General features: G+C 41.5%; 49 protein-coding genes, 1 other RNA gene and 2 pseudogenes (1 of these 52 running past the window's edge). 14 read left to right on the top strand and 38 right to left on the bottom strand.

Going from position 1 to position 57,671, the window contains the following annotated elements:
* A protein-coding gene (locus ACMHKH_RS08435; RefSeq protein WP_413520193.1) for an FAD-binding oxidoreductase crosses the window boundary here: on the top strand, positions 1-249 show its 3' portion. 1,167 nt of this gene lie to the left of the window's left edge; 249 of the gene's 1,416 nt are visible here — the last part of the coding sequence; its start codon lies off the left edge, out of view; it ends in the stop codon at positions 247-249.
* A gap of 82 nt (positions 250-331) precedes the next feature.
* On the opposite strand, the gene ruvB is transcribed toward ACMHKH_RS08435, so the two are convergent.
* The 5 genes from ruvB to ACMHKH_RS08410 form a co-directional block, all read right to left on the bottom strand.
* Positions 332-1,312, bottom strand: a complete 981-nt coding sequence (gene ruvB, locus ACMHKH_RS08430) for a Holliday junction branch migration DNA helicase RuvB (RefSeq protein WP_413520208.1) — start codon at positions 1,310-1,312, stop codon at positions 332-334.
* A gap of 264 nt (positions 1,313-1,576) precedes the next feature.
* Entirely contained in the window at positions 1,577-2,200 is a 624-nt protein-coding gene (ruvA, locus tag ACMHKH_RS08425) for a Holliday junction branch migration protein RuvA (protein ID WP_413520192.1), read from the bottom strand.
* 84 nt (positions 2,201-2,284) lie between these two features.
* Entirely contained in the window at positions 2,285-3,322 is a 1,038-nt protein-coding gene (gene fba / locus ACMHKH_RS08420) for a class II fructose-bisphosphate aldolase (RefSeq protein ID WP_413520191.1), read from the bottom strand.
* 531 nt (positions 3,323-3,853) lie between these two features.
* Positions 3,854-4,240, bottom strand: coding sequence for a hypothetical protein (locus ACMHKH_RS08415; RefSeq protein ID WP_413520190.1), 387 nt, complete (start codon positions 4,238-4,240; stop codon positions 3,854-3,856).
* A 260-nt stretch (positions 4,241-4,500) separates the two neighbouring features.
* On the bottom strand, positions 4,501-5,715 hold the full coding sequence (locus ACMHKH_RS08410) for a phosphoglycerate kinase (RefSeq protein ID WP_413520189.1): 1,215 nt from the start codon (positions 5,713-5,715) through the stop codon (positions 4,501-4,503).
* Positions 5,716-6,064: 349 nt separating this feature from the next.
* On the opposite strand from ACMHKH_RS08410, the gene ACMHKH_RS08405 reads away from it, so the two are divergent.
* On the top strand, positions 6,065-6,394 hold the full coding sequence (locus tag ACMHKH_RS08405; protein WP_413520188.1) for a TraR/DksA family transcriptional regulator: 330 nt from the start codon (positions 6,065-6,067) through the stop codon (positions 6,392-6,394).
* A gap of 58 nt (positions 6,395-6,452) precedes the next feature.
* Here the strand turns inward: ACMHKH_RS08405 and ACMHKH_RS08400 are convergent, their stop codons facing one another.
* Both ACMHKH_RS08400 and ACMHKH_RS08395 read right to left on the bottom strand, forming a co-directional pair.
* Positions 6,453-7,124, bottom strand: coding sequence for a thiamine phosphate synthase (locus ACMHKH_RS08400; RefSeq protein WP_413520187.1), 672 nt, complete (start codon positions 7,122-7,124; stop codon positions 6,453-6,455).
* Between the two features lie 111 nt (positions 7,125-7,235).
* Entirely contained in the window at positions 7,236-8,330 is a 1,095-nt protein-coding gene (locus tag ACMHKH_RS08395; protein ID WP_413520186.1) for a serine hydrolase, read from the bottom strand.
* Between the two features lie 400 nt (positions 8,331-8,730).
* Between ACMHKH_RS08395 and ACMHKH_RS08390 the strand changes: the two genes are divergently transcribed.
* From ACMHKH_RS08390 to ACMHKH_RS08380, 3 genes are all read left to right on the top strand, one after another.
* Positions 8,731-9,366: a response regulator gene (locus ACMHKH_RS08390; RefSeq protein ID WP_413520185.1), complete on the top strand. Its 636-nt coding sequence runs from the start codon at positions 8,731-8,733 to the stop codon at positions 9,364-9,366.
* A 42-nt stretch (positions 9,367-9,408) separates the two neighbouring features.
* Complete coding sequence (locus ACMHKH_RS08385; RefSeq protein ID WP_413520184.1) at positions 9,409-11,169, top strand: sensor histidine kinase; 1,761 nt, start codon at positions 9,409-9,411, stop codon at positions 11,167-11,169.
* An 81-nt stretch (positions 11,170-11,250) separates the two neighbouring features.
* Entirely contained in the window at positions 11,251-13,014 is a 1,764-nt protein-coding gene (locus ACMHKH_RS08380; protein WP_413520183.1) for a sigma 54-interacting transcriptional regulator, read from the top strand.
* A gap of 26 nt (positions 13,015-13,040) precedes the next feature.
* On the opposite strand, the gene ACMHKH_RS08375 is transcribed toward ACMHKH_RS08380, so the two are convergent.
* Together ACMHKH_RS08375 and gpmI are read right to left on the bottom strand one after the other, a co-directional pair.
* The gene (locus tag ACMHKH_RS08375; RefSeq protein ID WP_413520207.1) at positions 13,041-14,549 is read right to left on the bottom strand and encodes a S41 family peptidase; all 1,509 of its coding nucleotides are present in this window, start codon (positions 14,547-14,549) and stop codon (positions 13,041-13,043) included.
* A gap of 294 nt (positions 14,550-14,843) precedes the next feature.
* On the bottom strand, positions 14,844-16,502 hold the full coding sequence (gpmI, locus tag ACMHKH_RS08370) for a 2,3-bisphosphoglycerate-independent phosphoglycerate mutase (RefSeq protein WP_413520182.1): 1,659 nt from the start codon (positions 16,500-16,502) through the stop codon (positions 14,844-14,846).
* 237 nt (positions 16,503-16,739) lie between these two features.
* On the opposite strand from gpmI, the gene ssrS reads away from it, so the two are divergent.
* Positions 16,740-16,935: non-coding RNA, 6S RNA (gene ssrS / locus ACMHKH_RS08365), on the top strand.
* A gap of 137 nt (positions 16,936-17,072) precedes the next feature.
* Here ssrS and ACMHKH_RS08360 read toward each other — a convergent pair.
* Positions 17,073-17,711: an FxsA family protein gene (locus tag ACMHKH_RS08360; protein WP_413520181.1), complete on the bottom strand. Its 639-nt coding sequence runs from the start codon at positions 17,709-17,711 to the stop codon at positions 17,073-17,075.
* Between the two features lie 154 nt (positions 17,712-17,865).
* On the opposite strand from ACMHKH_RS08360, the gene ruvC reads away from it, so the two are divergent.
* A complete protein-coding gene (ruvC, locus tag ACMHKH_RS08355) occupies positions 17,866-18,450 on the top strand; it encodes a crossover junction endodeoxyribonuclease RuvC (protein ID WP_413520180.1) in 585 nt (194 codons plus the stop codon).
* Positions 18,451-18,541: 91 nt separating this feature from the next.
* Here ruvC and ACMHKH_RS08350 read toward each other — a convergent pair whose 3' ends face one another.
* From ACMHKH_RS08350 to ACMHKH_RS08325, 6 genes are all read right to left on the bottom strand, one after another.
* Positions 18,542-19,453 carry an META domain-containing protein gene (locus tag ACMHKH_RS08350; RefSeq protein ID WP_413520179.1) on the bottom strand — a complete coding sequence of 304 codons (912 nt, stop codon included), beginning with the start codon at positions 19,451-19,453 and terminating at the stop codon, positions 18,542-18,544.
* Between the two features lie 254 nt (positions 19,454-19,707).
* Positions 19,708-20,370, bottom strand: coding sequence for a glutathione S-transferase family protein (locus tag ACMHKH_RS08345; protein WP_413520178.1), 663 nt, complete (start codon positions 20,368-20,370; stop codon positions 19,708-19,710).
* Between the two features lie 308 nt (positions 20,371-20,678).
* Positions 20,679-21,317 carry a peroxiredoxin gene (locus ACMHKH_RS08340; RefSeq protein ID WP_413520177.1) on the bottom strand — a complete coding sequence of 213 codons (639 nt, stop codon included), beginning with the start codon at positions 21,315-21,317 and terminating at the stop codon, positions 20,679-20,681.
* A gap of 303 nt (positions 21,318-21,620) precedes the next feature.
* Entirely contained in the window at positions 21,621-22,877 is a 1,257-nt protein-coding gene (locus ACMHKH_RS08335) for a TerD family protein (RefSeq protein WP_413520176.1), read from the bottom strand.
* Positions 22,878-22,920: 43 nt separating this feature from the next.
* A complete protein-coding gene (locus ACMHKH_RS08330) occupies positions 22,921-23,676 on the bottom strand; it encodes a phospholipase D family protein (RefSeq protein ID WP_413520175.1) in 756 nt (251 codons plus the stop codon).
* Between the two features lie 144 nt (positions 23,677-23,820).
* Positions 23,821-25,560, bottom strand: coding sequence for a glutamine--tRNA ligase/YqeY domain fusion protein (locus ACMHKH_RS08325; protein ID WP_413520174.1), 1,740 nt, complete (start codon positions 25,558-25,560; stop codon positions 23,821-23,823).
* 402 nt (positions 25,561-25,962) lie between these two features.
* On the opposite strand from ACMHKH_RS08325, the gene ACMHKH_RS08320 reads away from it, so the two are divergent.
* Both ACMHKH_RS08320 and ACMHKH_RS08315 read left to right on the top strand, forming a co-directional pair.
* Complete coding sequence (locus tag ACMHKH_RS08320; RefSeq protein ID WP_413520173.1) at positions 25,963-26,478, top strand: peptidylprolyl isomerase; 516 nt, start codon at positions 25,963-25,965, stop codon at positions 26,476-26,478.
* A 28-nt stretch (positions 26,479-26,506) separates the two neighbouring features.
* The gene (locus ACMHKH_RS08315) at positions 26,507-27,355 is read left to right on the top strand and encodes a UDP-2,3-diacylglucosamine diphosphatase (RefSeq protein WP_413520172.1); all 849 of its coding nucleotides are present in this window, start codon (positions 26,507-26,509) and stop codon (positions 27,353-27,355) included.
* Between the two features lie 137 nt (positions 27,356-27,492).
* Here ACMHKH_RS08315 and ACMHKH_RS08310 read toward each other — a convergent pair whose 3' ends face one another.
* The 3 genes from ACMHKH_RS08310 to surE all read right to left on the bottom strand — a co-directional run bounded on the left by ACMHKH_RS08310 (position 27,493) and on the right by surE (position 30,646).
* Entirely contained in the window at positions 27,493-28,797 is a 1,305-nt protein-coding gene (locus ACMHKH_RS08310; protein ID WP_413520171.1) for a lytic murein transglycosylase, read from the bottom strand.
* 111 nt (positions 28,798-28,908) lie between these two features.
* Complete coding sequence (locus tag ACMHKH_RS08305) at positions 28,909-29,709, bottom strand: LysM peptidoglycan-binding domain-containing M23 family metallopeptidase (protein WP_413520170.1); 801 nt, start codon at positions 29,707-29,709, stop codon at positions 28,909-28,911.
* Between the two features lie 139 nt (positions 29,710-29,848).
* The gene (surE, locus tag ACMHKH_RS08300; protein WP_413520169.1) at positions 29,849-30,646 is read right to left on the bottom strand and encodes a 5'/3'-nucleotidase SurE; all 798 of its coding nucleotides are present in this window, start codon (positions 30,644-30,646) and stop codon (positions 29,849-29,851) included.
* Between the two features lie 29 nt (positions 30,647-30,675).
* Here surE and ACMHKH_RS08295 point away from each other — a divergent pair, with 29 nt between their 5' ends.
* The 3 genes from ACMHKH_RS08295 to ACMHKH_RS08285 all read left to right on the top strand — a co-directional run bounded on the left by ACMHKH_RS08295 (position 30,676) and on the right by ACMHKH_RS08285 (position 33,277).
* Positions 30,676-30,894 carry a hypothetical protein gene (locus tag ACMHKH_RS08295; RefSeq protein ID WP_413520168.1) on the top strand — a complete coding sequence of 73 codons (219 nt, stop codon included), beginning with the start codon at positions 30,676-30,678 and terminating at the stop codon, positions 30,892-30,894.
* A gap of 280 nt (positions 30,895-31,174) precedes the next feature.
* The gene (locus tag ACMHKH_RS08290; protein ID WP_413520167.1) at positions 31,175-31,609 is read left to right on the top strand and encodes an MCR_0457 family protein; all 435 of its coding nucleotides are present in this window, start codon (positions 31,175-31,177) and stop codon (positions 31,607-31,609) included.
* 501 nt (positions 31,610-32,110) lie between these two features.
* Complete coding sequence (locus tag ACMHKH_RS08285; protein WP_413520166.1) at positions 32,111-33,277, top strand: D-alanyl-D-alanine carboxypeptidase family protein; 1,167 nt, start codon at positions 32,111-32,113, stop codon at positions 33,275-33,277.
* Positions 33,278-33,374: 97 nt separating this feature from the next.
* On the opposite strand, the gene ACMHKH_RS08280 is transcribed toward ACMHKH_RS08285, so the two are convergent.
* From ACMHKH_RS08280 to ACMHKH_RS08220, 13 genes are all read right to left on the bottom strand, one after another.
* Positions 33,375-35,231 carry a sensor histidine kinase gene (locus tag ACMHKH_RS08280; protein WP_413520165.1) on the bottom strand — a complete coding sequence of 619 codons (1,857 nt, stop codon included), beginning with the start codon at positions 35,229-35,231 and terminating at the stop codon, positions 33,375-33,377.
* 314 nt (positions 35,232-35,545) lie between these two features.
* Positions 35,546-36,967, bottom strand: a complete 1,422-nt coding sequence (gene der / locus ACMHKH_RS08275; RefSeq protein WP_413520164.1) for a ribosome biogenesis GTPase Der — start codon at positions 36,965-36,967, stop codon at positions 35,546-35,548.
* Between the two features lie 379 nt (positions 36,968-37,346).
* On the bottom strand, positions 37,347-38,555 hold the full coding sequence (gene bamB / locus ACMHKH_RS08270; RefSeq protein ID WP_413520206.1) for an outer membrane protein assembly factor BamB: 1,209 nt from the start codon (positions 38,553-38,555) through the stop codon (positions 37,347-37,349).
* A 171-nt stretch (positions 38,556-38,726) separates the two neighbouring features.
* Positions 38,727-39,515, bottom strand: a complete 789-nt coding sequence (locus ACMHKH_RS08265; RefSeq protein ID WP_413520163.1) for a YfgM family protein — start codon at positions 39,513-39,515, stop codon at positions 38,727-38,729.
* A gap of 50 nt (positions 39,516-39,565) precedes the next feature.
* On the bottom strand, positions 39,566-40,870 hold the full coding sequence (gene hisS, locus ACMHKH_RS08260) for a histidine--tRNA ligase (RefSeq protein ID WP_413520162.1): 1,305 nt from the start codon (positions 40,868-40,870) through the stop codon (positions 39,566-39,568).
* 64 nt (positions 40,871-40,934) lie between these two features.
* The gene (gene ispG, locus ACMHKH_RS08255) at positions 40,935-42,050 is read right to left on the bottom strand and encodes a flavodoxin-dependent (E)-4-hydroxy-3-methylbut-2-enyl-diphosphate synthase (RefSeq protein WP_413520161.1); all 1,116 of its coding nucleotides are present in this window, start codon (positions 42,048-42,050) and stop codon (positions 40,935-40,937) included.
* Positions 42,051-42,157: 107 nt separating this feature from the next.
* Positions 42,158-42,973, bottom strand: a complete 816-nt coding sequence (locus ACMHKH_RS08250; protein WP_413520160.1) for a helix-turn-helix domain-containing protein — start codon at positions 42,971-42,973, stop codon at positions 42,158-42,160.
* A complete protein-coding gene (pilW, locus tag ACMHKH_RS08245; protein WP_413520159.1) occupies positions 42,970-43,914 on the bottom strand; it encodes a type IV pilus biogenesis/stability protein PilW in 945 nt (314 codons plus the stop codon). Before pilW ends, ACMHKH_RS08250 begins: the two co-directional genes overlap by 4 nt.
* A 224-nt stretch (positions 43,915-44,138) precedes the next feature.
* Entirely contained in the window at positions 44,139-45,380 is a 1,242-nt protein-coding gene (gene rlmN, locus ACMHKH_RS08240; protein WP_413520158.1) for a 23S rRNA (adenine(2503)-C(2))-methyltransferase RlmN, read from the bottom strand.
* 321 nt (positions 45,381-45,701) lie between these two features.
* Positions 45,702-46,133: a nucleoside-diphosphate kinase gene (gene ndk / locus ACMHKH_RS08235; RefSeq protein WP_413520157.1), complete on the bottom strand. Its 432-nt coding sequence runs from the start codon at positions 46,131-46,133 to the stop codon at positions 45,702-45,704.
* A gap of 304 nt (positions 46,134-46,437) precedes the next feature.
* Positions 46,438-46,854, bottom strand: coding sequence for a lysozyme inhibitor LprI family protein (locus tag ACMHKH_RS08230; protein ID WP_413520156.1), 417 nt, complete (start codon positions 46,852-46,854; stop codon positions 46,438-46,440).
* Positions 46,855-47,136: 282 nt separating this feature from the next.
* Positions 47,137-48,426, bottom strand: a complete 1,290-nt coding sequence (locus ACMHKH_RS08225; RefSeq protein ID WP_413520155.1) for an adenylosuccinate synthase — start codon at positions 48,424-48,426, stop codon at positions 47,137-47,139.
* Positions 48,427-48,609: 183 nt separating this feature from the next.
* Positions 48,610-49,917 (bottom strand): ATP phosphoribosyltransferase regulatory subunit, encoded by a 1,308-nt coding sequence (locus tag ACMHKH_RS08220; protein WP_413520154.1) that lies wholly within the window; start codon positions 49,915-49,917, stop codon positions 48,610-48,612.
* A gap of 513 nt (positions 49,918-50,430) precedes the next feature.
* Between ACMHKH_RS08220 and ACMHKH_RS08215 the strand changes: the two genes are divergently transcribed.
* Both ACMHKH_RS08215 and corA read left to right on the top strand, forming a co-directional pair.
* Complete coding sequence (locus ACMHKH_RS08215) at positions 50,431-50,820, top strand: DUF2237 family protein (RefSeq protein ID WP_413520153.1); 390 nt, start codon at positions 50,431-50,433, stop codon at positions 50,818-50,820.
* A gap of 60 nt (positions 50,821-50,880) precedes the next feature.
* On the top strand, positions 50,881-52,095 hold the full coding sequence (gene corA / locus ACMHKH_RS08210; RefSeq protein WP_413520152.1) for a magnesium/cobalt transporter CorA: 1,215 nt from the start codon (positions 50,881-50,883) through the stop codon (positions 52,093-52,095).
* 81 nt (positions 52,096-52,176) lie between these two features.
* Here corA and folD read toward each other — a convergent pair whose 3' ends face one another.
* The 6 genes and pseudogenes from folD to ACMHKH_RS08180 all read right to left on the bottom strand — a co-directional run.
* Positions 52,177-53,055: a bifunctional methylenetetrahydrofolate dehydrogenase/methenyltetrahydrofolate cyclohydrolase FolD gene (gene folD, locus ACMHKH_RS08205; protein ID WP_413520151.1), complete on the bottom strand. Its 879-nt coding sequence runs from the start codon at positions 53,053-53,055 to the stop codon at positions 52,177-52,179.
* 248 nt (positions 53,056-53,303) lie between these two features.
* Entirely contained in the window at positions 53,304-53,642 is a 339-nt protein-coding gene (locus tag ACMHKH_RS08200) for a capsule assembly Wzi family protein (RefSeq protein ID WP_413520205.1), read from the bottom strand.
* Positions 53,643-53,695: 53 nt separating this feature from the next.
* Positions 53,696-54,061: a capsule assembly Wzi family protein gene (locus ACMHKH_RS08195; protein ID WP_413520204.1), complete on the bottom strand. Its 366-nt coding sequence runs from the start codon at positions 54,059-54,061 to the stop codon at positions 53,696-53,698.
* A pseudogene (locus ACMHKH_RS08190) lies at positions 54,035-54,628 on the bottom strand (sugar transferase); the annotation flags it as partial. The pseudogene ACMHKH_RS08190 and the gene ACMHKH_RS08195, both read right to left, overlap by 27 nt.
* A gap of 177 nt (positions 54,629-54,805) precedes the next feature.
* Complete coding sequence (locus ACMHKH_RS08185; protein ID WP_413520150.1) at positions 54,806-55,960, bottom strand: glycosyltransferase family 4 protein; 1,155 nt, start codon at positions 55,958-55,960, stop codon at positions 54,806-54,808.
* Positions 55,961-57,086: 1,126 nt separating this feature from the next.
* A pseudogene (locus ACMHKH_RS08180) lies at positions 57,087-57,671 on the bottom strand (hypothetical protein); the annotation flags it as partial.

The raw sequence follows: 57,671 nt of genomic DNA, 5'->3' as shown, positions 1-57,671 counted from the left end.
TTGGTCGATACTGAAAATCCTGAAGAAATCGCCACCGCTGACGGCATTATCAGCCGATTAGCAACACGCGCCATTGAAATGGATGGTACGTGTACTGGTGAGCATGGTATTGGGCAAGGCAAGCAAAAATATATGCAGCAAGAGCACGGTAATGCCTTAGCGTTGATGCAAGCAATAAAGTCAGCACTCGATCCTAAAAATATTTTAAATCCAGGTAAGATATGGCCTGAGACTTTACCCACTATTTAATAGAGACTATAAAAAATAAAGCAAAAAAATGCGTCTACATTTAATTAGAATATTAAACGTAGACGCATTTTTTAGGCTAACTTTATAGCATCTGATCAATCGCCATTTGGGTCAACACACGACCACGTGCCGTACGTAGTACATAACCTTGTTGGATAAGATAAGGCTCTATCACATCTTCAAGCGTACCACGATCCTCCGCCATTGCTGCTGCTACCGCTTCAACTCCAGCAGGACCTCCATCAAAACGCTCTTGCAAAATCTCAATATAACGTCTGTCTAGATGATCCAGCCCGCGTCTATCAACTGCCAGCATATCAAGCGCACTACCAGCAATTGCACCATTGATACTACCATCGCCTCTGACTTGGGCGTAATCACGGACACGACGTAATAAACGGTTGGCAATCCTTGGCGTACCACGAGCACGGCGAGCAATCTCAACGGCGCCGTCCTCACTCATCGGCACACGCATCAACCGCGCGGCGCGGCTAACAATCGTGGTCAAATCAGCAATATTATAAAACTCGAGCCGCTGGACAATACCAAAACGATCACGCAGTGGCGACGTCAATAACCCTGCCCGCGTGGTTGCAGCAACCAAGGTAAATGGTGGTAAATCAAGCTTGATAGAACGTGCCGCTGGTCCTTCCCCAATCATAATATCAAGTTGGAAATCTTCCATTGCTGGATAAAGTATCTCTTCAATAACGGAACTCAAGCGATGAATTTCATCGATAAATAACACATCACCTTCTTCTAAATTGGTCAGCATCGCTGCCAAATCACCTGGACGCTCAAGCACAGGCCCCGAGGTTGAACGCAAATTTCCACCCATTTCACGAGCAATGATATTGGCAAGGGTTGTCTTCCCCAAGCCCGGTGGACCAAAAATAAGCGTGTGATCCAACGGCTCATTACGACCTCTAGCAGCGCTAATAAACACTTCCATCTGTTCACGTACCACTGGCTGACCAATATACTCCGCCAATAATGCTGGTCGAATATTGGCATCAGGCGCATCAGCTGCCCCTTCTAGCGGATTAATCAAACGATCTTGCATCATAGTTTTATCATTATATTTAAAAAATTAGGGAATAATACCATTTCTAAAAATTTGAGTAGCAAGGAAAGCAAGTGTAAGTACTACATTGAGTAGACTAAGCGAGTGTGACACAGCTAATCATATTCTTGAGATTGATATAAATAGCATAACCAAACACTGCGCATAAGTCATGCAAAACATCATAAAGGACACGCCAAAACGAAAATAAGCGACACCTAATGTCGCTTTTTTTTAATAATCATTATTCATATAACAGCAAGGTTATTTAAAACCTTGAAACTGTTGCAACGTGGCCTTTAATAAGCTTTGCGTATCTACAAAATTATCGCCATTACTTTTGGCCGCTTTAATCGCTTGCTGAGCTTCTTTCTCTTTATAGCCCAAGCTCACTAAAGCACCTTCCACCTCAGCAATGATACTGCCCTCATGAGAAACTGGCGCAGATTGAGTGATAAACTCTAAATTACTGTCATCAACTTCAATATTTTTCAGCTTGTCTTTTAATTCAATTAATAAACGCTGAGCCGTTTTTTTACCAATACCAGGAATGCGCATTAATGCCGTTTCAGAATCTTGCTCGACATGCATTTTTAGCTCAGCGGCTGACATAGCAGACAGCATGGCTAATGCCATTTTAGCACCAACGCCATTGATTTTAATCAATTGGCGAAAGACATCACGCTCTTTACGGTCGATAAAACCAAATAGCAGCTGCGCATCTTCACGAACGTGAAAATGCGTCCAAATACTTGCTTGCTGGTTCAGTTGCAACTGGCAAAATGACGGCAATGGCAGCTCAATATCATAACCAACACCTGACGTGGTCATGACACAGGCGGTCGGTGCCATCAAATACTGCACCTGTCCATTAATCAATCCAATCATAATCAACGACCTTTTATACAGACTATTATAGAAAATGAGCTAAGCCATTACCTAACCATAAAGCACTATCTTTCACCATTAAGCTTACTCGTAAAAACTAACCATACCTTCAAGGCTGATTGGACGAATTTTATGCGCTTGACCTGCAGAACCAAAGGCTTCAAAACGATTGGTACAGATATCTGACATGGCTACCATCGATGCTTTAAAGTATTTACGTGGATCAAACTCACTCGGGTTTTCGGCAAGGAATTTACGGATAGCGCCCGTTGATGCCAAACGTAAATCAGTATCGATATTTACTTTACGCACGCCATGCTTAATCGCTTCAACGATTTGCTCAACCGGTACACCATACGTCTCGCCGATGTTGCCGCCATTTTCGTTAATGACTTTTAGCCACTCTTGCGGTACTGATGACGAGCCATGCATGACTAAATGGGTGTTAGGAATACGGGCATGAATCTCTTTTACGCGCTCAATTGATAAAATATCGCCTGTCGGTGGACGGGTAAATTTATAAGCACCATGGCTGGTACCAATAGCAATGGCTAACGCATCAACGTTAGTATCTTTAACAAATTGCTCAGCTTCGTCGGCGCTGGTTAATAGCTGCTCATGATCCAATACGCCTTCTGCGCCAGAACCATCTTCTTCGCCTGCCATACCTGTCTCTAAGCTACCCAAGCAACCAATCTCACCTTCGACCGATACACCGCAAGCATGAGCCATCTTAACAACTTCACGCGTGACGCTGGCATTGTAATCATAGTCCATTGGCGTTTTGCCGTCTTCACCAAGCGAGCCATCCATCATCACTGATGAAAAACCAAGCTGAATTGAGCGCTGGCAGATAGCCGGTGACATACCATGATCTTGATGCATCACCACTGGAATATGTGGCCATTCTTCAATAGCAGCAGTAATCAAGTGACGTAAAAATGCCGAGCCTGCATAACTACGCGCTCCGGCGCTGGCTTGTACAATGACAGGAGAATCACAGGTGTCGGCTGCCATCATGATTGCACGCATCTGCTCTAAGTTATTGACATTGTAAGCAGGGACACCGTAGTTATTTTCGGCGGCATGATCTAGAAGTTGACGTAACGATATTAAAGCCATAAAACGCTCTCTGATTAAATTTTGAAAATAGTATTTTGAAGATAGTATGAATAAATTACTTTTTAATAATAATGCGGTTACACCATTTGCTTTATAACCTAACTTTTAGATGGTGACACTCTATAAGCCAGCCAAAGGCGTGTTTTTTGATCGTTATTATTACGCCGTGATTATAGCAAAAATTGCTACCGCTTCGTAGTGCTTAGCTGACTATTTGTTTCACTCATTAATTTATTAGAAATAATAGCCGATTTTATAAAACTGCCTACAAGAGCTATGGGATAAAGAAGAGAATTGAGAAAAATTGCTGCATCTAGTAAGAAGCTGTTTCAATTTATAGCGGTATTTTTGGTTTACCAACGCTCAAACTATTATAGAAAATGTAAAAAAGCCTTAGCAATTGCCAAGGCTTTTTTACATTTTAAAGGCTTACTAAACAACTTTTATACTCATAATCTATCGATTGTATATCAATCAATAGACTAAAAAGTATTTTGCTTAGCTATGTATATAGATTAGCCTTTATAAGACTTAGTACTGTTGTTCTGCATCAACAGCTACATCGTTTGCGCCATCAGCAACAGCGGTAGCACCATCAGCAACCGCTTCAGCAGTATTTGCGACTGCTTTATTAGTACCTTCAGTAATCGCTTCGCCAGTATTTTCTAGCGCAGTTGTAGCAGCAGCACCGGCTTCTTGCGCATTGTCTGCAGCTTTAGCACCGGCTTCTTGAGCAGCCACTTCAGCTTCAGCAGCAGCAGTTTCGGTTTTAGCAGCGGCTTCTTCTGTTTTAACAGCAGCATCTTCACCAGCAGAGTCGGCTGCAGCTGCCGTTTTATCTTGTGTTTCTTGGCTACATGCAGTGATTGCAAAAGTACCAGCAAGAACGCTAGCAAGTAATAAATGACGTTTTAACATAGTAAATCCCTCATAAATAAAGCATGTCAAATACATGGTTTGCGCTATTTTATAGAGTGCAAATTAGACATGCAATAACAATTTTCAGTATAGAAACAAATAATTACCACTTAACAATAATCAATGACTATTTGCGCTTATCGTACTTAAAACAATAAGATAAGCATAATAGTCAAAATATTATCGGTACAGCCTACCTTAGATATTGGGGCTAGGTTGTACGGCTACTGTTACCCATCTGCTAGCTATTCGTTAAGGCATTATTCATTAATCTGTAGAGCGGCAACCGCCGGCAAAACTTTACCTTCTACAAACTCTAAGAATGCACCGCCACCCGTTGACATATAGCTGACGCCATCTGCCACTTGATATTTATCAATGGCAGCAAGCGTATCACCGCCGCCGGCAATTGAAAATCCTTGGCTATTTTTAACCGCATCTGCCACGATTTTGGTGCCTTGACCGAAAGCATCGACCTCAAACACGCCTACTGGGCCGTTCCACAAAATAGTCTTGGCATTGGCAATGGCCTCTGCCAATTTCATGGCACTCACTGGTGCGATGTCTAATATCATATCATTGTCGCCAATAGCGTCTACAGACTTGATAGTAGCGGCAGCTTTTTGTAATGAGCCAGTAAAATCGCTAAAATCAATGTCATTTTTATCGGCAACGATGACATATTCAGGTAATAAAATCTCGGTTTTAGTCATAATGTCACGAGCGGTATCGACCAAGTCCGCTTCATAAAGTGAGGCCCCAACGCCATAACCTTTTGCCGCCAAGAAAGTATTAGCAATACCGCCACCAACGATAATTTGTGAGCAGAGCTCAGCCAAACTATGCAGAACCTCTAATTTAGTCGAAACTTTTGAGCCACCAACGATAGCCAGCATTGGCTGTGCTGGCGTTTCAAGCGCCAAGCTTAAAGCGTCAAGCTCCGCTGCCAATAAAGGTCCGGCACAAGCAATCTTGCCAGCTTGGTGCATCGCTTGGGTTACGCCTTCTGTTGATGCTTGGGCACGATGAGCGGTACCAAAAGCATCCATCACAAAGACATCGCACAACTCAGCATATTTTTGTGCAAGCGCGGCATCATTCTTTTTTTCGCCTTTATTAAAGCGTACGTTCTCTAGTAATACGACCTCGCCTGCTTTGATGGTTACACTTTGCGTAAGGTAGTCGCTATTAAGAGCAACAGGCACTGATAATTGCGCGGCTAGTTTGTCGCTTAGATAATCAGCAACAGGCGCTAATGAATAGATGGTTTCAGGATTACCTTCAGTCGGACGACCCAAATGCGAGCAAACAATCACTGCCGCGCCTTTTTCTAAGGCCATCTTAATCGTCGGCAGACTGGCTTGTAAACGTGCGTCACTAGCCACTTTACCTTCTTTAATAGGGACATTGAGGTCTTCACGAATCAACACCACTTTATCGGTCAAACTCAGCTCGCTCATACGCAAAAAATTCATTACCTGCTCCTATATATCATCTGTTATTAATCTGTGTGAAGATTGGTTTTTATTACATCTTTGGCAAATTTATTTAATTAAATTCTATTGCTGCGGGTTTTATAAAGCGTATCTAGCAAGAATTTAAGGCGGTGTATTCTAACAGTTTTCCGGCACGCACTCACACGTTCGCTAAGATAAATTTTGCGCTAGGCAGAAATATTTTGTGAAGGCATTTATCTTATGAAAAAAGTTATCTTATTAAAGAGACTGACATTCTCATTAACATTTTGTGGTGGTACTAAGCCATTTGGCAATTTATGATAGATAGCATAATTATATGATAAGAATAATTCACTAGGAGAAAACAATGAATATCGACTTTAAATCTGCTAAACAAGAACTATTAAAACTTAAAGAAGAATATGAAACTCGAATTGCCAAGATTGAAGAGCATATCCAAAATCCACAAGATGATCTTAACGAGCATTGGGAAGACCAAGCGATTGCTTATCGTCAAAATGATATGCGCAAGAATTTAATGGTTGAAGCACAGCAAAGTTTGAACTATGTAAACAACGCTTTAAGTCGTATTGAAGATGGTAGCTATGGCGAATGTGAAGTATGCGCCGAGCCTATTGAGCCACAACGCCTGCAAGCATTACCTTATGCGACTTTATGTATGCAACATGCTGAATAATATTGAGCTGCTATTTGAAAATGCATCCCTTAACAAATTCATTTTTTAAGGGATGCATTCAATTATTCCATGTACTAAGCGCCTGCTGCCATTCTGCACAACGCCTAGCAATTTGATGCAAAGGCAAATCCATAATATCACCGACGACGGCTATATAAGTAATAAGCAAACCTGATAACTCAACAATATTCTCTGCTGTTAGGCCGCCTATCACGCAGATATTAATACCTTGCTGACAACCCTCTATTAACTGTTGGCGCGAGATAGGTTTAGCATTTGGTTTGGTCGTTGAGGCAAATACTGCGCCCATAGCTGCATAGCTTGCGCCGTCAGTTTTTGCCTTTTCAATTAGCGTTACATCGCCATGGCAAGTGCGACCAATGATTTGATTGGCTGCTAAACACCGTTTTGCCGCGCTAATATCACCGTCTTGCTGACCTAAATGCACGCCGACCCCAAGCTTTGCCGCCAACGTGATATCGTCATTAATGACGACTGGCACATTATAGCTATTAGCCAAACTGACGATTTGTAGTGCTTCTTGATAAACGAGTGATTCACCATTTGGCAATGCCAATATACGCTTACGTCGTATTTGCAGTAAAGCAATAAGCCCAGTTGCTAATGCCGCTTCTAGTTTTTGATATAAAAGACTAAACTCATCATCATTGGTCAGCAGGTACAGCTTGGGTATATTATGAGAAATGGTAGTAACTGATGGCTGATTCATTTAACGATCCTTATCAACACAATTTCTGACATAAGAAAAAGGCCGTTATATCGAATAACAGCCTTTTTTATCAATGTTTTTTAGCCATAAAAATTTAAGTAAGATTAACTCTTATACTGTACGACGCGTTGCCAAACTGTTTAAGATGTTTTTGGCATCACCCAAGCGCGTTGCTGAACTATTGGCACCCAAGATTACGATAATAGCTGGACGATTATTGACACGTGTTTCCATGACAATGCAACGACCTGCTTCATTGATAAAGCCTGTTTTTGAGATACCGATTGGATAACTACCATCGCGAACTAAACTATTGGTATTATTGGCTTTATAAGTTCGGTTACCACTTCCGTAGTTAGATACGTAAAAGTCATAACTCTTAGTGGTCGAAAAACGACGAATTACATCATAATTACCAGCAGCACGCACCATTTTCACCAAGTCATTTGATGAGGCGACGTTACGCTTATCAAGACCGGTTGGGTCACCAAAGAATGCCGTACTCATACCAAGCTCTTGCGCTTTACGGTTCATCGCCCGTATAAAAGCACTGTAACCACCTGGATAATTACGAGAAAGGCTTTTTGCAGCCGGATTCTCTGATTTCATTAATGCCATTAATAGCATCTCGGCACGATTGAGGCGATCACCTGATTTCAAGTTTGAGCTGGCACGTTTAGGACCAACGAAATCTTCTGGATCAAGCGTGATTTCTTCACGCATATCAAGACCGGCATCAAGTACTACCATAGCCGTCATGACTTTGGTAATACTGGCCATTGGGCGCGCAATATCAGCATCTTTTTGATAAATAGATTCACCAGTCTCTGCATCGATGACTGCGACACTGCGCGAATCGGTGCTGATTGGAATCATGTTATTGTTACCAAAGCTACCGCGGTACGTGGTGTTGTAACTATTGGTATTATTATAGCTGTTATTACTGCTACTAAAACTCGGCGTATTACTAATACTCGTAGTACCAGAACCATTATCTATCTTTTTAATGGCAGAGGTATTACTGGACTTTGACATAATACTACGAGCTTCGGACAAGCTATCGGCACCGCCCCAGCTCAGGCGCGCACTAGACTCTGAGCTAGCGCTACTACCATTTATTGTAAGTGCCGCTTGTGCAACACTGCCCAAACTCAATGAAATCATAGCAGCTATTAATTGCTGTTTGGTTAATGGTAGATGCTTCATTATGCCTCCTGCTTACGCACTGTTTTTAGTTAGTTAACCAGATACATATTAACTAACATCAACAACGTACGTAGCGTTTATAGGTGTATTTGTAGATACTCACATAGAGTTTTTGTATTTTTAGTGTATCATGGTTTGCATTTAAGTTTAATCTACTAAATCAATTAGATGGCATTTCTGCACCACATTCAAGATTTAATACACTTACTTGATGTTACAGCAATATTAGTTAACATTAGCGCAATATAGCATTACATTTACCTGATTAACTGCCATATTGCCTCTCTATTATTAAAATATAGTGCGTAATAATGAGGTTTTTTTAGCTTAATAATTTGATTTAACTGGTTTAAAGTGAACCGTGTATCCTTTATTCTGACCGATAGAAAAGAGTATAACTATGATTCGAGTATTAGTAGTAGATGATCATGATTTGGTGCGCATGGGTATCAGCCGTATGTTGTCAGACAGTGCGGATATTGAAGTTGTCGGCGAAGCAGATAGCGGTGATATGGCGATACGACTGGCAAAACAACTGCGCCCTGATGTGATATTGCTAGATGTTAATATGCCCAATATCGGCGGTCTTGAAGCAACCAAGCGCTTGGTTCAATTAGATATAGGCATCAAGATTTTAGCGGTCAGTAGTATGTCAGCGCAGCCGTATCCTTCGATGCTGATTAAAGCTGGCGTTAATGGTTATATTACCAAAGGTACGCCTCTTGATGAGATGATACGCGCGGTCAAAAAAATCTATCAAGGCGGACGTTATTTTAGTCAAGACGTCGCTGAACAATTAGCGGATGTTCTATTGTCTGACAATGCTAACTCACCTTTTGATTTGTTAAGTGATCGCGAAAAACAAGTTGCTATGATGGTGGTCAATTGCCAAAGCCCACAACAAATTGCTGACCAGCTTTTTGTCAGTGTAAAAACCATCAATACCTATCGTTATCGCATCTATGAAAAAGTGAATGTCGATAGTGATGTGAAACTGACACATTTGGCGATTCGCCATGGTCTTATTCAACCCTAATTATTAAAAATCCTATTTATCAAAAATTGTTGTTATTAATCCATGAATCCCGTCAAATCTGCATCAAAATTTATCGCTGTCATTACCGATTATCTAGAGCAGGATGATATCCTGCCTGTGCCCCAATTACGCAGATTGGGAATTATTTACAGCAGTTATCGCTTTGTCGTCAGCTTGTTTTCTATGCTGATGGTATATATTACGGTGCGCTCTGATGGCAGCTCATCATTGCCCAGTTTTTTGCAGCAAACAACACTCAGTTTTTATGTTTTACTCAGCCTAATCTTGCTTGGATTGTTTTATACCGTTGGCACCCATATGCGCCGGCAGCTGGCTTTTGGACTGGCGCTAGACGTCATTATTTTAAGCTTACTACTTTATACGGCAGGTGCCCCTGATTTACAGCTGACCATGCTATATATGGTCGTGGTTGCAGCAAGCTTTATGCTTTTACATGGCTCACAAGCACTAATCATCACCTTGCTTGCAATTATTTTTGTGATTTACCAGCAGTTTTTTTATGCCATTGCTAATAGTATGAATTTGGCAAATCTAGGTAATGCCCTGTTAATGTCAGCCAGCTTTTTAGCAGTAGGTGGATTAAGCTGGTCTATATCGCAGCGCTTGGTACAGCTTGAAAAAGTAGCGGCTCGCCATGCCAAAGAAGCCAAACGCTTAGATATTATCAATCAAGAAGTCATCTCTCAAATGGTCAACGGAGTCATCGTCATTGATGGCAAACAAGTGGTATTAGCCAATCTTGCCGCTTATCAATTGCTCAGTATCCTAAATATCAGTGAGCATGAACGAAAAGATGATAGTTCAAAAGATAATAGACTAAAAGATGAGAAATCAAAGACGGTAGTTGACTTTGAACGGCAACTTAGCGAGCAACATCTGCCATTATTTGACGCATGCTTATCAGTAGCAGCAGGATTAACGCGTACCTTTATTTATGAATTGCCTGCGCTTGCTAATGCCTCTATCACGGGCAAGCTACGTGTCGATATTATCCCTTTAAAAGACGATAGCAAGCTTATTATATTAGAAGATTTACGCCGTGAACAAGCCGGTGCACAACAATTAAAGCTTGCCTCACTTGGACAATTGACGGCCAGTATCGCTCATGAAATCAGGAACCCTTTGGCAGCTATCTCGCAAGCAAGTCAGTTATTAATAGAAGAGGTTACCGAAAGTGAGGCAAAAGCTGGACATACTCTAGTCCCTTTAGATAGCGACACGTCTGGCAACTATGAGCTTTATAAAATAATCTTTGCGCAAACCAAGCGCGTTAATCGCATTATTGAAGATGTTTTGAAACTATCACGTCAGCGAAGCGCAAATCAACAAGTCATCGTGCTTGCTGATTGGCTGCCCATTTTTTTAGATAATTATTTTAAAGGCCATGATGTGTTTTTACACCTCATTACTCAGCCTACTATCTCTTTTGATGTTCAACAATTAGAACAAATACTGATCAACTTAATTAACAATGGTTTACGCCATAGCAGTTATGACCACCCTCATGCCTTTGTGGAGATCGAGATTTATTGTGCGGACCACGATGTTATAATTGATATTCTGGATGGTGGTAGTGGTGTTAACGCTGATGATTTGCAGCATTTATTTAATCCATTCTTTACCACTGACAAGACAGGAACAGGGCTTGGGCTTTATTTATCGCAAGCATTTTGTGAAGCTAACCATGCACGACTGCTGTATGTTCCTGATCATGACAAAACCTGCTTTCGACTGATTTTTCATGCTATTGACAGTGATGTTGTCAGCACAACATTTATCTAAATAGAAAAACTGCCAGTTTAAATCACTATACAAAAGCTTAATTCAACAGCATCCATACTGTTAAAGACAATGAGATGACGTATGACCACCACCGCGCTAGTCGTTGATGACGAAGTAGATTTATGCCGCTTGATGCAAATTACCCTGACCAAAATGGGTATCAAAAGTGACGTTGCCTATACGCTGTCACAAGCAAAATCCTATTGGCAAGAAAACGATTATGACTTTTGCCTCACCGATTTAAAACTCCCTGACGGCTCAGGGTTAGAGTTGGTCAAATATATCAGTGCCAGCTCAAGTAAACCTATTGCGGTGATTACAGCGCATGGCAGTATGGATTTAGCGATTGAAGCATTAAAGCTAGGCGCATTCGATTTTGTTAATAAGCCGCTTGAGCTACCGCGCTTGCGGCAATTGGTTGAGAATGCACTTAAGGTAATACAACAAGACTTGACTGCCAAGTCTACACCTCAGCGATCACCTGAACAGCTGATGCTTGATGAGCGTCTGATTGGTGATTCAGCGGTGATGCATCCCTTAAAAAACACCATTTTAAAATTAGCACGCTCACAGGCACCAGTATTTTTATCAGGGGCTTCAGGTACAGGTAAAGAAGTCGTTGCTCGGCTGATTCATGATTTAAGTCCGCGGCGTGACGGCAGTTTTGTGCCGGTCAACTGCGGGGCGATACCATCAGAGCTGATGGAATCAGAATTTTTTGGTCATAAAAAAGGCAGCTTTACAGGTGCAGTTGCGGATAAGCAAGGGCTGTTTCAGCAGGCTAATGGTGGTACTTTGTTTTTAGATGAGGTAGCAGACCTACCTTTAGCAATGCAAGTTAAATTATTGCGTGCTATTCAAGAAAAGACCGTACGCGCTATTGGCGATACCAAAGAGGTGCCGGTCGATATTCGTATCTTGTCAGCGACGCATAAAGATTTGAATCAGCTGGTGCAGGCAGGGTTGTTCCGTCAGGATTTATATTACCGCATTAACGTGATTGAACTCAAGTTACCTACACTGAATGCACGCCGCGATGACATACCGGTATTAGCCGCGCATTTTTTAGCACTGATTACTGAAGAGTGGCAGTTAGAATCGCAGCCTTATTTAAGCGCTGAAGCTTGCCAGCGTTTGCAACAGCATGATTTTGCCGGTAACGTCCGCGAGCTGCGTAATGTACTTGAGCGAGCAATCACATTGGCTGAAACTTCGATAATTGATATCAGTCATCTTGGCTTAGCTGATTTTGATACGCAGCAAGAACTCGATAACCATCAAAAAACTCATAACGCTCAAGGTGCTAATGCGCTACAAAATGAGCATACGGCTAACTCTCATTTTTCCAATCAATATATGGATGAAGAACGATTGGGTGCATCAAAAGAAAATATAAAAAGCAGTAACAGTAGAGACTTATCGCTTGTGGATGAGGTGAAGCAACAGACTACAGTTAACCTTCACCCTTATCGCACCATAACGCATCATTATGCTTCAATGAAGCAGCCTTCGAACCCTCGGGTAGCTTCTGATTCAATGCCTTCTACAGTAGAAGTAGAGCCTCAATCATTGCCTGCAAAGTCGCAGAGCTCTGTGTCAATAGCTACTCTTGATTACAATATTGACAAATTAAATAGTAGCGCGATAAAAAACAACCTTAGTGTTCAGCTACCTATACAAGGGTTAGAGCACTATCTGCAAGAGCAAGAAAGACAGCTTATTATTGCTGCCCTTAAGCAGACCGGCTGGAATAAAACCCAAGCTGCTGAGCTTTTAGGGACAACTTTTCGCTCGCTACGCTATCGCATGACTAAGCTAGAAATTGCAGAAGATCAGGCTGAGTAATCACTCAGCCTTTGGCTTTATGGAATTTATTTCATTTTAACCATCGAGGTCGGTTTTTCAACGACATTATCTATGAGGGTGTTATTGTTATTACTAATATCCGATTTTTTATCACTAGCGTTGTTTAGCGCTTCCCGACGTACAAACCGAATACCTGAGGTTAGCGCTTTCTGTCTAAGCAAATCAAGTGCCTGCTGCTCCCATGTACTTTCACTGCCTGATAATAAAGAATCAGGTTCTACCCCGATACCATCTATTTTTTTACCTGAAGCGGTCATATAGTTGGCAACCGTGAGCTTGACTGCTTGCTCATCATTAAGCGGTATTACTGACTGTACTGAACCTTTGCCATAACTGACTTCACCTAAGACAGTGGCGCGTCTTTGTGCTTGTAAGCTACTGGCTAAAACTTCTGCCGCTGACGCCGAGTAACGATTTTGTAGTACCACTACTGGCAGACCTTCAAGTAATGCCGCCCCTTTAGTCGATAGCGTGCGTGAATCCGCTTGGCGACTCTTTATTTGCACCACATCGGTATCTGTCATAAAGAGGCTTGCAACGCTGACAGCGGATGCCAGTACACCGCCCGGATTATCACGCAAATCTAATAATACGCCTGTGATAGGCTGATCCAAATCAATCAAGCTTTGGAGTAATTTTTCGCGGCTGTTATTTTGAAACGCCGGCAGCCGAATAATTGCTATACCATCTACAAGACGAGTTTCAATCAGTTGAGGATGGCTATTATTACGTTGTAACGTGGTGGTATGTTTACGGCGTCCTGCTGTGGATGTCACCACATCTACTTGCGTACCGGCAATGCCGGTCAAAAGCTGCTCGATATCATTGCTCTCTTCATCTTCACCAAGCTTAAACTCATCGACTTGGTGTAAATAATCGCCAACGGTAATGCCTTTTTTATCAGCAGGTGAATCATCAAGGACCTCAGTAATGACCCAATAGCCCAAGGTTGGCTGATAGGTAACCTTGATGCCAATGTCACCGACATCGCCCTCCGTAAAAGCCCGCAGATTTTCATAGGCTTCAGCATCCAAAAATTCAGCATGACTATCAAGCTTGGTCAACATGCCACTCATGGCATTATTAAATAGCTCTTCATCATTGACCGTATCGACATATTCGCGTCGTACCAAGTCAATTAAAGCAACAAAAGTCTTTAACGTTTCAGGAGAAATCGCATTCAATGACACTTGTGCGACTTCAACAGGAATGTCCGTGTTAATAACAGTAGAGTCATCATTCAACACACTTTCATCTGCCACGCTATCAATTAAATCTTCTGCTTGATCAGCCGATTCGAGCATATCAGCAATATCTGATAAGTCATCAGCGCCGTTATCTAATGGCACATTATCGGTATTTAAGCTGATAAGTTGCAAACTTGCGGTGGGATTTAGGTGACGAGTGTGAGTCGGCACTTTAACTGCCGCTTGCGCTTGCATATTAAAAAGACTAAGCCCTAGAACACCCACGATAAATGCTGGTTTTAGTAGGTTAGAGCGACTAGATACCATGCTCACTGGATGCTCTATTATTTTATTTATGAATAAGCATTTATAATAGATAGAACGCATAAAAATCACCTGAAAATTTGCCCAAAGTTAAGCCATCATTATTATCGAATTATTATATAGTTATTATTGAATAATAGCGTATAAGATAGCATTAAGCGCCCTCCTGAGAATAGGAGAGTATTGAAAGTAACTTAAAAGAAATGTTAGACGAGATATAGCAATAAAAAAGGAGAGCTTATTAATAGCTCTCCTTTTTAAAAAATTTAGTTTAAAGATAATATAAAAAATACTAGATTATTGGTCGGCAACTAATAAATTTTCACCGGTCATTTCAGTAGGTGCGTCGATATCCATCAATGCCAAGATAGTAGGTGCAACATCACTTAGTTTACCGCCGCTACGTATTTGTACCTTTTTATCACCAACATAAATCAATGGCACGTGCTCAGTGGTATGTTGAGTATGGACTTGACCACTTTCATAGTCTTGCATTTGCTCGCAGTTACCATGATCTGCCGTGATCAGCATATCGCCACCTGCAGCACGTACTGCTGCCACCACACGACCAACGCAAATATCTAGCGCTTCTACCGCTTGCACCGCAGCATCAAAGATACCGGTATGCCCGACCATATCACCATTGGCGTAATTAACGACTAACACGTCATATTTGCCAGACTCAATAGCTGCTACTAGATTATCTGTCACTTCAGGTGCACTCATTTCAGGCTGCAAATCATAAGTGGCAACATCAGGTGATGGCACTAGGATACGTGTCTCGCCTTTATACTCATCTTCGCGCCCGCCGCTAAAGAAGAATGTTACATGGGCGTATTTTTCAGTTTCAGCGATACGCAACTGAGTTTTACCCTTATCTTGCAAATATTCGCCAAGGGTATTGGTCAATGAGGTTGGATAATAAGCGATGCTGGTTTTAGGATTATTTTCCAGAACATCAGAGTATTTGGTCAGCATCACAAACGCTGCTAGTTTTGGCTGCTTATGGCGTGCAAAACCTGAAAATTCGTGATCTGGCAATACAAAGGCTTGCGCAAGCTCACGGGCACGGTCAGCACGGAAGTTCATAAAGATAAGTGCGTCATTGTCATCAACGGTATGAGGTATCTCATCACGTCCAACCACCACGGTCGGGTTAATAAACTCATCAGTTTCGCGTGCTTTATAGGCCGCTTGTACCGCGCCATCAGCACGAGTTGCTAGACGATCGGCTTTACCTTCCGTCAGTAGCTCATAGGCTTTTTGCACGCGGTCCCAGCGATTGTCACGATCCATCGCATAGTAACGCCCAATAATAGTCGCAATCTGTACACGCCCGCCTTCATAATGAGCATTAAGCTTTTCGATATGATCACGCAGACGGTTGATATATTTATCTGCAGACTTAGGCGGTGTATCGCGTCCATCTAAGAAACAATGTACAAAGACGTTTTTGGCACCATGTACCAATGCTGAATGACACATCGCTTCGATATGGTCTTGATGAGAATGGACGCCGCCATCTGACAGCAAGCCCATAATATGTACATTGCCGCCAAGTGTATTGGCAGCCTTTACCGCATTGACCAAGGCTTCGTTTTTATAAAACTCACGGTTAGCAAGCTCGCTTGAGATACGGGTTGAATCTTGATAAAGCACCCGCCCAGCGCCCAAGTTCATATGCCCGACTTCTGAATTACCAAACTGCCCATCTGGCAAACCAACATCTTCTCCTGATGCTGAGATCAATCCATGTGGATACTGCTCATAAATTTTATCTAAATTTGGCAGATTAGCGGCAGCAATCGCATTGTCTTTATCTTCTTCACGATGCCCAAACCCATCTAATATCATTAAAACATGCGGCACTTTTTTATTATTGTCACTATCTTGCTTATTGTCTAGCTGTGCCTGATTATCATCAATAGATTCTGACTGTTGTTGGGTATTGGTCATTGATTACCGCTCCTCAAGTGAATGAACGCCTATAATGCTATCTTAGGATGTATAAAGTACTCTATCTTAGCACACATCTTGAAATAGCTGAAAAATGGGGCTTTTAATCAACTAATGCTTATTTTGTAATAAATAAAACACGTAGTGAGTGTTTTATCAAAACAATGCCAATTATCAACGCCACGTAGTAATCTGTAATTCCTACTTGCAATCACTCAAGCCATTAGTTAAGATAATTATATTCTGAAGTGTTGGCTAGTAGATGTTTATTCCCTGAGCCGATAATGCTTTACCAGGATGTGGTACCTACTGCTTCATTGTGTATGCCTGCACCGCTTGCGGTGTCTCAGGAAACCTGCCGAGGTAGTGACGCATCCGCCCTGAACTTCACGGTTCATGGGTCACCATCTTACGGCGGCACTTCGGTTGTTATATTCAGTCAGTCGCTTTTTTATTTATAAGTACAAGAAATTTATAAGTAAGAGCGATAACTACTAAAAAGCCCCTTTTGTCATTGATGAAAGGGGCTTTTTTTATGCTTGATTACCTTCTTATTTATCTATGATACAGTTATTCATCATTGGCAGATTTGGTAATTTTCTTTACATCTTTGGGAACGGTTTTTGCCGTCCCATCAACCGTTGTATGCTGCTTAAATACATTACCAAACGGGCTTTGTTGCTGGCCAAATGGATTTTGATTATTCATACCACCTGCGCCGCCAAACGGGTTTTGACCACTCATGCCGCCCATACCACCAGCACCGCCGAATGGATTCTGTCCGCCGCCCATTTGTCCACCCATCTGCTTTGCCATCATTTCCATCATTTTTTGCTGATTGTTCATGACGTAATTATTGGCAAAGTCTTTGAGCTTTTTCTGCACGGGCGGCAATATCACCAGTAATGCTAATAAATCACTAAGCACACCGGGAATGAGTAATAAAATACCTGCGGCTGCCATGGCAACACTTTTAATCATGGTGGATTCTTGTGGACGCATCGCAGGATTCATCATACCGCCAGCTTTCATCTGCTGTGCCATAGGATTGAGAGCGGCCATGCCTTTACGTAGCAGCGCGATACCGATAACGGCGGCGATAATAAACCACATAAACACCAACCAGCCACTCGTAAATTGAGCAAGCAAATACCAAAGCAGCATCTCAATAATAAACCATACGATGGCAATACCAACTATCTGACCCATAAAGCGTCGTCCTATAAAATAAAAATCAATAAATTAAGCGCCATGCAACTTAAAATGGCTAACATATGATGTATATGGGGATTGATTGCTATACTATCAAACTTACGGCTGATTTTTAAGTCATAAAACAAAATGTAAGTAAGATGGAACATCTATGGCAATTATTATTGGGATTGATCCGGGGTCACGCATGACCGGCTATGGAATCCTGCGACAAACGGGCGATAAGCTCACCTATATTGATTCAGGTACTATTCGTACCGATACCAAAGAGATGCCTGAACGCCTAAAACGTATTTTTAACGGCTTGACGCGTATCACCCAGCATCATCTGAAATATGCAGATGAGCCAATTTATACAGCAATTGAACAAGTATTTATGGCAGAGAATCCTGACTCAGCACTGAAGCTTGGGCAAGCACGCGGTGCCGCTATCGCAGCGATGGTCGCACTGGATTTGGAAGTATCAGAATATACCGCCCGTCAAATCAAACAAGCAGTCTGCGGTTATGGAGCGGCAGCGAAAGAGCAAGTACAAGAGATGGTTTGCCGCATATTAACTTTGGATTTTGTCCCGCAGCAAGATGCAGCAGACGGTCTTGCCTGCGCTATCTGCCACGCGCACTCAAGTCATTCGATGAACAAACTGCTGCTCAATAGCTCCATGCGCGGGCGCGGTGCTTCTAAGAAAAAGGGTCGTTGGCGTTTAACTGAAGAAGATTTAGGCAATTTACGTTAAAAAGCTATAATAAAAAAAACACGCGTCTGAAAAGGCGCGTGTTTTTTATCTTCACTATTTAATTTATATATTTGAAAAGAAATATCCGGCTCTATTCGACCACTGAGCTTTCAATAACTGCGTCCAGTACATAAGCGTACTCTTCTATTGATGAGCTTTCCTCTGCCGCATCGCTGTTATTTAGCGAGTAACGTTGTATTCTTAGTACTTCGTTATGCTTGCCATCATATTGATAACCTTCTATCTCACCATTAAATGCTGACCACTCGCCTTCACTGGTTTTAATACCTTGATCATCATAAGTAATCGGTTTTACTTGCAAGCACATTTCTGAGCTACCGGCTGCACAGGGCACCATTTTAGCGTTAACTGCCCAAAACAAGGTTTCGCCTTTACTATTGTATTTTGCTTGTGGCGTTAGCCGACCCTTCCATACCAAGGTATCACTATTACTGGTAATTTGCGTTAGCAGTGGGGCATCGCCTAAGCTGTTATCTTTAGACTCGACATCCTTGACCAAGATTAACTGACTGTCGCCTTGCATCAATTGCATCAGTGCATTTTCTGCTTTATCTAGATCGCCACAAGACATCTTGGTACTCATGCCATCTTCGATAGCCAACGTTGAGTCTTTTAATTCATACTCAGCGCTGATGGTATTACAGCCAACCGTATAGCTTAAAGCATTGTCATCATGATTTTGGTTGAATGACAGGCGTATTTGGTCTTTCACATCCGTCAATACCGCTAATGGCTTATCATCTTTGCTGACAGCTGACGTAAGTGTCCAACGATAACGCGTAATATTGGCAATCATTTGCTCTTCAGCACTCATCTTACCCGCCTTATCTAACGTCGTATTCTCATTTTCTAAATCAGCAGTAGTAGCATTAGCCGTCTCAATATTATTATCAGTTGAATCAGCAGAGTCTTGACAACCAGCTAATGCCAGACTTATAGCAAGCATACTTGGCAATAGGGCGGATTTAAAAGATAGTGTCATGAAAATCATACCTTACAATCGTATAGTCTGTCGTATAGTGTTTATCAAAGTTTTTAAATTGCTTAATAATTTGACCACTATAACGCCCATGACTGCTAGCGTTGTAACGAAGTGTTTATTTTTATAGATTCATAGTAAATTCCAAATATATGTATTCTTTATTTTTAGTATAGACGTTAGCAAAAACAGCCTTGCATCATTAAAGGTTTCTTTAATGATGCAAGGCTGTTAATTTATACTAATCACTTAGCGTCCTAATCATCCATATGAACAGGCTTGGCTTTTGCCATATTTTTGATGCTAAAACGCTCATTCATCATTTGATAAAAACGCGCCAAATTTTCGCCTTGCTCATTTGGATTAACCTTAAGTATTTTGCCAAAATCTAAACCCAAATATAAGACGATATCGGCAAAGCTCATTTGATCACCCACTAAGTAATCATGACCTTTTAAAGCATTTTCAAAATAGGGTAATGCTTTTATGGCGCGAGCGATAGACGGTGCGACAAACTCTGGTACTTGTTCAACCCGCTGTGCTTTTGATGGATGGCTGTGCTGAAAGGCAAGCATGAAGTTATATAACACCTCAAACTCAGCAATACGGCGAATAGAGCACACTTGCGCACGCTGTACCACATCGTTGCCCATTACCGAGCGCTCACCATAAACACGGTCTAGATACTCACAGACGGCTTGCGAGTCATTAAGTACCGTTCCATCATCCAATGTCAGCACCGGTACGGTTTGCATAGGATTTATTTTGGTAAATGCCTCTGACATCTGCTCATTGGTAGCAAAGTCAATATCGACCACATCGAGGTCATCTATATTGTCTACATCAATACCTTTTGATGCCAATAAGATAAGCGCTTTACGTGGATTGGGTGCAGTACGAGTTACGTATAGTTTTTTCATGACAAACTCCTTGTAAGATGAATTAAAAAGCGACTTTGTGCTGCTATATTTTATTATGGTGAGCTTTTACTCTCGGCATTGGATGCTATGTATGGAATATAGAATACGAGCATTAATACTCTATATCATAGTTATAGCCTACTCTGCTTATCATAGCAAAGCCTTCTTGAGCTTATGCTGTAGCTTGCAGAGCTGATAACAAGTTACATGATAATAATAAAAGAGAACTGAACAGCAAAAAGCCTCATACCATCAAGCTATGAGGCTTTTTTAATTAGAATTCAATCAAAATCATGAACTCAAGATTATTATTTATTAGGCGCTGGCGTAGTACGCAGATACGGCTTAATTTCCGTATGACCTTTAGGATAATTTGCGGCAATATCTTCATTTTTAACACTTGGTGGAATGATCACGTCGTCACCATCTTTCCAATCTACTGGCGTTGCAATATTATACTCATCTGACAATTGCAATGCATCAATCACGCGGATGATTTCATCAAAGTTACGACCACAGCTGGCTGGATACGTCAGAATTAAGCGCACTTTCTTTTTAGGGTCAATAATAAAGACACTTCTAACCGTTGCAGTGGTGCTTGCATTAGGATGCAGCATGTCATAAAGATTCGCCACCTCTTTATTAGGGTCAGCGATGATTGGGAAGTTTAGCTCAGTACCTTGGGTCTCACCAATATCTTTTGCCCACGCATGGTGATCATCTAAGCCGTCAACTGAGATGCAGATTGGCTTGACATTACGCTTTTGGAACTCGCCATTTAGTGCCGCTGCGCGACCAAGCTCAGTGGTACATACTGGAGTAAAATCGGCAGGATGTGAGAAGAAAACTACCCAGCTGTCGCCTGCCCAATCATAAAAATTAATATCACCATCTGTCGTGCTCGCGTCAAAATTCGGTGCGTTATCGCCTAAACGTAAATGTGCCATGCTTAATTCCTTATTTATGTTAGTAATGAACGCTATGATCTAAAAGTATCCATGCGCTCTATTATTATTGAACGTGCTCAGTCAATACTACACAATAACTCAAAGCGCGTCAGCAAAAACTCTATTCTATCTTAGCAAACTGGTTATGAATGTCTTGTGATGGATTGTAATTCGGTTATTCCATTTTGGTTTAAGAAGACTAAGTACAATAATTAAGTAAGAAGTAATTAAGTAGCTTATGTTATGACTATATTAATAGTCTACAGCATGGATCAATACATACACTTTAATCAGCCACTTATATTAGCTCAGCTTAAACATGGCTGCACCATCGATTGTTAATCCCACTTTATCCCCTTTCCATGTCAGCTTGGGTGTCGCTTCGCTGCCACGTTTGCTCGTCTCTCCTGAATGCTGCAAGGTAATCCCATCTTCATCTATAATCGCGATACCAATCACATAGGTATAAACGAAACTGCTTTTAGCTTTAGGAGATGCTTTGATATTAAAGACACACTCTATCACCTGATCCTGATACTTCATGCGCATTTTAGGCTGTAGTGAGGCAATAGAAACGGCACCGTTTGATACCGCAGAATAGACTGAGAATACCAGTGCAACTTTACCACCATAATGCTTAGCGATATCAGGATTGACCAAAACCGTTTCTTTGCCTGGCTCATTGATGCTGGCAACCTTTATATCACCTTGATGCTGTAAGTAAGGCATAGTCATCAAACTGCCAATCTGCTCTGGCGCATGAATATAGCTCATATCTTTGCTGTTGTTCGCAAGTATGCCGACGCGCAAATCCAAATCATCATTATTGGCACTGGCATCGCCATTGTCTGTCCATATGGCTTCTACTACTAAGTGATCGTTGCCACCTTTAGTAAGATTGATTCGATGTTCGCTACCCGGTTTATCAAGCGTTACTTTTTTTAGATTAAAAGGCTGAGAGGTTGATGGACTATTTGGATTATTGGCAGAATCATTCTGTGATTTGTTTTCTTCTAACTGCTTGTCTGTTGCCTCATCGTCAGCCACTTCACCACCAAAATGAGTGACCAAAGCACTCAAGCCACCATTAAAACCTTGTCCAATAGCATTAATACGCCAGACATCGTTTTTACGATAAACTTGTAATAGCATAATGGCGCGCTCACTATCAAATGCACTGCCATCAAATTGATAAGTTGCTAATATCTGCCCTGCTTGCTCTAACGTCACACTACTAGTACCAAGTTCTCGCATCGTCGATTGACCGTCAATAGTCGCCGTCAACACCAAATAATCTACGGAATCTGGTAATTTACCAAGATCAATACCAAAGCGCTGCTGAGTCGCTGTCGACTGCCAACTGATAGCGCCACACGGCGTTCTTGGCTGATTATAAAAAGTCATATAATCATCATTTATCAATTGCTGCTGCCCATCTAAACCAAAGCAAGCCACATCGATAACGGTGGCATTTGCTGTCAACTGTGCACTCAATGTAAACTGCTGCGCAATACCAATATCCGTGAACTTGGCTTTTTGCCCCATAATTAGATTTAGCATTATTATTGTCCTAGTAATGACTTATTATCAATTTATATGGTGATTAAACGACCATTCCTGAATCCCACAGACAAAACTCGCCAAATTTACCGCGCTTACTAGTACCACCTGCGGCACGTCCAGCGTCTGTTAATAACAGCTCCCCTTCTTGCTCTTGTAAGTACCCCACTGCCAGTAATTTATCGTTTAATTCTTGCGTCTTAAAACCCAATTCTTTGGCAAGCTTCGCCGTTGTTAGCTTTGAATAATTAGGCGTTGCTGCCTCTGTAGGTTTAGTAGAATTAGTTGTAGTGGAGACTTGAGAAGCACTCTCAGAACTGAGGTTGTTATCAACACTATTATTGGTTTCAACTATTTTTTCAAGTGACATTCTGACTTCGTCACTAATACGAATAATGCGCTGGGCTTCTTCATAAGTATCGGCATAAAGTTTGGCATCTTCATTACGGTAAATCAGCACGCCCATTTCATTATTATTCACCTGGCTAAATTCATAAAGATTTAAGCTGGTAATAATGCACTCATTTTCGTTCAAGTAGCATTTCGCATGGAGATTTTTGCAAAAGCTGGTACGAATAAAAGTCAGATTTTTGAGCCAGTTGATTTCTTCAGGTTGTAAATCATTTTTGCCATAAACGATACGGATATCAATTTTTAAGCGATTTCGATCTTCTAACAGCTCTTTAATACGATCATTTAGTTTGAGATAAGGGCTAATAATAATCAGCCTATCAGACGCATTTTTAATCAATTCTTCCAAATGATAAGTCGTACCGCTACTGTTCAAAAACTTTGCCATGATTGCACCCTTAAACCTTACGATTAAAATTTATACTTATTCACAAAAAAGCCCATCCCTAGCGTACTAGAAATGGGCAAGCTTGCAAACTACTATTGTTCAGTAATAGCTTAAATAAACATTAGCGGCAGCAATCTTTATCAATTAAGCAGGTTTATAGCTATCACGTAGGCTCACGATTTGATTAAAGACGGGCTTATCGCTACTATGATCTTCACTATCAGAGATAAAGTAACCTTCACGCTCAAACTGGAAACGCGTGCCAGCATCGGCATTAGCAAGCGATGGCTCAACCACTGCTTCTAGCTCAGTCAACGAGTTAGGATTTAGTGCTTGATGGACGTCAGCGACGCTACTTGGGTCTTCAGCGCTAAATAACTGCTCATACATACGCACGGTTGCGGGCACGCCTTGGCTGGCTGATACCCAATGAATGACGCCTTTAACCTTACGACCTTCAGGATTGTTGCCCAGTGTCGCCGAATCAATCGTTGCTTTTAGCTCAACCACATTGCCAGCGTCATCTAGGATATGCTCAGTCACTGCTAATACATAGGTATTACGCAGACGAATCTCATTTTTTTCTGGTGATAAACGCTTATAACCTGCTGGCGGCTCAATCTCGTAATCACCTTGGTCGATATACAAGGTTTCAGTGAAAGGAATCTCGCGCTCGCCCATATCGACATTCGGATGGTTTGGCTGCGTTAACCATAGCGTCTGCGACTCATCATCAAAACGCGCATTCACTCTATCCGCTTTTTCAGTTTCCCAGCTGCTGACAGCATCGGCAAAGTTGGTAATCGTTACTTTTAATGGCTTAAGTACTGCCATACCACGCGCAGTCGTCGTTTCTAATGACTGACGAATACTAAATTCTAACAAACGAAAATCGACAACACTGTCTACTTTGGTCACACCGACACGCTCGCAGAAATCTCGTAAGCCTTCTGGCGTATAACCACGGCGACGCATACCCGCAATCGTCGGCATACGTGGATCATCCCAACCACTGACGATATCTTCATCAACCAGTTGCTTTAACTTGCGCTTACTTGTCATCGTATGGTCAACATTTAGACGCGAGAACTCATACTGATGTGGCGGTTGTTCAAAGCCAACTTTTTCTACCGCCCAATCATAAAATGGGCGATGGTCTTCAAATTCTAACGTACATAGCGAATGGGTAATACCTTCAAGCGCATCAGAGAGCGGATGCGCAAAATCGTACATCGGATAAATGCACCATTTATCGCCCGTTTGATGATGTGCTTGATGCATGATACGGTAGATAACTGGATCACGCATGTTCATGTTTGGACTTGCCATATCTATTTTGGCGCGCAATGTCGCTTTACCTTCAGCGTATTTGCCATTTTTCATATCATCAAAAAGCTGTAAGTTTTCTTCAACGCTGGCATCACGATGTGGTGACGCCGTGCCTGCCTCTTTAAACGAACCACGACTTTCTTTGATTTGCTCAGGTGATTGCAAATCTACATAAGCATCACTTTGTTTGATAAGCTGAATTGCCCAAGCATGCAGTTGGTCGAAATAGCCTGACGCATGGTATGCTTCTCCTGCCCACTCAAAGCCCAACCATTTCACATCATTTTTGATGTTATCAATATAATCTTGCTTTTCTGCCGTTGGGTTAGTGTCATCAAAACGCAAATTACAGATACCATCGAACTCTTCCGCCACGCCAAAATTTAAACAGATAGATTTAACATGACCCAAATGCAAGTAACCATTTGGCTCAGGTGGGAAACGCGTGACGATTTGTTGGTATTTTTGCGCGCTAACATCTTCACGAATCATATTACGAATAAAGTCATTCTTTTGCTCGTCTTTTTGTACAGGGTTGTTTGAGTGCTCACTCATCGGGCATTGCTCCTAACGCAAATGGTCAATTCATGCGACGTGCCATCACGCCTCATGGACAATTCAAAATATCTAATCGGATAAAACAATATCGTAAAACCAGCCTCAGTTATTAAATTTAAGCTGAATTACAAAAACTTGTGTTATAAAAATTCGGTTCACAAAAAATTGAGTCATAAAAACAGTGGCTTATAACTGCCAAGCGATGATGATTTTTTGTCAAAATCGTTTAGAAATGGGTAAAGTTGCGTTATTCTATCAGCTTTTGCAAAGGCATTAACAGCCTGATACATGACACAGGATAAAAAAGCCGTTAGACTAGCCATAACTTTTTATCCAGCAACTTTATCTCCACCACTTAACAGTGCCATTTTAGGCGCTGCAATCAAAAAGGAATACCCCATGGTAGACATGCCACCAGTAGTAGAACTTGACACCAGTATGGGTGCAATCACCATCGAACTCAACGAAGAAAAAGCACCAAAAACCGTTGAAAACTTTTTAAACTATGTAAAATCTGGTCATTATGACAGCACGATTTTCCATCGCATCATTGATGGCTTTATGATTCAAGGCGGCGGAATGGACGCTGACATGAATGAAAAAGCCACCAATAAGCCAGTAGAAAACGAAGCTGACAACGGTCTAAAAAATGATGCTGGTACAATTGCGATGGCGCGTACGCAAGACCCACATTCAGCGACCAGCCAGTTTTTTATTAACGTAAAAGACAACGACTTCTTAAACCATTCTGGCAAAAACATGCAAGGTTGGGGTTATACTGTATTCGGTAAAGTAACAAGCGGTATGGATGTAATCGAAAAAATGAAAGGCGTTCCAACCGGTCGTTTTGGTATGCATGCAGATGTACCAACAGAGCCAGTTATTATCAAATCAGCAACTATTATTTCTCAATAATCGTTATTCAGTATGAGGATAAAGATAAATGCAAAGTTTTAATCATTTAATAACGACCCGCCCTCATGAGGTACGGCAAGTTTTGATTAGCGATTTGCATTTATCGCCTGAAGAGCCTGCCTTAGTGCAGGCTTTTTTGGCGCTGCTTGATGATTGCCTTGCTTTGCCTGCGCTTAAACGTTTATTTATCTTAGGCGATTGGTTTGAGGTGTGGCTTGGTGATGATTTTTATTTGTCTTTATCAGAAGAACAAAGGCAAACGCATTGGCTGACGCCGCTTATAACTAAATTAAAAAAAATACGCATAGCTGGCTGTGAAATTTTGGTTATGCATGGCAACCGTGATTTTTTATTAGGGCAGCCATTTTGTAATATATTCGGTGGCGAGCTGATTTATGAGCCTTATACTTTATCAGTTGGGCAACAGAAATATCGCTTAGAGCACGGCGACGCGCTCTGTACTGACGATAAAAAATATCAGTTTTTTCGTAAAGTCATGCGCAACCGTTTCACTCAGTGGTACCTTCTTAACAAATCATTAGAAAAGCGCTTGGCGATTGCTGACAATATGCGGCAAAAAAGTCAGCAGAATAATGCCAATAAAGCGGCGCATATCATGGACGTCAACGAAATGGCAGTGAACGAAGCTATTTATCAATTTGATGCTCTATTACATGGTCACACCCATCGTCCTGAAATCCACCAAAGTAATGAGGGTAAAACTCGCTATGTTCTTGGTGATTGGCGATTACTTGATAAGGAAACGCACCAACCTAAAGTGAGCGCTGTTATTGGTGCGATTACAGCAAACATAGATGAAGATATTATGGCTGATAGTGCTGAATTTGAGTTGTTTGAATTTAGCATGCTTATCTAAACATCTAAACTGCTACCGTTATTCTCGTATAATAAAAAAACTCCGTCATTAACGGAGTTTTTTTATGTATTAGTATCATTATTTTTAAACAACCTTTGAAAATAACGATTGTCCAAAAATAGTGACTTTACTCTATCTCACCACCCCGCCAACGAAGACGCGCTACGCTGAGTAATAAAGCCATCTGGCGTCTGACCGTTGGCTGCTTGCCAGCGCTGAAACGCATTGCGAGTATTGGTACCTACGATACCATCAGAGCCTTTTGTATCATAGCCTGAGCTTGTCAAACGCTGTTGCAAATTACGTACTTGCGACGTTGATAACGGACGCTCATAACGTGGCCATGACTTTTGTAAACCACCTTGGCCGGCAAGCGCTTTACCCAATAAGCTGACACCAAGGGCGTAGCTTGATGAGTTGTTATATACCTTTATCACATCAAAGTTTGGACTGAGTAGCAGTACTGGACCGTCTTTACCAGCAGGCAGCCATAATTCCATTTGAGTATTACCATCCAAGGATACATCAGCTATGGTATCAACGCCCATAGACGCCCATCTAGCAGCCGTTTGCTTGGTACCAACGGTCGAATAATCGAATGATGATGGAATAGTCGCTTCATAAAACGGCGCTAAACCACGTACCCAACCTGAATTGCTCAGATAGTTAGCAGTAGACGCCAGAGCATCACCCGTTGCCCATGGATTGCGATGTCCATTACCATCGCCGTCAACGCCATGTTTAAGCCAGGTATCAGGGATAAACTGCGTCTGCCCCATACCACCTGCCCAAGAGCCGTCGAGCTGCGACCAAGAGACATCACCGCGCTGTAGTAGCGTCGCTAATGACAATAACTGCGTTTCAGCAAATTCTTGACGGCGACCATCATAGGCAAGGCTGGCAAGCGAGCTTGGTAGACTGCTATTACCTGTCACCACACCATATGACGACTCCATGCCCCAAATCGCAGCAACGATTTCGGCATTGACGCCATACTGTGATTGTAACTGTGATAAATACGTGCGTTGTTCGGCGAACTTACGCTTACCAGTACTTACGCGACCATCTGATACTGCAGAATCAACATATTCCCACGGCATTTTAGAGAATTCTGGTTGTCCTGAATCAAGCGAGATAACTTGCTGATTTAAATAAGCAGAATCAAGTAAACGACGAACGGTTGATGCATCGTGCCCTGCTGAAATCGCCCGCATAGAAAAATCAGACTTCCAATCAGAGAAGCTGTTGTAGCTTGGCTTGGCAACGGGCGTCGGTTTAATAACCGGTGCGGGAGCTGGCTTTACTTGAATGGTTTGGGTCTGGGTAATTTGCACATTACCTTGGCGAACTGGCTTATTAGGCTGCTGCATCGCCTGCTGACTGGTACAGCCAACCATAACTAAGGCAGGGAAAAAAGCAAGATAGTGTTTATTTAATCGCATAGAAGGTCTCAAGTATCTATAAGTAAGGGAGCAATGCAGCCATGTCACCATGCAGTAGTGTGACAAGATTGGCTCAGCGTATTATCTGTAATAGCCAAGCCATAAAGATTTTTAACGCCCTAATACCGCTCTTGGATCGATAGGATTACCGTTTAAGCGTACTTGAAACTCCAGTCCTACTTGGTTGGTTTGACCACTATTGCCCATATTGGCAATACGTTGACCACGTTGCACGCTATCACCCTCTTTCACTAGCAGCTGGCTGTTATGCGCATAAGCGGTGATATAATTGTCACTATGGCGAATCATAATCAGATTACCATACTCTGGCAGACCATTACCCGAATAAAGAACGGTACCTGCTTGGCTTGCCTGCACTGGATCACCAACGTTACCAGCAAACCACATGCCCATCGTGCTAGATGCCGCATCAAAGTTGCGGGTTATTTGGTTGCGAGTAGGATACTCGTAGCCTGAGGCTGCATTTTCAGTCACTTCATAAACAGGGTTTTGCGAATAGCTAGGCGTACTGGTCACAGGCGGTATATAAGTAGGTTGCGCTGGTGCTGATTGAGTATTGTAGTTATTGTTATTCGCGCGTGCTGGCTCACCTTGCCATAGTTTTAGCCATTGACCACTATAAATGGTGTACTTACTGTCTAAGCCATTCAGTGAACCAATTTGACGGTAATTAAGATTATAGCGCGCCGCCACCTGACTGACTGTATCGCCGCGCTGCACGCGATGATAATTGGGCACGCCTTGATTATTGGTGATAATTTTCGGTCCCGCTTGATTGGTTGATTGGTAAGTGGGTTTAGTGGCGCAACCTACCATCGTGACGGTAGCAACGGCCATCGTACCCATCAATGCCATCGTCATAAAGCGTGATCCAGCAATAAGCTTCTTCATACAAGATTTCCTATTCTTTGTATTATGCACAAACTCCTTGTGTTATTCACAAGCATTTTGCTAATTGTTATACCGTTTAAGTGTTTAGCTATTTAAGTGTTTACCGATTTTAGCTGCCATTATCAGTATTCGATTCAGTTTACAGCACTAACGCTGAGAGCTTATCAAGTGCGGCGACTGGGGTATGATGCAAGCGCACAGGCGATAGACTAATATAACCTGCAGCAACCGCTTGATCATCGGTCATATTGATTATAGTTTCTTGAGCATCAACATCATCTGCCAATACATCCTGACGCTTGCGTAGCGACAACCAATACGCATCTCGCCCGCGTGGATCAACCACATGATGCACAGGGCGCGCGATTTGATTGTGCCCCAAAGTTGTGATTTTGCGACCTTTAATATTATCAGCATCACTCACATCAGGAATATTAACGTTTAATACGTGATAGGGCAAATTTTTGCAAATATTCAATATAGACGTTTCTGTTAATAATTTCACAATCTCATTAGCTGCTATTTGATAATGACGCTCACATTCCTGCTCACTACCTTTTATTCCGCCACCTGCTAATGAGGTGGCAATAGCTGGGACGCCCAGTAATTGAGCGGTTAATGCTGCTCCAAAGGTACCCGAAAATAGAACATCTTGACCAAGATTGGCCCCTGAATTAATCCCTGTAATCACACAGTCGAAATCGGTCTCAGGATATAATTCATTTAATGCTAAGTAAATACAATCTGCCGGCGTACCATTGACGCCCATAAAACCAGACGGCAATTGATGAATGTGTAACGGCGTGGTGATACTTAACGCACTGGCGCAGCCACTTTGCTCAGTATTTGGTGCAACTACTATGACCTCGGCAATAGTGGATAGTGCCTGATATAATGCCAGCAACCCTGGTGCATAAACCCCATCATCATTACTCATCAAAATTTTCATATTTACCCAATCTATTTATGAATGACCGTTCGTCTGCTTATCTGCGTTGTCGTCGTAAATTTGCTATAATCAATGCTGCCGCAATTAAAACCACTCTGTTTAAAGTCATGATAATCAAAGCGATATCGGTCGTTAATACTGGTGTATTATATTTATTAAAAGATAGTACAGCGGTGATTATTTTGGGCGATTATACGCTAATTGTAGATAGGCACGAACCTGCTATCTCTACATAAAGCAAATAACAGCTCGTTCTCAGTCCTAATTTTTCCACAGTAAAGCCTTAATTTTTGGTCTGAAAAAGCTTCGCTGAGGTTACAGTAGGCTACAACCTACAACAATTTGAGCTTATAGCTTTATGTTGAGGTAACTTAGCAGTTTATACTACGGTTATGTTGCTAAGGACTGTGTTTAGCTCACAATATCTCTACACATGAACCAATATTTTATGTGACTTTTGTTTTCTTACCCATTAACATAGCACCATTAAATAAAGATAAGCGAGTGTGATACTGAATGAACAATCAATCGATATTATCTATAGCGTCTGTGCTGGCAAAAAGTGCCTCAAAAGTTGGACTAGCAGCACTGGTAACTTCTATTGCTATGCTGTCGCAAGCGACTAACGCCGCGCCAAATTCTGCGACAACCATACCTGTAGATTTATCTGGCGTTAATATTACTAAGCATGAAATTGCCGTGATGCAAGTGCTGTCAGAGATATGCCCATCGATGCTAAACGGTAAACAAAAACAGCGTTTTTATAAGTCTTATAACGTCCAGCTCCATGAGTTGATGCCGTCGTTAGAAGACCCAAAAGCGGCTATCCAATACCTATCTACTCAGCAGGATTACCGTCAAATATTGCAAGGTATTCGTAGCTGGACAATGGGTTTTTCTAAGCAAGAAAACAAAGCTTTGTGTGAAGATTTAGCAGACGCTCAATACTAGTAGTAATCAGTAGCAGCGTATTGATGCTGTTTATGAACACACCGCTTTGAACAGTATAAAAAGATTAAATATATAAAGACCGCTATAATTAACGACAATAATCTATTGGCTTATCTTTTTAAACCTATGCAAATAGTTTAAATAAGCATGGTATTAAAGCAATTTTGGACAATTATCTATTTAGTCCTTTGATTACAAAAAGCTTGCCGTTATCCTCTTGGATTATCAGAGGTAACAGCAAGCTTTTTTATGGGTAATTTTTATAAATCTGCCTACCCTATTTTCAATAACGCCTTATTTTATTGCATTTATCGTTTCCCCATCGGGCGGCATTTTGCTAAGATAAGGCGTTAATTTTATGTCCGTCGTTAAGTCTCCTCTACTCTGCAAAATCCATGGTTTCATTTTAGATTTATCCTAGTCTGCCAAAGGCTATGTACAGAGGTGAGATTAGATATCAGCGATAGATACATTTGGTTTTATGATGCGGTGTAACAATCTATGACAGTAAAGCATGTGAAAAAACAGCTGGTACAGCTGGTGGTGGGCGTCAGTATTTCTATGAGTGCAATGATGGCAAGTGCCGCCATACAGCCGCCTGAAATGGAAAATACGGCTTATGTACTAATGGACTATAACACTGGTGAAATCTTGGCGCAAAAAAACGCCAATCAAGCGCTACCACCAGCGTCTTTGACCAAAATGATGACCAGTTACATCATTGAGCAGCGCTTAGCATCAGGCGACCTCAAAGAAACTGATCAAGTATTAATGAGCCAAAATGCTTGGTGCCGCGGCAGTAGTAGCCAGTCGTGCATGTATGTACCGGTAAATAAGAGCGCCAGTGTCATCGATATGCTACGCGGTATTATCATTCAATCGGGCAACGATGCCTCAATGGCGATGGCTGAGCATATCGCAGGTAGCGAAGCGTCATTTGCTATTTTGATGAATGAGCAAGCACAAAAAATTGGTATGAAAAATACTAATTTCGTTAACTCAACCGGTATGCCTGATGAAGGTCATCAAGCCTCTGCTTTAGATTTGGCCAAGCTATCACGCGCTATTATCAAAAACAGCGGTGACTATTACGGCATTTATTCAGAAAAAGAGTTCACATATAACGGTATTACCCAAGGTAACCGTAATGCTCTACTCGCCACTGATCCAACAGTCGATGGTTTAAAGACAGGACATACCGATGCGGCGGGCTATTGCTTGGCAGCTTCAAGCAAGCGTGAAGACATGCGTCTGATCTCTGTCATTATGGGTACTAAAAGTCAGCAAGCACGCGCAGATCAGTCACGTGAGTTGCTAAACTGGGGTTTTGGTCACTTTACAACGGTCACTCAAGCACCTGCTGGGCAGTTTGTCAGTAAAGTGCCTGTTTGGTTTGGCGAAGCAAAAGAGGTAGAGCTTGCGACTGGCGATAATTTACAGATTCTAACCACCAAAACGCAAAAGAATAAAATCACTACGGTGATTGATATTCCTGAAAGCTTAGAAGCGCCTATCAAAAAGGGTCAAGAAATCGGCAAGATGATGGCTGTGATAGATGGCAAAGCGGTTGCTTCTGTTCCTGTGATTGCAACTAGTGATATCGAGCAATCAGGCTTTATGAGCCGTATCTGGCAACGTTTTTCGCGCTGGACACAAAACTTATTTTAAGCCTTATCAGTACGCTCTGAAACAAGTTTTCCATTGGGTTAAATATAAAAAAAGACGTAACTTTTATAAGCTGCGTCTTTTTTATATCTAACTACTGTCAAATCCAACCTAGCCAATATTTTAATAAATCATTCAGCGCTTTACCTTCATATTTGGCAACTTCGCAATAGTCTACACCCGCCACTTTTAAACCGAACTCAAAGCTGGCTAAATCATGTATTTGCTGCTGTGGATACCAAAATACCATTAATGTTCGAGACTCTGTCTCAAGGGCACGAATACGGCTCGCCAATAACGCTGCTTTCCTTGAAAACACATCCTCTGCAAACATCAATATATCGAATTTTTTGGTACTTATTTCATCGACGACTACCTGCTCATTTTGATAGCAGACAACATCAGCGCCTAAACGCTGTAACTCATCGACCAATGACCCTTTTTCATGATAGTAGTAATAGATGAGCTTTAAGCCACGTAAATCTTGCTGCTGTTCCGATTGACGCTGGTTTGCCATAGGGATAGTCACTGTAAAATTCGTACCGACACCTAGACTGCTATCAACTTCGACGCTGGCAGCCATCAACTGAGCCATTTGTTTGACCACTGGTAGACCAATTCCTGAGCCTTCATATTGACGGGTTTTCGATGAATCCACTTGAAAAAACGGGTTAAAAATATCGTCGATAAAGCTGCTATCAATACCGATACCAGTATCTGCCACACCAATTTGCCAACGATTGCTATTATTGAAGTGAGTCAATTGCGAAGTAATACTCACTTGCCCTGTCGGTGTAAACTTTATGGCATTATTAATAAGTATCGATAAGATTTGTTTTATCCTCGCCGCATCACCTTCGAGGACATAATCAATATGATGAATATGGCTGATTAGTACCAAGCCTTTTTGCTTAGCAATAGGCTCAAAATCTGCCAATAAATCAGCGATTAATTGCAGAGGATTAAATTCATGTATTTGTAAACTGATTTGACCTTTTTGAATTTGATTGAGCTGAATGATTTGATCTAAAGTTAAGACCAGTTTGTCACTACCATTATGGATAATATCGATCGCGTCTTTTTGCTCATGACTTAAACGCTCATCATCTAGTAGCTGTAAACCGCCGACAATCGCATTTAGGGAAGTTTTTAGCTCATGAGTAATCATACTTTGAAAGTTACGCAGCTGCACATCAAGCGACAAATCTTTGTGATGCAGTTGCTTCTCAAGAGCTGCCAGCGCTTGATAATCTTGCTTAGCGACTTGCAAACGCTCAAATATCGTGATAAAAGCCTGATTAATTCGTATCAACTCCTGAAACTCAAAACGCTGCTGAATCATAGGCAAGCGTTCAAGCTCTGGATTTTTGATCACAATATCACAAGCAGCGGACAGAGTAGCAACGTCTTTTGATGGCCAATTAAGCTTACGTAGGATAAATAATGCCCAAATAATCGCTAATAGCGTCGTCATTAGCCATAGCAGCAGATTGCTCTTGATCCAATCCTCACGCAGCATCGCTATGTCTACAGTGACATTAAGATAACCAACCAAGGTATCTTCTTTCGATGAGAGAATCTTATTGGTAGGGTCGCCAACGACGGGATAATTTAAGCTAATGCTATTGGCAAATAAGGCATTTTTCCAGTCGTATCTTAATTGATTGGCATCAACGACAGGCTGAGAGGTAGTATAAAATAAAATACTCTCAATGCTTGGCTCTTTTTCTAACAAAAACTGTATTTGTTCATCAACCACATCGGTATTTTCTGCTATCGATGCACTGATGGTCAGCAAGGTGGCTATCTCTTGGATATGTTGACGTGTCTCTTTGTAATACTGCACAAAGCCATAGACAAAAGACACAAAAAGACCTGCAGATACAGCCAAAATGATGGTCTGTAAGATAGATTGCCAGATAAGCGTGGACAGCGTTTGCGGAGGACGGTTGTTCATATCACTCAACTGAGTTAAGACAACTTCTGATTATATTACAGGTAATATAAAGGCGTGGTAAGTGAAACGTCAACTTTTATAATGGAAGAATAACTCTTCATGTTGCTATTTTGAGAATTCATTCAAGATAGTCGTTCAAAATGAAGCGCTTTCCGCTAAAAATTAATGCTGAGATAAATTTTACTTACTTGCTAAACACAATGCGCTTAGCAGCTTTGAAAAACTTATCCCAGCATTATTGTTTTCTTTTAAAAAACATCAACCAGACAATTTATCTATTAAAAGCCCATAAAAATAAGCAGCTTTAGATAAAATTAACGGGGTTTTTTCTCTTTAGTGGTAAATTTTTGCGTACGATTACGTTCACGTTGACGCAGCTGCTGTGCTTTGGCTTTGGTTGGGGTGTCGCTTTTATTGGCATACGGATTATCATTTTGTTTAAAGATGACATTCAGCGGTGTACCTTCAAGCTTAAATACTTGACGGAATTGATTCTCAAGATAACGCTGATAGCTTTTTGGTAGCGACGTCGTTTGGTTACCATGAATCACAATTACAGGTGGATTATGACCACCAATATGCGCATAGCGTAGCTTGATACGGCGGCCAGCAACCGTTGGCGGTGGATTGGCAGCGACAGCATCTTGTAGAATCTGTGTCAAACGATTGGGCGTTACCTCAAACATAGACGAGCGATAAGCACGCAAGATAGACGGATATAAATTACCGACGCCTGTGCCATGTAATGCTGAGATTTGATGGATTTTGACATAAGGAATAAAGTTAAAACGGCGATCCATTTCGATCTTGATATAGTTCTTTTGATCAGCAGTTAAACCATCCCACTTATTAATCGCAACCACTAGCGCACGACCTGCGTCTAGTGCATAGCCAATCATATGCAAATCTTGATCAACAATACCTTCATGAGCATCAATAACAATAACAGTTACGTTAGAGTCTTCAATCGCTTGTAAAGTTTTGATAACTGAGAATTTCTCAACTTTTTCATCGATTTTACCGCGGCGACGAACACCAGCGGTATCAATCAATACGTAATCTTTACCTTCACGCGTATACGGGATATAGATACTATCACGAGTAGTACCCGGCATATCAAAAACGACGACACGATCTTCACCAAGCAAACGGTTAACCAGCGTCGATTTCCCAACGTTCGGACGACCGATAATCGCAAGTTTCAAGCCTTGTGGCTCAACCACGTTTTCTTGACTAGGCATATCAGCGGTCAATACTTCAAGTAGGTTACCGACACCGCGACCGTGACTGGCCGCCATCGGATACGGCTCGCCCAATCCTAACGCATAAAATTCAGCAGGCGCCGAGTCATGCACGCCATCAACTTTGTTAGCTACTACATAAACCGGCTTACCTAGTGTGTGTAAAAATTTACCAATCTCAGCGTCAGCACCAATCATACCTGCGCGCGCATCGACTACAAACACAATAATATCGGCTTCATGAATGGCAGTATAAGACTGCTCAGACATGTAATCATCAATATCACCTCTGCCATCGTCCGCTTCACCAATACCACCGGTATCAACGACAATAAAAGCTTTGTCTTCGTAGCTTGCATCACCGTATTGACGGTCACGAGTCAATCCTGACAAATCAGCAACCAATGCCTGCCGACTTTTAGTGAACTGATTAAATAAGGTGGATTTACCGACGTTTGGACGACCAATTAAGGCCACCACAGGCTTGATACTCATGGGTTACTCTCAGTGAAGGGCACAATAACGGACAATACGCCTGCTTAGATAAAATCTCTTTTACAACGTTAATTTACCGTTATAACAAAGTAAAAAATAGCAGCCGTTGACCGTAAATTTAAATGAATGATAAAACTAAAACGATAGCAAAAAATACTCAGCTATCTGACAATTAATAAATGATGTTCAGGTGACTGAATCATATATGAATACTTTTTATAAGTACTACGTATCGCTATTATATAGAGATAACGCTGATAATGCACCGGTCGCATAGCGTACGCGAAAGCCAATATGTAAACAAGCGATTTTACAAGGCATTAAACGCTGACCATGCAGCGTTTAATCTATTCACTATAAATTCTTTATACGCGTACTATTAGCGTGCGAGCTGCCAAATCGCAATTTGCCCTGACGTACTTTGGGTCATCAAGCGGCTGCCCTGCACTTGCAAATTGGTCAATGCGCCTTTGGTCTGCACACGGCTAACAATTTTACCAGTAGCTGGGTCAAATAAATGCACCACTCCATCAAAGTCACCCACGGCGATATAGTTGCCAATCATCACAGGATTGGTTAAATGGCGATAGGCCAATTCTTCACTTTCCCATAGAACCTGACCATTAGTACGATTGTAAGCGACCACTTTACCATCTAGGCTCGTAGCAACCACTTGCTGATTGTTGACCGCCAGGGCTTTTAAGCTGGCAAGCTCATTCACAAACATCACTTGGCGTGATGCTAAATCAATACCGAGCAGCTGACCGCTATAGCTAATCGCAAATAACTGATTGTTATCTACTGTCGGCATACCGTCAACATCACTCATACGCTCAACTTCGCTGCTACCTGTCCCTACGCCAACGCGTCTTGACCATAATGGTAGACCATTATCGACAGTAATGGCATGCAAGCGTCCATCGGCAGTAGCAAGTAATGCCGTTTTGGCATCTAATAATGTCGGTGCGGCACTACCGCGTACACTAATGGCAGGTACTTGGGTGGCAAACTGCCAAACTGACTGACCATTTTGTAGCGACAAACCATGTAAAAAACCATCATTGGCTGACAAAATCACACGGTTATTGCTGATAAGAGCTGGCGTTAATACTGAGCCGCTAAGCTGCTGTTGCCAGCGCTTTGCACCTGTTGCGCTATCAAATGCCATGACCAGACCGCTTCGTGTGCTGATAATGGCTGTTTGGCTAAGCTCATCTATGGCAACACCGCCTGTGATTTGATCGTCGACATTCACTGACCATAAACGCTGACCGGCTTTATCAAAACCGACCACATCACCACCGCGCGATGCCGTGACAATTTGCGTATTGCCGTAGCCAACTTGTAAATCAAGCGGATCCTTTTTACTGACGTTTTTATTACCGACATCGGTACTAAAAACAGGCTGCAAGACACTAATTGGCTGCGCAATTTGTACGAGTTTTACAGGGTCATTGACGACTGGTTTGATACCTCGATTACACCCAATCACCGCAGTTGTCATCACTGCAATGACAGCTACGTGCATCGCCGTTGAGCGCATAGTTTTGGCGTTTATAGTTTTGTTAGAGCGAATAGCTTGAGTCATCATAGGTCTCACTACAAATAAATTAATCATTAATAAATTAGCATTCAGTCAATAAACAATAATAGCTTAGCGCAAATAAGTGCTGGTTATCATCATTATTCTGACTGCGCTACTTCTTTTGTAGAACGGGTTTAAGTATCGCAATATTCATTACAGTTGGAGGTGCAAATTTTATGCACCAGCACCAGCTTCTACTGACTCTTCGCTCACGACTGGCGGCGCCGTTGCCGTAGACTCTTGAAGAATGCTGGTTTGCTCGGCGATAGGCTCAGCAACGATACCCAAGCTTTCCATTTTTAATGCCAATACTGCACGAGTTTCTTGACGGGCGCGTAACAGCTCCCAAGCATTATTGTAGGATTTAACCGCTGAGTCTGTATTGTCTTGTACTAAGTAGATATCACCAAGCAGCTCTTGCTGGCTCGCTTCAAACGAGCTTGGCATATTGTGACTGGCTTCTGCTAATGCAGCTTTATCATCGCCTGCGGCTAACAGTGTTGTCGCATAACGCAAACGAGTAATAGCTTCTAAGCCTGCATCGCCTAAATCAATGGCTAAAGCTTTTTTAAAGGTTCCGCCTGCTGCTTTAAAATCATCGCTATCGACTTGCTGACGTGCTTTAATCATCAGAGCCTGCCAAGCATAGACCGATTGACCATGAGTACTGACTAAGCTATCGATATCTTTATTTAATTGGGTACGGCTTTTCTCAAGCGAGGCCTTCGCTTCAGCTTCCAAATCTGGATTTTGTGACGCTAAGCTAACTTCCTCATTAAGGCGTTGAATATCGGCATAATGATCCGCTGCAACAGTATCGACGCGTGCATGATTATCCTGCCAATAAGTCCAGCCAAAATAAGCGGCTAACGCCAATAAAATCGCGGTGACAATATAGCTGCCATACTGCTTTAACGCTTGCATTGAGTTATCTGCATTTGGCGAATTAGGGGTCGGAGCCATATACTTTTACCTGATAAATTTATATTAAAGTGCTAATGCTACGCTCATCACTATTTATGGCGCGAAAAATTCTCTTTATCTGACAGCCAATCTTGCGCCGCTGTTTTTTGTTCGCCAGTCTGCATATCCTTGATGCTAATGGTTTTATCATCAATCTCTTGCTGAGCGATGATAACGGTCAAGGCTGCGCCTGACTTATCTGCCTTTTTCATTTGGGATTTTAAGCTGGTGGCACTGGCCATTTTGACGCGCAAATCTGGACGGCTATAACGCAAGGTTTGCGCATAGCTAATGCCAGCACTATAAACCTCAGGATGCGCAACCACAAAGACATCACAAGCAGGCATATCAGCAATAGGCGCAACGACTTCCATAAGCAGTAATAAACGCTCAAGCCCCATGGCAAAGCCAACCGCAGGTTCAGATTTAACTGGCTTATTATCCCCTTTATCATCACGGGTATCGGCAGATTTTAGCTGTCCAACCAAGCCATCATAACGACCACCGGCACAAACAGTCGCTTGACTGCCAAGTTTATCAGTGACCCATTCGAAAACGGTTTTGTTATAGTAATCAAGACCACGTACTAAGTGCGGGTTGATTTCAAAGGTGATACCAAGCTCTGTTAAATAAGACTGCACTTGCTCAAAATGCGCTACACTTTCTTCGCCTAAAAAGTCAGCAAGCTTCGGCGCATCGATTAATAGCGCTTGAGTGCTGGCTTCTTTGCTGTCTAAGATACGTAGCGGATTGGTGGTTAGGCGACGCTTACTATCCTCATCTAACTGCTCTTGCTTATCAGTGAGATAATTTACCAACGCTTCGCGATAAGCGTGACGCTCATCAATCTCGCCCAGACTATTTAGTTGCAGACGCATCTCATCCTTTAGACCCAACTCTTGCCACATCAAATGGGTCATCGCAATCAGCTCAGCATCAGCGTCTGGTAACGCACTACCAAAGCTCTCAACACCTATTTGATGAAACTGACGATAGCGCCCTTTTTGTGGACGCTCATAGCGGAACATTGGACCAATATACCAAAGTTTAGGTGTATCGCCACGTAATAGATTGTGCTCATTTACCGCTCGTACTGCCCCTGCTGTACCTTCTGGACGCAAAGTCAAAGGCGTTGGTGGATCAGATTTATCGGTAAAACTATACATCTCTTTTTCAACGATATCCGTCGCACCACCGATCGCGCGCGCAAACAAATCAGTTTGCTCAACGATAGGCAAACGAATATGCTCATAACCGTATCTGCCCAGCACATTAGCCAATATCGACTCTAAATGTAGCCATTTTGCAGACTGTGCAGGCAGAATATCATTAAACCCTTTAATTGCTTTAATCATGGTACGGTCGTATCCTTTAAATTTTAACTATTATCTTTATATTTTTTATTCATAAAACGCTTTACTATCTAACACGGATAATTTCGTTTTCACGTTTTTTCGCCAATTCTTCTGCATGGGCACGTACCATGCTTTCTATCTCATCTACCAGATTATCCGTATCGATCAGATGGCTTTTTTCGCCCATACGATAAACAAGAGATTTCGGAGCAGCACCAACGATACCAATATCAGCTTCTTTCGCTTCACCCGGACCATTCACTTTGCAGCCAATCACTGATAAATTCATCGGCTCACGAATGTCTTCTAAACGTGATTCTAGCGCGGTCATTACTCTAATCACATCAAACTCTTGACGTGAGCAGCTTGGACAAGCAATAAAGTTGACACCATTAGAGCGAATATTAAGCGATTTTAAAATATCAAAACCAATTTTAATCTCTTCTTCTGGCTCGGCAGCTAAGGAGATACGAATCGTATCACCAATACCGTCCAATAATAAACCACCAAGGGCGATGGCAGATTTGACCGAACCGGTACGATAAACACCAGCTTCGGTGACGCCTAAATGCAATGGATTATCAATTTGCGCTGAAATCAGGCGATACGCATCCATGGTCAAAAATACATTACTGGCTTTGACCGATACTTTATATTGATCAAAATTTAGGCGCTCTAATATATCAATATGACGCATTGCCGATTCAAGCATGGCTGCGCCATTTGGCTCTTTATACTTACGCTGAATATCTTTTTCTAAAGACCCAGCATTAACGCCGATACGAATAGGAATATTGTAGTGCTTGGCACAGGCAACCACTTCACGTACCTTGGCGTCACTACCGATATTGCCCGGATTAATACGTAGACAATCTGCACCCGCTGCCGCCACGGCTAGAGCAATTTTGTGGTCAAAATGCACATCCGCTATCAAGGGTACGCTGACCAGTTTACGAATTTCACCAAACGCTTTAACGGTATCCATCGTCGGGGTCGATACGCGCATCAAATCTGCGCCTGCTTCTACACAGCGCTCGATTTGGGCAACGGTCGCCGCCACATCGCAGGTATCGGTATTGGTCATACTTTGTACACTGATCGGTGCATCGCCGCCGATCGCAACATCACCGACATATATTTTCTTAGTAAGACGACGGTTAATAGGTGCTGACGCTGACATAGACAAACCCCTTCATAGAAACATAGATACAGTAATAACAAGAAGAACCATATAAACGATAAACAGAGGTAATAGTATAAGCTTTAAAAATATACTAATACTATCAACTAAGGTGCTAACTCAAAACTGGCTTGATTGCCCTTTGCGTAACTGTTTAAAGCCACCGCTTTTTGATTGAGCATCAAACTCACGTTATTGATGTTATCAATTTGCACGTTAAAAGGTGGCGTACCTGATAATTGATAATCACCTGCATTCTGTGAACCTGTGATTAAGCTACTACCCGTTGCATCGCTAATCGTAACAACAGCGGCATCTGTCAGCTTAACATCCAAAGTAGCGGTAGCAACATTATCACCGCCTAAGTTTAGCGCTGAACCTGAAGCGCTAACGCCTGTGACATCTGCATTAATAGCCGCGCCTTGTGCTTGCTCTACCGCTGAGATATCTTCGGCAGTCGATACTGGCTGCTCAGTGTTCTCTTTACTGGCATTACTGACCATACGGAATAGAAAAATTGCTAAAATAATGACACCGATAACCGCAGCAATAAGCAGCGGATTGAAGCGAATGCGGTTATGAGTATCACGCTGCAAAGTGCCCATAGGGCGCAGAGGCGACTGAATGTTACCCGCCGTACGCGATTTTAGCTCGTTTGGATAGGCGGCATCAAAGCTACTAGCTATTCTAACGGGATCAAGACCTAGGTATTTGGCATAATTGATCGCAAATCCACGGGCGAACGCTGCTTGTGGTAGCACGGCAAAGTCTTCATTTTCTAATGCTTGCAGATGACGTTTCAAAATAAACAATTCACTTGCCGCATCTTCTAAGCTTACTTGCTTAACTTTGCGGGCTTGCTGCAACATGGCACCAAATGATCCCTGAGCGTTAGAGTGGGTGTTGTGTGATGGGGTGGTCATTTCCATGGTGCCTCTGGATTGTTAAGCCAAGTCTTTAGTTGTTTTGCTTCATCGCTTAATGGATAAGCCGATAAAAGTTGCTGTGCCAATTGTTGGCGTGTTTTGATGTTCTTTTGCGCTGCCGCCAATTTAATACCTTGTAGTAGCAAGCGCGGACTAACGCCCTGCCCTTCTACCAACACCAAGGTCTCATCATAGAGCCTTTGTGCCTGATCGATGCGCTGCTGCTCAAGTAATAAATCAACCAGCTCGATATGAGCAATAATACTATTTCGATTGCCCTCTAGCGCACGTAAAAAAGCCTTTGCCGCAGCAGGATGGTCATTGAGCTGAAGATAGGTACGACCTAAGTTCTCTAGTGCCCCAATACGACCTTCGTAGCCAAGGGCGGCACCGGCAATTTCAAGCTGCTCAGCGGCTTCTTTATACCGCTTCATCTGTGACAGATATACGCCATAATTATTGTGCGCTTGATTAAAATCTTTATCGAGTGCAATGGCCTTTTTGAAAAATTGATCGGCTTTTTCAAGATTCAGGCGGCTGCCTTCTTGTTGCAACAAAACGCCCATCATATCATAGGCAGGCGCATGACGGCTATCGGCAGCAAAGGCTTTTTCAAGCTGTCTTTGCGCCGCATCAAGCTCATTTTTGCGAATATATTGTGCAGCAAGTGTCGTCCGAACGCGAGCAATTTCTTGCTGATCCAATTTACGATTATCATTAGGTTGCGTTGAAGTTTGATAAGGGGTGCCATTGATTAAATCATTGGTCGGCGTACTTTGACAGCCAACCAAGAATCCAGAAAACAATAGCGTACTTAAAACGCCTGCAACGTAAGCACGCTGCTTATTACCATAAAAGACCGTAGGCATTAAGCGCTTTATCGCAGGAGAAAAAGGTGTTTGATATTTGAACTGACAAGAATTTTTAGAAGTCATCATGGCTACCATCATAAAACTGTGATTCAATGCGTTCGATCATCGAGGCATCAGTTTAATAGATTTAACCTCCATAAGTACAATTTAGTTGTCATTAATTGTCTTGTTCCCTTAGCGTTAACATTGGCGGCTACATTTTATTACCGTTATGATGCAAAAAAGACAGTTAAGTGTTTTATTGAAATATGTCACTCAATTAAATAAAACACCTACCTAAAATGAACTAATCAACTATTTTCACGGTCTTTAATACTTTGCTGCCAAGCGGCTGAGCGACGAGTTCTATCTGCAACTTGACCAACCAATTGCCCGCAAGCGGCGTCAATATCATCGCCCCGCGTTTGACGAATAGTACAAACAAAGCCTGCTTCACTTAGTATATTGCTAAAGGCATGAATGCGATTATTACTCGACTTATCATAGTCTGCATGCGGGAACGGGTTAAACGGTATCAGGTTAATCTTACTCGGTAAGTCACCTAACAAAGTCACTAGTTGATCAGCGTGCTCATTGCTATCATTGACACCATCTAACATCACATATTCAATCGTCACGTGTTTTTTATGGCGTGGGTTTACGTCAAAAACGTAATTTCTCGCTGCTGCCATCAATTGCTCTAATGGGTATTTTTTATTAATAGGGACTAGCTCGTTGCGCAGCTCGTCGTTTGGCGCGTGCAATGAAATGGCTAAAGCAACATCAAGCTCTTGTGCCAACTCATACATTTTTGGCACCACACCTGACGTTGACAAGGTAACGCGGCGCTTTGATAAACCATAGGCATGGTCACTGAGCATCAACTCCATCGAGCTAACTACAGGACGATAGTTTAATAATGGCTCGCCCATACCCATCATAACCACGTTAGTAACATTGTTTTCCCATAAACTATGATCAACGTTATCTAAGCTATCATTTTCATCGGTCATATAAGAGGCGTTTGCCACCCATAATTGTCCGAGAATTTCAGCTGCTGTTAGATCACGCTCAAAGCCCTGCTTACCGGTACTACAGAAACTACAGTCTAGCGCACAGCCAACTTGCGATGAGATACATAAGGTTTTACGACCATTTAACTTGCTGTCATCTGCCGGAATTAATACCGTCTCAACCAATGAGCCTCCAGTCACTTCAAACACCCATTTACGCGTACCATCTTCACTATATTGACGATGAAGAACCTTTGGCGGAATAACACAGGCATTGGCAGACAACTTATCACGTAATGACTTACTCAAATTGGTCATTTGCTCAAAGTCAGTCACACCCTGCTGATATATCCACTTAATGACTTGCGTCGAGCGAAACGGCTTTTCGCCGATACTCTTAAAGTAATCCGCCAATTGCGCTTGTGTCATACCTAGTAGATTGGTTTTCACCTGCGCCTCATCTACTAACTTTATACTTTTAGTAGTCTTAGCTGGGAAATGTTGGACGTCAGTTTGAATAGGGGTTTGGACATTCGACATAATAATTAACCTTTTTGCAGGCGCTGATATAAGTGCTGCAATTGTTGAGATGGGCTTGCTAGACATACCCAATATATGAGTGCATGAGCAATCCGTTATGAGCGCATTTCTTATCATAAGCTGATAACAACATACTGATAAGGGATTGATAACGCTAAGTAAAACCAATAATGAGGGAGAATAATTAAAATTTCAATACATAGTCAGACTATTATAATAGCTAAAACGGCTTATACCAAAAGATATAAGCCGTCTAGCTACACTAATTATTAATCAGCGCTATTGTTTATAATAGCGGCTGCTAATAAAAACTGCTATTAACTAACGCGTACGTACACACACTTCTTCTTCGTTGAAGAAATAGCTAATTTCACGTGCCGCTGACTCAGCTGAATCTGAACCATGAACGGCATTTTCGTCAATGCTGCTAGCAAAATCAGCACGGATAGTGCCTTCAGCTGCGTCTTTTGGGTTAGTAGCGCCCATGATATCACGATGCTTAGCGATAGCGTTTTCGCCTTCTAGTACTGATACCAATACTGGACCTGACGTCATAAATGACACTAGGTCATTATAAAATGGACGTTCAGCATGCTCAGCGTAGAAACCGCCCGCTTTTTTATCATCAAGTTGCATCATTTTAGCTGCAACAATTTTTAAACCTGATTTTTCAAAACGGTCATAGATAGCGCCAATGTTATTGCCAGCTACTGCGTCAGGTTTGATGATAGATAAAGTACGTTCGTTAGCCATGAAAAGCTCCTAATACATAAGTGAGGGATTAAATAGTTTATGTTATCACCGCGCTGACTTGAGGTATTTATGCATGTCCAATACGGATACACAATACGAAGATACCGTGTCCAACGAATGATTGCTGCCTATTATAATGATTGAAACTGTAAATGATAGGGTTAATTACGCTAACTGCTCAGAAAAGCAAGGTTTAAAAAAGCTTTAAAATCATCCATTTTTAAACAGGATGATTTTAAAGCTTAGGCTATAAAGGCAATATCAGTTATATCGTAATGGCTTTTACAGATGTACGATCTGATAATTACTCTCCCAATCGACTGTCGCGACAACTACCAGCGCTACATTCTCGAACACGATCATTTAAGAAGTTCACTCGCGCAGTTGTCACCCGAGTCGCACAGCCCATATTAACAAAAAAACCTTCATTATTATTATAACTACACTGGTCATTACGCTCGCGTATCCACGCCAGTTGTCCACGTTTAAGTTTGGATTTTTGCGTACTATTTAAGACTTTGTTTAACTTGGTATAAGAATTATTGAGCTCTTTATCGGCTTCTAGATATACCTTGGTTAGACAATATAATCCATCAAAGTCATTAACGGGTTTATCACAGTTTTGTGCACCCCAAGAGAGAATAGGAAACATAAAAGCTGCCGACGTCACTATTCCTAGAAACGTTTTACCAATAGTACGATTAACGATATTCGTTTTCATAGTAGATCCCTCTTGTTATTTAACGATTAGCAAAATCCTTCTTACCCTACTACTTGTACAATACTGCTTGTTCACTTATTAAATGCTATTTAATAAAGACAGTAATCTCACTACACTTTATCCCTATCAGCTTAACCTTTTTTTAAAGCGCCTATCTTGAATTTATGTAATTAAGAAGCGGTCATATTTTATGGATATTTTCAAAAAATTCTCATAAAAAACCTCCATTGCCTTTAAACAATGGAGGTTAGCATTAAGTGTTGCTAATTAATTTTTCAATAATTAAGCATCATACGGGTCACGTAAAACGATAGTCTCATCACGGTCAGGACCCGTTGAGATAATATCGATAGGACAATCAATCAACGCTTCGATACGTTTGATGTATTTTTTAGCATTTTCAGGCAAATCATCATAATTGGTGATACCAACGGTAGATTCGCTCCAACCTTTTAATGTCTCATAGATTGGCGTGACTGATTCGTAAAATTCAGCATCATGCGCGCCAGCACATTCAGTTTCTGGCAACTCATAACCAACACCGATGAGCAGCTCTTCTAGACCATCTAGAACGTCAAGCTTGGTCAAGCAGATACCGGTTAGCGAGTTTAATACGACTGCACGGCGTAAACCAGCGGCATCGAACCAACCACAGCGACGCGCGCGCCCTGTTGTTGCACCAAACTCATGACCAACTTTGGCTAAATGCGCGCCAACATCATCAAATAATTCCGTTGGGAACGGACCACTACCAACACGCGTGGTATAAGCTTTCGTGATACCAAGGACATAATCTAAATATAACGGACCAATACCCGTACCAGTAGATACGCCACCAGCGGTTACGCTTGAGCTGGTCACAAACGGATAAGTACCGTGATCGATATCAAGCAAGGTACCTTGTGCACCTTCAAACATGAGGTTTTTACCAGCACGGCGCAATTGATCGAGCTCTTCGGTTACATCAGTAACCATGCCTCTGATTTCTTCTTTCCACTCTTTACAAAGCTGAAGCGTTTCATCAAAATCAATCGCTTCAACTTTATAATACTGAGTCAATTGAAAGTTATGATATTCGATTAAGTTATGCAGCTTTTCTTCTAAATCATCACGGAATAAGTCAGCAAGCTTAATGGCACGACGTGCTACCTTGTCTTCATAAGCTGGTCCAATACCACGACCAGTAGTACCAATCTTACCGCTACCGCGCTTGGCTTCACGTGCTTGATCAAGTGCAACATGATACGGCATGATAAGTGGGCAGTTTGGAGAGATACGTAAGCGCTCACGAACTGGGACGCCATTATCCTCTAAACCTTTCATCTCTTTAAGTAGTGCATCAGGTGCGAGTACCACGCCATTACCGATGAAGCAAGTGACGCCTTCACGTAGAATACCAGATGGGATTAGATGTAAGACGGTAGTTTTACCATCAACAACTAACGTATGTCCAGCGTTATGTCCGCCTTGGAAGCGTGCAACTGCTGAGGCTTTTTCGGTTAGTAAATCGACGATTTTACCTTTACCTTCATCGCCCCATTGGCTACCTAAAACTACGACATTCTTACCCATGATGAATCCTTACCTTAATATATTGAGGTGTGTACAATAATAGTTTAAAACTATCTATCAAAACGAAAGTAATACTAAAAACGATTCTTTGATAACTGTATATCTTTAGCGACTTAATAACAAAATATCTTTTTATAGTAAGTGCGTTTATTTAAAGCGCTTATAAACATAATTTTTTTAAAGTTAAACTGCCTGTAGCTGCCACTGACTATCTATAAAGCTTAAGCGATGTGTCATATTAGCCGGGCGATCTTCCAAACTTAATGGCATAGTCACGCGATAGCCCTGCTGACGTAAGCTAGCCACTTGCTGTAGTAATAGCTGCAGCTGTTCACTGTCCAAGTTAATAAAAGCGTCATAATCGACCAGTACAACAATAGGCGCATCAAGCTGAGTATGTGCGAGCAAACGGCTGACATCCATACTAAAGCCTGTCGCTTGACGCGGCTGGTTACTCGCTAATTGATTACCGCTCTTCATACCATCAAAGCGCCCGCCACGTACTAGCGGCTGACTCTCACTATTGATATAACCGTTAAAAACGATGCCAGTATGATAATGGTATCCTGACAATTCAGTCACATCAATACTGACCGGACATTGCCACTGGTCTTGTAAATGCGTTTTTAGACGTTGCAGCTCATCGATAGCAGTAACGATTTGGCTATCTTGCTTCGCATTATCTGATAGTTTTTCGAGCAGATGGCTAATGTCATGGCCAAAGCGTGCCAAGGTATAAAAATCACTACCCATCGGTAATACTTGGCAAATTTGCTTCAGTTCTGGCAAGTTTTTATTGGCATAAAGCTGCATCAATTGCTCAGTATCACTATCGGATAATGCCGCTAGCGCTGCTAAGCGTTTAAATATCGCCACATGACCCAAATCAACGTGCAATGCTGCGCTCATATCTAGGCTATTAACCATACTGAATAGCACATCTATCAACTCGATATCAGCAGCAATGGACTCACAACCAAAAATCTCAGCGCCTAATTGCAGCGGCGTCCGTGAGCCAAAAAGCCCTGACGGCAAAGTATGAATGACATCGCCTGCATAGCAATAACGCGCGATGCCATCACCGCCATGGTGTGCATCGATGCGAAGAATCTGCGGCGTAATATCGGCACGTATCCCCATCAAGCGACCGCTTAGCTGATCGATAATCTTAAAGGTTTGACGCTTTAGATCCTCTGAGGCACCGCTTAATAGAGATTCAGTAAACTCAATCATCGGTGGAGAGACTAACTGGTAGCCATGTGTAATCAGCTGCTGGGTCAATTGATGTCTAAGCACTTCTTGCTTGTGAGCATCTTCAAACAACACATCGACTACCCCATCAGGCAGCAGCCAGCTATTGGCAACATCGCTGGCGAGATTACTAAGATAAGGTAAACGGTTGGGTGCGGCGGTGTTATCAGCGGGCTGAGTAGCCGCTTGCGTGATAGAATTTGGCAGAGCAGGTTTTGCAGAATCAGAACTGGCAGACACAATAAATCCTTGTTTGGCGTATCGCTTACCAAAGAGCGCGGTAAAGATGCGGTACTTAAAGGTTATATTTCCAATTGCAGGGATGTCAGGCGATTTTTATTTTTAACGCGCAACATCACTGACCCAATTATTGATAAGCAAACTAGGTAACCGCAAAAGGGTGAGCAATAATATAAGTTAGTACGATAAGACGAGTATCTTTATGCGCTAAAAAATTATGATAAATAATCAAGGCACTTTATGCTTTAGTTTAGCATAGCAGCCAAGCTTCGCCTAGTGACAATTAAGTACAATCGTCATCTAGTTTATCAAAGCAATCCCAAAAGCGCTTCTATAATGGACTAATTTAACACTATATAAGCGGCATTTTTATAGAAAAATATGATAGTACTACCCAACGCTTTATTTAACAATCATACTTTTTTTACAATCATATATCGCTATCTGACGTTGATTAACGTCTTAAATACCCACTCATGTTACACTAGCCTATATTTTTATTTTGGAAGTCTTATGTCCTCTGATTATCACCCAAATCCGGTCAACAACCAAAGCAACGTCCTTGGTACAGCGCTTGCCAGCTGCTGTTTTGATCCGCTTACCGGTTACTATCGCAATGGCTTTTGTCATACCGGCAACCACGATGTTGGTCAACATACCGTTTGCGCCAAAATGACGAGTGAATTTTTAAACTTTTCAGCCAGTCGCGGTAACGATTTGATTACGCCGTTGCCTGAGTACGGCTTTGTCGGTCTCCAACCTGGTGACTACTGGTGTATTTGTGCGCTACGTTGGGTCGAAGCCCTCGATTTAGGTATGGCGCCACAAATCAAACTCGAAGCTTGTCATGAAAGCTTATTGAGCTTGGTCGATATCGACACCTTAAAACGCTTTGCGCTGTAATTTATATCAGTTGTACAAGCTACTCTTACATTTATTTTCATTTAGACAAAAGGAGCAGGTATGAATAACGATGACGACCTGATTGTCAAAACGACAACACGTATCACACCTGAGTCTAATGTCAGTCTTATTGATGCCGCCATCAGAGACGAGCCTTCCTATTTAGACAATTATGACAGCTATATCTATGGTGATGCAGACGCAACGGTCGAAGATACCATAGAGATAATGACCGTGTATGATCCCGACTCTGAGCGTTATGAGGATATTGATTTATTAAGTGATGAAGAGGTGGTCAATTGCTATGCTTACTCACGTAAAACTGGTGAAAAAACCAATAAGGTGGGGCTGAATGATGTTAGCCGCGCATTAAGCAATAGCGGTCAATTTATCTGGCTTGGGCTATACGACCCAAGTTTAGAGACCATGGTAAAGGTCAGAGATGCGTTTGAGCTACACGAATTGGCGATTGAGGATGCGTTTGCCGATCATCAACGCGCCAAGGTCGAGAACTATGATAATGATATGATATTTGTGGTACTTCGTACGGCCAAGCTTGAAGACAATATTATTCGCTATGGCACCACGGCGATATTTATGGGTAAAAATTATCTGATTACCATTCGCAATGGTCCGTCCAACTCTTATACCCCAGTACGCGAGCACTGCCACCGTCGCCCAGAAAAATTACGTATGGGTCCAATCTTTGTTTTGCATGCTATTCTCGATTTTATCGTCGATAACTATATGCCGATTACCGATCGTTTAGGCAGTTATCTACGTGAGCAAGAACGTAACATCTTTACTTATGAGTTTAATAAAGAAACGCTTAGAAACTTATATGAATTAAAATCGCAATTGGTACATATGCGCGCCGTTATTTTACCGGTTCAAGATATCTGTAGCTACTTTATAAATCATAATAAAAGCGATTTAATCTCGCCGTTCTCTCATGCTGCTAAGCCTTACTTCCGCGACGTTAACGACCATTTACTGCATTCATTAGATGCGATTAACGGTTTAAACGAGATGCTAAGTGTGGTGATGAATACTTATCTGGCGATGGTTAATATGGGACAGAATGAGGTAGTTCGTAAACTTGCGGCTTGGGCAGGTATTTTAGCGGTGCCGACGGCGATTGCAGGTATCTACGGGATGAACTTTGACTTTATGCCTGAGCTTCATTGGCAATATTCTTACCTTGTCATTATGCTTGTTATCGGCTCGCTATGCAGTTATCTATACTTTAACTTTAAGCGTTTGGGTTGGTTATAAAATAGTCTTTTATACAAAAATCAGATATAAAAAAGGACTGCCATATACGTATGACAGCCCTTTTTTATTAATTATAATATCTTATAAACCAGCAGATTTTTCAGCCGCATCAACGGTTTGACGGATAAGGGTATTAATGGTCATTGGTCCAACGCCACCTGGTACAGGCGTATAAGCACTGGCAATATTTCCTACGCCTTGCAGCTCGATATCGCCAACGCCGCCATTCTCAGTCGGATGAAAACCGGCATCGATGACAACAGCGCCTTCTTTAATCCACTCTGCTTTAATTAGCTCAGGCACACCGACTGCCCCAACGACGATATCAGCGCGCTTAATATGAGATTCTAAATCTTGCGTTCTTGAATGGCAAATCGTCACTGTACAGTTAGCATTTAATAGCATCATCGCCATTGGCTTACCCAAGATAGCACTACGCCCAACTACCACAGCCTCCAAACCTGCCAGCTCGATATTATGGTGCTCTAGTAAATGCATAATACCTTGCGGGGTACATGAGCCGTAAGCGGACTGCTGCATTGCCATACGACCAAAACCAAGACAAGTTACACCATCAACGTCTTTTGCCAAGTCAATCTGCTCAAAGCAAGCACGCTCATCAATATGCGCAGGTACTGGATGCTGTAGCAAAATACCATGGACATCTGGATTACTATTAAGCTCATCAATCTTTGCTATAAGCTCTTCAGTCGTCGTCGTACTTGGCATCTCAACCCGAATAGAATCCATGCCGACACGCTTACAAGTATTGCCTTTCATACGTACATACGTCGCAGAAGCAGGATCGTCACCGACCAATATCGTCGCTAGGCTTGGGGTACGTCCTGTCTTAGCTTTAATAGCGTCTACACGCGTACTCAGTTGCTGTTCTATTTGTTTAGCAAGTGCTTTACCGTCCAAAACGGTAGCAGATCCTTGGGCAGTTGACGCAATAGACATAGTAACTCCAATAGAGGGTGCGATAAAAAAATTAAAGACAGCGCCTGCAATGTTTTTGCACACTTGTCTTATGCTTGGTCAGTTTTTTCAACTATTAATTAGGCGTACTATTGTACCTCTCCATGCTAAAAAATTCTAGCACACTATTAAAATGCATTAATTAAAAGCCAATAATATAGCCATAAAAAAGTCGGTCTATTAGCATCCAATAGACTGACTTTTTGTATTGAAAGACTTTCGTATACTGGTTAAGCAAACATGTAATAAGTATGAAACTGTATACCAACTGCCGCGCCAATATCACTTGACTTGATATCTAAATCTATTACCCAAAGCCTACTATATATCAGCTTCTTTAAATTGTATTGATGCTCCCAAGCCACGCCGATACCTGTCAGCTTATCAGTCGTTGGAAATGCCTGATTAATAGCTTCATCCAATTGACTGACTTTGGCATGCTGTACTTTGGCGTTAATGAAGTTACGGTTATCAAGCCATAAGCAACCGCCAACCGCGATGCTCTCCGCATCACCGCCTAGAGCATAGCCTAATGGAAAACCTTGCTGATAATAGCTGTCGCTATAGATGCTATGGTTATGAGAGATACTTTTACTTCGCCAGTAGAGCGAGTGTCCGTATACTACGCATACAGCTTATAAGGCTGACCGTGGGCAGCAGACGCATAATCATCAACACCCGCCAAATACATATCTTTAGCTGGCAAGCTACCTGCTTGATCTTTACACATATATTGATCATAAATACCCACAGGAACACTCACCAATGGCGCTAAACTTAAACGCACACCAAAACCACCAATTTGATTTTCTGGATCATCAGCTGCCTTAACGCTATTAGTCGCTTCGTTATATTTAATATCAAAATAAATATTAGTATCACGCTCTGAAAAGTGTCTATTGAGAGATTGGCACCCTGACAGACCTTTTCTAATATTAGCGTTTACAACTCTATGACCTTGTTGTTTATTACCTATAAATCGACTCATTGTAGCTTCTCCCTCCGCACAAATACCATGCTTTGCGATAACTAGTTTCACCGTTTTAAACAATATTTTAATATATAACCACATTGACCGATTATCAACGTACCAAACATCAAGTTCAAAGCGCTTTTCCCAACTGATATTATTACGGCCATTGATTTGAGCGTAACCAGTAATCCCGGGACGAACTAAGTGCCTTCGAAATTGTTCTGTATTATATAACGGCAAATACTCCATAAGCTGAGGACGCGGACCTACTATACTCATATCACCCCTGAGTACATTCCATAATTGAGGCAACTCATCGAGACTACTAGCTCGAAGTTGCTTACCAAAATCTGTAAGCCTATGCTCATCAGGTAATAAATTACCTTGAGAGTCTTTATCATCACTCATTGTACGAAACTTAAGAATTTCAAATACTTCACCATTAAGACCAGACCGAGCTTGACGAAATAGCACAGGCGCTCCAAAATTCTTCCTAACTCTGTATGCTACCAAAATATAAATAGGCAATAGTAAAATTAAGGCCATTAGAGCAATACTCACGTCGAAGATTCTCTTAAGCATTTTAAACCTCCTATATAGAGCAGTTCACGATATATCCCAAAGCCATTACATACGTTTTTATAAATATATAAATTCTTATAAACGAATATATAAGACGAGGTATTTCCCAAGATAAAGAACAACTAGGTTTTGTATTTTTTAAAATGACGCTTCTTAAATCTGTTTCGATATAAAAATTTAATCTAAGCCCATTTCCGCTATCATATGAGCGTTTACCTTTCTAACATCATACTTTTCTACCGCTATACTCCTAGAAGCTAAACCCATTTCTTCATAAAGATTCGAATGCTCTATAAACTGACGCATAGCATCTGTTAGCTCATCAACTGCTTTGACGGTCACTAGATAACCATTTTTACCAGAAATAACTGGCTCTCTGCATCCAGGAGCGTCTGTCGTAATAATAGCCCTTCCCATTGACATAGCTTCTAACACAGAACGTGAAGTACCCTCGCGATAAGACGGCAATACATATACTGAACTGGCCGCTATAGCAGGACGAACGTCATTGAGCTTACCCCAATAGGTGATGTCACCATTCGCTATCCATTGATCTAGCTGTATCTGCTCAATGGCTGCTGGATTTTCATCTATCCAGCCCACTAGATGAAATTCAGCATTAGCGTAATCTTTCTTTATTTGTTTGGCTGCTTCGACATATTCCACTATTCCCTTATCTTTGAGCAATCTAGCAATCAATAGAAAAGAGGGTTTGATGTCACCTGACTCTTCTCTAGGTAATGGCAATACATTGAAATCATGCACATCAACCCCTGAGCCGTTTACCACTACTGCTGTAATCATTGGCTGAATTATATTTAGTCTTTTAAATAAATTTAAATCATCCGGATTTTGAAAAAATACCTTAGTAGACTTTGCTAATGCTTGTTGATAAAGACTGTGTACAAGTTTTTGAAAAATGCTACGCTTGTTTGCTTCTTCTACTTGCTGAAAGGTATAGCCCAAGCCTGAGATAAGCACAAAACGATGTGGTACTTTAGCAAGCCACGCTGCTAGCGTTCCATATATGACAGGCTTTATTGTGTAAGAAAGTACATAGTCCGGTTTGATTCTATTTAATATCTTATAGCTATGAACAAGTGTCTTCATATCTATTACAGGATTAGTGCCAGTTTTCTGCATCACAATTTGATGAACATAGTATCCAAGACTTATAAGCTTTTTATAATCTGCAGCATGATCACTTAAAGCAGGAGAAACGACATGTATCTCATACCCTAATTGGGCAATTGACTCTAAAAGCTTGCCTCTAAAATTTAATACATGAGGCAGATAGTTAGCAAATATTAAAAACTTTTTTATCTTAGGCATAATTTCATCACCTTGATTTTTTAAGTTTAGTACATAGAACAGCAGTGAGTATTATTGTCAGTACTAGCGAACTAAAATTTAGCATAAATCATATATTCACTTAATAGAATATAATCATTACTATAAGTAATGTTGCTACTAATTACAATAGAAAATCACAAATAATGTTCATATTTATATTTTGGATAGGTAATGTTGAATTTTGTTTGAAATATGCTAAAAAGAAGTATAGCTACGCTTGGTAAATAGTAGTTTAATCAAGAAAATTGCAGATAATAACGGAAAGCTCTGAACCATATGAGCCTGAACTTATAGCAGCTCTTGGATAAATAAAACAGATTAAGCAGCAATTCAAAATAGCTGAAAAGGAAAAATAGACATTAAATGAGGAGAGATAAAGCGAAGCACTGCTTTACCCTGAAACAAATGAGATCAATGCTCGATGAGGCAACAAAGTACTTCGCGAATGAAAAATGTCACTAAAATAGCCTAACAGACTGTTTTATTATCACAAATCGAATGGCTGTATGGGCAGTGATGGTTGATGAAATACGCTTTTATCGAAGATAACCAGAAAATATATCGTAATCAAAGCGAATTAATCGTCAAAGTAGCGCACAGTACTATGGCATTTAGCAAGTGCATGCTGACCTTGCAAAGCAAGGATATACCATCAGTAAATACATGGTCAGACGAATTAAAAAAGAGTACGACATCAAACGCCGTTGCCATAAAATTTTTAAGGTCATCAGCAATTCCAAGCATAATAAGGTGTTTTATCCAAACTTGCTATGAGTGAAGTTTAATGCTAATCGTACTAATAATGCTTGGGTAGGCAACATCACCTATCTCTGGAAGACAGAGGGTAGGTTATATTTAGTGGCCGTTAAAAAATATATAATGAAGAGCTTGTAAGCTACATAATTAAAAGTGAGAGACCTAATGACTCATTCTGGAAAAGGGAGTCACTACTGCAACAATGAGTGTCATAAGCTCATAAAACATCATAAATTTAACGGCTCCCTGTTAAGAATATATCAATACAGATATAGTTCGATCTTACCATCGGGCTATTTAACTAAAAAATTCCAAGTTAATCTCTAGAGATTTAATAGCATGTATAAATTTATAAACTTACTTTATAAAATTCTTTCTTACTTAGAAATAATGTGCGGATCTCACAGTCGGCACATACGAACAACACATATATTATAACGAATGGATATCTATAACGGACGGCTGTTCCATAGTTAAAAACGACTAAGCCATATACAGACATCGATAAAGCCATAAACAATAGCCAAAAGGCAAGTTTGTCAGGTTTATTGATTAAAGCTTGACGTGTGATTAGATACAGAATTGATAATACAAATATATTTTCAAATGACTGAATCAGAGGTAAGAAGCCGCTAGCCTCCCATATAAAAGGTTTAGATAAGAAGTAAAAGCCTGATGTTATCCCTTCAACGACGAACTCTCCTGCTCCAGAAATAAGACTAATCTCTTCTACTTTCCCTCCATCTTCTACAAACATAGCTGCCCTAAAATAATTGATTTGAGGAATAGCTATAGGAGCAGACAGAAGCAATCCTGCAAGGCTAATCAGACTAATTGTTACCGCTTTGGCTAATCCCATACCTTTTCTAGCCACATTGAATATAAAATACATCAGAACTATAGGAGCTAAAATAAAAAAGTTTTGGAATTTAAT

It is taken from the genome of Psychrobacter glacincola (assembly GCF_965118485.1).
GTDB classification, from domain to species: domain Bacteria; phylum Pseudomonadota; class Gammaproteobacteria; order Pseudomonadales; family Moraxellaceae; genus Psychrobacter; species Psychrobacter glacincola_D.
Note: the sequence above shows the minus strand (reverse complement) of the source record. Positions and strands in the feature narration are given on the sequence as shown.

Excerpts from the sequence above, each read along its gene's own strand:
- ruvB (WP_413520208.1), bottom strand. The coding sequence starts at position 1,312 with ATGCAAGATCGTTTGATTAATCCGCTAGAAGGGGCAGCTGATGCGCCT.
- ruvA (WP_413520192.1), bottom strand. The coding sequence starts at position 2,200 with ATGATTGGATTGATTAATGGACAGGTGCAGTATTTGATGGCACCGACC.
- fba (WP_413520191.1), bottom strand. The coding sequence starts at position 3,322 with ATGGCTTTAATATCGTTACGTCAACTTCTAGATCATGCCGCCGAAAAT.
- ACMHKH_RS08415 (WP_413520190.1), bottom strand. The coding sequence starts at position 4,240 with ATGTTAAAACGTCATTTATTACTTGCTAGCGTTCTTGCTGGTACTTTT.
- ACMHKH_RS08410 (WP_413520189.1), bottom strand. The coding sequence starts at position 5,715 with ATGAATTTTTTGCGTATGAGCGAGCTGAGTTTGACCGATAAAGTGGTG.
- ACMHKH_RS08405 (WP_413520188.1), top strand. The coding sequence starts at position 6,065 with ATGAATATCGACTTTAAATCTGCTAAACAAGAACTATTAAAACTTAAA.
- ACMHKH_RS08400 (WP_413520187.1), bottom strand. The coding sequence starts at position 7,124 with ATGAATCAGCCATCAGTTACTACCATTTCTCATAATATACCCAAGCTG.
- ACMHKH_RS08395 (WP_413520186.1), bottom strand. The coding sequence starts at position 8,330 with ATGAAGCATCTACCATTAACCAAACAGCAATTAATAGCTGCTATGATT.
- ACMHKH_RS08390 (WP_413520185.1), top strand. The coding sequence starts at position 8,731 with ATGATTCGAGTATTAGTAGTAGATGATCATGATTTGGTGCGCATGGGT.
- ACMHKH_RS08385 (WP_413520184.1), top strand. The coding sequence starts at position 9,409 with ATGAATCCCGTCAAATCTGCATCAAAATTTATCGCTGTCATTACCGAT.
- ACMHKH_RS08380 (WP_413520183.1), top strand. The coding sequence starts at position 11,251 with ATGACCACCACCGCGCTAGTCGTTGATGACGAAGTAGATTTATGCCGC.
- ACMHKH_RS08375 (WP_413520207.1), bottom strand. The coding sequence starts at position 14,549 with ATGGTATCTAGTCGCTCTAACCTACTAAAACCAGCATTTATCGTGGGT.
- gpmI (WP_413520182.1), bottom strand. The coding sequence starts at position 16,502 with ATGACCAATACCCAACAACAGTCAGAATCTATTGATGATAATCAGGCA.
- ACMHKH_RS08360 (WP_413520181.1), bottom strand. The coding sequence starts at position 17,711 with ATGGGTCAGATAGTTGGTATTGCCATCGTATGGTTTATTATTGAGATG.
- ruvC (WP_413520180.1), top strand. The coding sequence starts at position 17,866 with ATGGCAATTATTATTGGGATTGATCCGGGGTCACGCATGACCGGCTAT.
- ACMHKH_RS08350 (WP_413520179.1), bottom strand. The coding sequence starts at position 19,453 with ATGACACTATCTTTTAAATCCGCCCTATTGCCAAGTATGCTTGCTATA.
- ACMHKH_RS08345 (WP_413520178.1), bottom strand. The coding sequence starts at position 20,370 with ATGAAAAAACTATACGTAACTCGTACTGCACCCAATCCACGTAAAGCG.
- ACMHKH_RS08340 (WP_413520177.1), bottom strand. The coding sequence starts at position 21,317 with ATGGCACATTTACGTTTAGGCGATAACGCACCGAATTTTGACGCGAGC.
- ACMHKH_RS08335 (WP_413520176.1), bottom strand. The coding sequence starts at position 22,877 with ATGCTAAATCTAATTATGGGGCAAAAAGCCAAGTTCACGGATATTGGT.
- ACMHKH_RS08330 (WP_413520175.1), bottom strand. The coding sequence starts at position 23,676 with ATGGCAAAGTTTTTGAACAGTAGCGGTACGACTTATCATTTGGAAGAA.
- ACMHKH_RS08325 (WP_413520174.1), bottom strand. The coding sequence starts at position 25,560 with ATGAGTGAGCACTCAAACAACCCTGTACAAAAAGACGAGCAAAAGAAT.
- ACMHKH_RS08320 (WP_413520173.1), top strand. The coding sequence starts at position 25,963 with ATGGTAGACATGCCACCAGTAGTAGAACTTGACACCAGTATGGGTGCA.
- ACMHKH_RS08315 (WP_413520172.1), top strand. The coding sequence starts at position 26,507 with ATGCAAAGTTTTAATCATTTAATAACGACCCGCCCTCATGAGGTACGG.
- ACMHKH_RS08310 (WP_413520171.1), bottom strand. The coding sequence starts at position 28,797 with ATGCGATTAAATAAACACTATCTTGCTTTTTTCCCTGCCTTAGTTATG.
- ACMHKH_RS08305 (WP_413520170.1), bottom strand. The coding sequence starts at position 29,709 with ATGAAGAAGCTTATTGCTGGATCACGCTTTATGACGATGGCATTGATG.
- surE (WP_413520169.1), bottom strand. The coding sequence starts at position 30,646 with ATGAGTAATGATGATGGGGTTTATGCACCAGGGTTGCTGGCATTATAT.
- ACMHKH_RS08295 (WP_413520168.1), top strand. The coding sequence starts at position 30,676 with ATGAATGACCGTTCGTCTGCTTATCTGCGTTGTCGTCGTAAATTTGCT.
- ACMHKH_RS08290 (WP_413520167.1), top strand. The coding sequence starts at position 31,175 with ATGAACAATCAATCGATATTATCTATAGCGTCTGTGCTGGCAAAAAGT.
- ACMHKH_RS08285 (WP_413520166.1), top strand. The coding sequence starts at position 32,111 with ATGACAGTAAAGCATGTGAAAAAACAGCTGGTACAGCTGGTGGTGGGC.
- ACMHKH_RS08280 (WP_413520165.1), bottom strand. The coding sequence starts at position 35,231 with ATGAACAACCGTCCTCCGCAAACGCTGTCCACGCTTATCTGGCAATCT.
- der (WP_413520164.1), bottom strand. The coding sequence starts at position 36,967 with ATGAGTATCAAGCCTGTGGTGGCCTTAATTGGTCGTCCAAACGTCGGT.
- bamB (WP_413520206.1), bottom strand. The coding sequence starts at position 38,555 with ATGACTCAAGCTATTCGCTCTAACAAAACTATAAACGCCAAAACTATG.
- ACMHKH_RS08265 (WP_413520163.1), bottom strand. The coding sequence starts at position 39,515 with ATGGCTCCGACCCCTAATTCGCCAAATGCAGATAACTCAATGCAAGCG.
- hisS (WP_413520162.1), bottom strand. The coding sequence starts at position 40,870 with ATGATTAAAGCAATTAAAGGGTTTAATGATATTCTGCCTGCACAGTCT.
- ispG (WP_413520161.1), bottom strand. The coding sequence starts at position 42,050 with ATGTCAGCGTCAGCACCTATTAACCGTCGTCTTACTAAGAAAATATAT.
- ACMHKH_RS08250 (WP_413520160.1), bottom strand. The coding sequence starts at position 42,973 with ATGACCACCCCATCACACAACACCCACTCTAACGCTCAGGGATCATTT.
- pilW (WP_413520159.1), bottom strand. The coding sequence starts at position 43,914 with ATGATGACTTCTAAAAATTCTTGTCAGTTCAAATATCAAACACCTTTT.
- rlmN (WP_413520158.1), bottom strand. The coding sequence starts at position 45,380 with ATGTCGAATGTCCAAACCCCTATTCAAACTGACGTCCAACATTTCCCA.
- ndk (WP_413520157.1), bottom strand. The coding sequence starts at position 46,133 with ATGGCTAACGAACGTACTTTATCTATCATCAAACCTGACGCAGTAGCT.
- ACMHKH_RS08230 (WP_413520156.1), bottom strand. The coding sequence starts at position 46,854 with ATGAAAACGAATATCGTTAATCGTACTATTGGTAAAACGTTTCTAGGA.
- ACMHKH_RS08225 (WP_413520155.1), bottom strand. The coding sequence starts at position 48,426 with ATGGGTAAGAATGTCGTAGTTTTAGGTAGCCAATGGGGCGATGAAGGT.
- ACMHKH_RS08215 (WP_413520153.1), top strand. The coding sequence starts at position 50,431 with ATGTCCTCTGATTATCACCCAAATCCGGTCAACAACCAAAGCAACGTC.
- corA (WP_413520152.1), top strand. The coding sequence starts at position 50,881 with ATGAATAACGATGACGACCTGATTGTCAAAACGACAACACGTATCACA.
- folD (WP_413520151.1), bottom strand. The coding sequence starts at position 53,055 with ATGTCTATTGCGTCAACTGCCCAAGGATCTGCTACCGTTTTGGACGGT.
- ACMHKH_RS08195 (WP_413520204.1), bottom strand. The coding sequence starts at position 54,061 with ATGAGTCGATTTATAGGTAATAAACAACAAGGTCATAGAGTTGTAAAC.
- ACMHKH_RS08185 (WP_413520150.1), bottom strand. The coding sequence starts at position 55,960 with ATGCCTAAGATAAAAAAGTTTTTAATATTTGCTAACTATCTGCCTCAT.